Below are 54812 nucleotides of genomic sequence, written 5' to 3' on the forward strand. Positions count from 1 at the left end.
GCCGCGGGCCTCGCCGCGCAGGGCTATCGGCCGTTCTGCGCGATATATTCGACCTTCCTGCAGCGCGCCTATGATCAAGTCGTGCACGACGTCGCACTTCAAAATCTGCCGGTCCGCTTCGCGATCGACCGTGCGGGCCTGGTCGGCGCCGATGGCTCCACCCATGCGGGCAGCTTCGATGTCACCTACCTGGCGACCTTGCCCAATTTCGTGGTGATGGCCGCGGCCGACGAAGCCGAGCTTTGCCACATGGTGCATACCGCGGCCCTCCACGACAGCGGGCCCATCGCGCTGCGCTATCCCCGCGGCAACGGCATAGGCGTGGAACTGCCGGCCGTTCCCGAGCGGCTCGAGATCGGCAAGGGGCGGCTGGTACGCGAGGGCAATACGGTCGCGATCCTCTCGCTCGGTACCCGGCTGGGCGAGGCGCTGCGCGCCGCGGATCAGCTCGAGGCGCTCGGTCTATCGACCAGCGTTGCCGATCTGCGCTTCGCCAAGCCGCTCGACGAGATGATGATCCAGCGACTGCTTACAAGCCACGAGGTCGCAGTGACAGTCGAGGAAGGCGCGATCGGCGGTTTCGGGGCGCATGTGCTGACGCTGGCGTCCGACCTTGGCTTGATCGACAATGGCCTGAAGCTCAGGACGCTGCGCCTGCCCGATATCTTCCAGGAGCAGGACAAGCCCGAGCAGCAATATGCCGAGGCGGGGCTCGATGCCGAGTCGATCGTGGCGACGGTGCTCGCCGCACTTCACCGCAACAGCACAGGCCTGGAAGTGCGGGCGTAGATAGACCACGACGTCATGCTGAACTTGTTTCAGCATCCACTTAAACGTTGGGGATCTGCTGTCGAGGGTGCATGGATCGTCGCAAGCACGGTCTGAAGGCCGCCTTGCCATCGGCGGCTCAGTGCGATGTTGGCGGCCTTTGGGGCGGAGCAGCGCGATCTGATGGGATCGTTGAGGCCCGCCAGAGGGTGGGCCGATATCCGGCGGAACACCTGAGGCCCTTCGGGCTCTGGCTCGCGTTGCGCGCGGCTGGTAGACAGTTGCCACTCCTATAGAGAGTCGACTTTCAGATGCCCAGCCTCGACCGCTTCTTCACGCTGTCTCCGGATCTGCTCACAGTTGCCAGTTGGACCGACGGAAGGCTCATGCGCGTCAATCCGGCGACCTGCCAAATCTTGGGCTGGAGCGAGGCAGAGCTGCTGTCGCGGCCATTTCTCGAACTGATCCATCCGGACGATCGCGACAGGGTGGCGGCGGTGGCGGCGGCGGCGCTTGCGGCGGGCCAGACGAGCATCCGGGAGGAACATCGGATCCTCCGCAAGGACGGCAGCTATCTCTGGACCGAGTGGCACGACGCCTGTTTCGCCGACGAGGATCTGATCTACGCCACCGGTCGCGACATCACCGAGCGCAAGCAAGTCGAGGCCGCGCTGGCGGCGGCACAGGCCGAGCGGACCGCGGTCCTCGAAAGCATTGGCGACGCCTTCTACTCAGTCGACGCCGAGTGGCGAGTCACCTACGCCAATGCCCGCGCAACCGCGCTGCTGAACCGATCCGAGCCCATGGTGGGGCGGCGGCTGGGCGACTTTGTCTCCAATAGAAGCGAAGTCCGTTTCCGTCGCCAACTTGCCTTGTTCCGCCAGGCCATGGCAGATCGACAACAACGGGATGTGGAATATTTCAACGAACTAGCAGGACGATGGGTTTCGGCGCGAATCTATCCGCGCGACGATGGCGGGCTCTCCGTCTATTATCAGGACATCACCGAGCGTAACCATATGGAAGAGACGCTGCGGGCGAGCCAGGCGCATTTCGAGGCGGTCGCCCGTCTCGTGCCCGACCTGCTCTGGCGCGCCGAGCCGGATGGGACCGCGACATGGTCCAGTCAAGGCTGGTGCGAATATTTCGGGCAACCGATGGAGACGCTGCCGGATAACGGGTGGGGCAAACTGCACCCCGATGACGCCGAGAAAGTCCGGACCACTTTCGAAGCGTCTTTCCGGAGCGCACGGTCCGTATCCCACGAATGCCGCGTCCTTCGTTACGATGGCGTGTACCGCTGGTTTCTGGTGCGTATTCAGCCGCTGTTCGACAGCGATGGTGCGGTTACCGCCTGGTTCGGCGCGTCGACCGACATTGACGATCTCAAGTGCGCGCAGGGCCAGCAGGAGCTGCTCATCGCCGAACTTCAGCACCGGACGCGCAACCTTCTCGGTGTGGTTCGCTCGCTCGCGACGCAGACCCTGGCAGGCAGCGCCACCCTCGACAACTTCTCCGAACGCTTCAACAGCCGGCTGGGGGCGCTGTCGCGCGTCCAGAGCTTTCTCTCCCGGGGGGTGGCGATTGAGATCCGCGACCTCGTCCGCGCGGAGCTGGCGGCGCACGGCATCGAACCGAGCGATCCCCGCGTCATTGTTGACGGTCCATCGGCAGAGCTACCGGCTAGCGCTGTTCAGCCGCTGGCCTTGGCCGTGCATGAGCTGACCACGAACGCCCTGAAGCATGGCGCGTTCGCCATGCCAGCGGGGCGTCTGGCGGTCCGGTGGTCGATCGACACCAAAACGGAGCCCCCGTCGCTGGCTCTCGAGTGGCGCGAAAGCGGGGTGGCGATGCCGGACCATGAGAAGCCCACGCGCCGGGGATTCGGGCTCAACCTGATCGAATGCGGTCTGCCCTATCAACTCGGCACGACAACCAGCGTGGCCTTGTCGCCCGGCGGCCTGGTCTGCAATCTCGTGCTGCCGCTCCTCAACGCGGGACCGGCTCAGCATGACGCATGACGAGGGGCTCCTCAGCCGTCCTCATCCGGCAGCACGAACACGCCGTCGGCGGGTGCTTCCGCGAGCTTCTCGATCCGGCCGCGCGAGACCGAGACCAGGATGTGGCGATTGGCGAACTCCACCACGGCCAGTCGGCCGGTGGCGCCCATCGGGATCGCGTCGACGATCTTGAGCGATCTCTGCCGGTTGCCGATGGCGATGCCCGGCTGGACTTTCCGCCACAGCCACAGCGACCCGAATGCCAGTCCACCGACGAGCGGAACCAGCAGGAACAGTTTCAACAAATAATCTATCATCATTGGCGAAGCATCATTGGCGGCGTTCTATCCCCGACAGCCGCGCATCGGCAGCGACCACGTCGACCACCCTTATCCCGAACTTTCCGTTGACTGTCACTACCTCGCCCTTCGCGACGAGCGTGCCGTTCACCATGATGTCGAGAAGCTCGTTGGACTGGCGGTCAAGCTCGACCACGCTGCCCGAGTTCAGATCCATCAGTTCGGCCAGGCGCAGCGAGGTGCTGCCGACCTCGACCGACAGCCGCAGCGGGATATCCGCGAGCAGCCGGTAATTGGCGCGGCTCGACAGATCGCCCGGCACTGCGGGAACATCGGACATATCGCTCATTTCAATAGACCCTTGTTGAGATTCTCTATCATCATGGCCGCGCGGCCTTCCTGTTCGCCGATGGTGCCTTCCGCGAAGCGGCGGTTGCCGACGAGCAGTGGCACCGTCTGCGACAGCGTGATCGGGATGACATCACCCGGCTTCAGCGCCAGCAACTGGGCAACTGTCATTTCCGGGCGCGCCAGCACCGACCGAACCGGCAGCGCGACATTGTCGAGCGCACCGAGCAGCTTGTTCTTCCAGTCGCGGTCGTCGCCGCCACCGCCGGCCTGGGATCGCGACGCGATCGCATCCTCGATCGGCTGGAGCATCGCGAGCGGGTAGAGAATCTCGATACGGGTCGAACGAGACATGCCGGCCTTGATGGTGAAGCTCTGCGCGACGACAGCTTCGTCGGGGCGGACCATGTTCGCGAAATCGGCATTGGTTTCGTGGGCAGCGAATTCGAACTGCAGCGGATAAGTCTCACCCCAGCTCCTGGTCAGCACATCGGTAATGGCGGTGACGAGGCGTTTCTGGAGCCGTTGCTCCGAAGGGGTGAACTCCCCGCCCTTGGTCGCGAGGCCGCCGCCTGTACCGCCATAGAAGGCGTCGACCATGTTGGTGATGAAAGCGGGGTCAATCGCGATCATCATCATCCCCTTGGCGGGGCGGACGCGAAAGACGCTCAGGCTCATATAATCGGCCTGGTTGCGCTGCCACTCGTCGAAGCGGCGCGTCTCAAGCGGGACGGCGTCCACCTTGGCGCGGGTCTGTGCGATCGGCTCGATCACGTCGCGCAGCCGCCGTGCTATCCGCTCATTGATGCGTTCCAAGTGAGCAAGCTGGGCAACCGGCCGATCCTTGCGCTGGCCGAGCGCGAAAAGCTCGACGGTCTGCGCCTGCGGGACGGGCGACGCTTCCGCTGCGTCGGCCTGGTCGAACGAGATATCGCTGAGCTCATCCATCAGCGCGGCGACCTCGTCACCGGAAAGACTGGAAGCTGCGCGCGTCATCTATTTTGCAAGTGCCCCAAGACGAAAATGCCGGTTCTGCCGGTGGAATCGGTATAGGGCTGAGGTGGTTAACGAAACGTCGAGACGCGATTAGGCTTTCGTTGAAGATGGTTCCATACCCACGTCATTCCAGCGAAAGCTGGAATCTCTTTAGTTGTGAGATGAAGAGAAGGGAGATCCCAGCTTTCGCTGGGATGACGGGCAGTTGTCGCCGAGCCTCAGGCTGCGCCCTTCTTGCGGATGAGCTGATAGGCATGCCCGTACCACTTGCTGCCGGGATAGTTCGTACCCAGCACCGCGGCAGCGCGCTCGGCCTCGACGGGGATGCCCAGTTCCAGGTAGCTTTCGGTCAGCCGCATCAACGCCTCGGGCGCATGGCTGGTGGTGTCATACTGGTCGATCACGGTGCGGAAGCGGATGACCGAGGCGAGCCAGTCGCCGCGGCGCTGATAGAAACGGCCGATTTCCATCTCCTTGCCGGCGAGATGGTCCTTGATCAGATCGGTCTTCACGCGCGCATCCGCGGCGTAACGCGAATCGGGGTAGCGGCGGATCAGCTCGTTCATGGCGTCGAGCGCCTGCTGGGTCAGCTTCTGGTCGCGGGTGACATCCTGGATCTGCTCATAATAATCTATCGCGATCAGATAGAGCGCATAGGGCGCGTCGCGGTTGCCGGGATGGATCGCAACGAAGCGCTGCGCCGAGCCGATCGATTCGGTGTACTGACGGGCCAGATAGTAGGAAAAGGCGCTCATCAGCTGCGCGCGGCGGGCCCAGACCGAATAGGGATGCTGCCGCTCCACCTCGTCGAACAGGGCGGCCGCCAGCTTATATTGCCGGCGGTCGAGCCGCTCCTTGGCCGCATTGTAGAGCGTGTCGACATCCCGGGCGACATATTTGGTATCGCCCTTGTTCTTGCTGGTGGCACAGCCGGCCAGTGGAGTGACAAGGGCGGCAGCGATCATCAAGGCGATCGGACGGGTGGCTTTACGCAGCATAGGCTGGTTTCTTTAGGGCCCAATCGTCACCGCCGCAATGGCCGCGAACAGGGGGTGCGCCGCGGCGCCAAGCGGCTAAGATGATCCGATGCTGCGCGTGCTGACATTATCCACATTATTCCCGGATCGCACCCGTCCCGGCTTCGGGGGATTCGTCGAGCGGCAGACCCGCGCACTGGCCGCGCATCCCGACGTGGACGTGAAGGTCGTTGCGCCGCTGGCGATGCCGCCGACCGCCCTGGCGCGGCGCCATCCGGCCTACCGCGCGCTTGGCGAACTGCCGCTGCGCGAGGACTGGGACGGGTTGGACGTGCGCCGGCCGCGTTTTCCGGCGCTGCCCCTGATCGGCGGACGGATCAATCCATGGAGCCTGTGGTGGGGCCTTCTCCCGGTGCTCGATGCGCTGCGGGAGGATTTCGCGTTCGACGTGATCGACGCGCAATTCTTCTATCCGGATGGTCCCGCGGCGGTGTGGCTCGGCCGGCGCTATGGCGTACCGGTGTCGATCAAGGCGCGCGGCAGCGACATTCACCTGTGGGGCGATAAGGCGGGTTGCCGTGGCAAGATCGTCGCGGCCGGTCAGGCGGCGGACGGTCTCCTTGCGGTGTCGGCGGCGCTGCGCCGCGACATGATCGCGATGGGAATGCCGGGCGAAAGGATCGGCATCCATCATACCGGCATCGACCGCTCGATGTTCCATGTCCAGGACCGCGCTGTGGCGAAGGCGGAACTGGGCGTAACGGGCCCGCTGGTGGTCACGATCGGCAACCTGATCCCGCTCAAGGGACAGGCGCTGGTCATTGAGGCGATGCGCGCCTTGCCGGGCGTCACGTTGCTGCTGGCCGGCCGCGGCCCGGATCAGGACGCGCTGGCGGCGCAGATCGCCGCAAAGGGGCTGCAGGATCGGGTTCGGCTGCTCGGGGCGCTTCCGCACGCGCAACTGCCCGGCTTGCTGGCCGCGGCGGATGTGATGGCGTTGCCGTCGGCCTCGGAAGGGCTCGCCAATGTCTGGGTGGAGGCGCTCGCCTGCGGCACGCCGCTCGTGATCACCGACGTGGGCGGTGCGCGCGACGTGGTCGATCGGCCGGCGGCGGGGCGGCTGGTGGAGCGGACGCCGGATGCCATCGCTGCGGGGATCGAGGGAGTGCTGGCGAACCCGGCACCGCAGACCGAGGTGGCGGAGGCGGTGCGGGGGTTCAGCTGGGAACGGAATTGCGAGGCGCTCTATGCGCATCTGAAGGGGCTGGCCGAAGCAAACCCCTGACCTCGAACAAAGGGCAGAAAGGCAGCTACAGCGGCATCAGCGCCGCAACCACCCAGCGGTCCTCGCCGCGCAGGACATTCCAGGCGCGGGCGGCGGCGCGGCTGTCCATGGCCTCGATGCCGAAGCCCATCGCCTCGATCGCTGCTGCGAAGGCAGGCGAGGGGCGGCGCATCGACGGGCCCGTGCCGAGCAGCAGGAACTCAGGCGGCGGCTGGATCGCGAGCAGGGCTGCGACATCTTCGGCGGTGAGCGCTTCGAGAGCCGGCGGTGTCCAGTCGCGCGCATCGTCAGGGGTCAGCCACAGGCCCCCCGGCACGATCCGGTCCTCGACTCGAAAAGCTTTCCCCGCGAAGCCGCGGACGGTCGGGCCGGCCGCTGGGAGTTCGCGATCGAAGCTCACCATGACCGTCAGGTCCTGGGGCCGACCCGTTCGGCGTTCGGACGGGCGTTGTCCGGCTTGGCGGCGAAGCGCTGCGGTTCGAGACCCAGCGTGATCAGCAGCGACGAGGACACATAGACTGACGAATAGGTGCCGACGACGATGCCGAGCATCATGGCCGCCGCGAAACCGCGCAGCACATGCCCGCCGAACAGCAGCAGCGCGCCGAGCGCGAGCATCACGGTGAGCGACGTCATCACCGTGCGCGGCAGCGTCTCGTTGACCGAAAGATCGATCAGCGATTTCATGTCCATCTGCCGGTACTTGCGCATGTTCTCGCGGATGCGGTCGTCGATCACCATCTTGTCGTTGATCGAATAGCCGATGATCGTGAGCACCGCGGCGACGATGTTGAGATCGAACTCCATCCAGGTGATCGCGAAGAAGCCCAGCGTCATCAGCACGTCGTGGACGATCGCGATGAAGGTGGAGACGCCGAACTGCCATTCGTAGCGCAGCCAGGAGAAGATCGCGATCCCGATCACCGCAAGCGCGACGGCGAGCAGGCCGTTGCGGATCAACTCGTCGGAGACCTTACCCGAGACGGTGTCATAGCGCGGGAAGGTGACGCCCGGGAACTGGGCCCTGAGCGAGTTGGAGACCTTGTTGACCACGGCATTGGTGGCGCCCTCGTCGGTGCTCGCGGGTGTGGGCAGGCGGATCGAGACGCTCTTGGGATCGCCGAACTGCTGGAGCGAACCCTGGCCGACGCCGAGCTTGTCGACATTGCGGCGCACCGCATCGAGCGACGGCGGAGCGGGGAATTTGGCCTCGATCATCAGGCCACCGACGAAATCCACGCCGAGATTGAGGCCATGATAGGCCACCGCACCGATCGATGCGATCGTCAGCAGCGCGGTGATTACGAAGGCCACGATCCGAACGCGGACGAAGCCGATATTGGTGTTGTCGGGAACGAGCTTCAGCAGACGCATGGGACTGTTCCGATCATATGTGCAGCGTCGTCGGCCGCGCGCGGCGGAGCCACAGGGCGACCATCATGCGGGTGAAGACCACGGCCGTGAACACCGAGGTGGCGATGCCGATCAGCAGCACGACCGCGAAGCCCTTCACCTGGCCGGAGCCGAGCACGAACATGATCAGCCCGGCAATCGCATGGGTAACGTTCGCCTCGAAGATCGTGCGGCTGGCTTCCTTATAGCCGAACTCGACGGCCTGGGTGGGATTGCGCCCGCGCCGCAGTTCCTCGCGGATGCGTTCGTTGATCAGCACGTTGGCATCGACGGCGGTGCCGATCGTCAGCACGAAGCCGGCGATGCCCGGCAGGGTCAGCGTCGCGTTCATCAGCGCCATGACGCCCAGGATGATGAAGATGTTTATCACCACCGCGAGATCGGCATAGAAGCCGAAGCGGCCATAGCTGACCAGCATGAAGATCACCACGCCGACCGCGGCGATGACGCTGGCGAGCGTGCCGGCGCGGATCGAATCGGCGCCGAGATCCGGCCCGACGGTGCGCTCCTCGACCACCTTCAGCGCCACCGGCAGCTTGCCCGAACGCAGCGAGATTGCGAGTTCGTTGGCACTGTCGGTGGTGAAGCGGCCCGATATCTGCGCCTGGCCGCCGAGGATCGGCTCGTTGATGTTCGGCGCCGACAGCACCTTGTTGTCGAGGATCATCGCGAAGGGCTTGTTGACGTTTTCCTGCGTCACCCGCGCGAACTTGCGGCCACCCTCGCTGTTGAAGGTGATCGACACGACCGGCTCGTTGGTCTGGCTGTTGAAGCTCGGCCGGGCGTCGACCAGCTCGTCGCCAGTCAGCATCGCGCGACGCTTTACCGCGATGAACGGGACGCCGCTGGGGCTTTCGGGATAGGGCAGGATTTCGCTGCCGACAGGCGCATGACCCTTCGCCACCTCGGCGGGATCGGCGGTCAGGTCGACCAGCTTGAACTCGAGCTTGGCGGTCTTGCCGATCAGGGCCTTGAGCGCGGCCGGATCCTGCAGGCCGGGCACCTGGACGATGATCCGGTCGCTGCCCTGGCGGATGATGGTGGGCTCCTTGGTGCCCATCTCGTCGATGCGCTTGCGGACGACTTCGGTGGCGACCTGCATCGCGCTGTCGGTAGTCTGGGCGAGCCCGGCATCGGTCGGGGTCAGCACGATGCGGGTGGAATCGACCACCTGGACGTTCCAGTCGCGCTGGCCGCTCATTCCCGAAGGCTGGGTCAGCGTGCGGATGCGCTCGACCGCGGCGTCGAGCTGCGCTCCGTCACGCACGAAGAAGGAAAGGCGGCCGCCTGTCGTCGAGATATCGCCGATCGCGATCGGAGGATCGGCGCGGCGCATTTCGGTGCGGACCTGGTCCTCCATCTTGGTGATGTTCTGCTTGGCGAGGTCGGTCGTGTCCGCCTCGAGCATCAGGTGGCTGCCGCCCGAAAGGTCGAGCCCCAGATTGATGCGCGGCAGGCCGCCGAGGCCCCAGCGCTCTATCGTCGCCTCGGGCACGAAGCTCGGCAGTGACAACAGCACGCCGAGCGCCATCGACAGGACGATCGACCAGATCTTCCAACGCGGGAAATCGAGCATGTTGGGTTCAGTCGTTGGCGGGTTTGCCCGAGGCCGTGCGACGGACCTCGGAGATGGTGCTCTTGACGATCTTCACCCTGACGTTGGGCGCGATCTCGGCCTCGACCTCATGCTCATCGACCTTGACGACCTTGGCGACGATGCCGCCGGCGGTGACGATCTGGTCGTTCTTCTGGACCGCGTCGATCGCCTGACGGTGCTCCTTCATCTTGCGCTGCTGCGGGCGGATCATCAGGAAATAGAAGATCACGAAGATGAAAATCAGCGGCGCGAACTGCATGAGCATCGCGGCGCCGCCGCCGGCGGGCGCCGCGCCTGCGGCCTGTGCGTAAGCGGGTGAAGCGAACATCGATCAAGGTATCCCGAAAGAGGGCGGGCACGAACCAGCCCGAAGTGGCCGCGCGCCTATCACGTTCCGCATGGAAGGCGCAACCGGGCGCTTGCCAAGCACGAAAGACCTGCCTAAAGCGCGCAGCCTTGGTCGGGGCGTGGCGCAGCCTGGTAGCGCACTTGACTGGGGGTCAAGGGGTCGCAGGTTCGAATCCTGTCGCCCCGACCAGATTATCGCAGCGGCCTTACCCCCCCTCGCGCTGCTCACGATGCCTGTCGCGCGTAAGCCTCTGTTTTTGGCGGAGCTTAGCCGCGGCGGCCGTCGTGGTTAACATTTTGGTGATATTCGGCGGCGCATAGATCGGGCATGTCCATGCGCCCAATGCCGCTCCCCGTCTGGCTGCTTCGAACCCTTGCGCGACTGTGGTCGTTCGCCGCCGGCCAGCCGCCTGCCTTGCTGCGCTTCGCAGTGCTGACGGGCGTGGGGATCGTCGCGACGGTCTTTCTGCTCGGATCGCTGATGATGCAGATGGATGCGGATGCTGCCGACGAAAAGCTGCGGATGGTGCGCGGGGCGCTCGCCCAGGAGGGCGCGACGCTGTCCGGCTCGACGATGGACTATGCGCGATGGGACGATGCCGTCGAGCATGTCTATGGCGAAGTCGACCGGCACTGGCTCAACACCAACTTCCTCGGCACCATTCCTCTCTATGTGATCGATGAGCGGGGCAGGACGCTCTATGCGTCGCGCCCAAATGCCTGGTTCGCCGCCGATTTCGGCTCGGACGCGCCGGAGGTGCTGCCGCGTCTTCTGCGCCGGTTGCCGCGCCGCGCGGCGGACGCCGCCGCCATCGGTGCCGTGACGACGGCCGGAGTTCGGCACGGCCAACTGGCGATCTTCTCGGCCGCGGCGATCCTGCCGTTCACCAAGGGAGTGGCGCTGCCGCGCGCGCCGTTGCGCTATGTGGTGCTGGTCAAGCCCGTTGGCCCGGCCCTGCTCGCCAAATGGGCCAGGAGCTTCGCATTGCCGGCCATCGCCTGGCAGAGCATCCCGCCACAGGGCGACGCCCGCAACGAACTGACCGTCAACGACGCGGATGGCCGGCCATTAGGGCATGTCCAGTGGGATTGGGTGTCGCCAGCGGGCGAGGCGATCAGGGAATTATCATGGCTGATACTGGCGAGCGCGGCGGCGTTCATCGGCCTCTCCTGCTGGCTGATCCGGTCTGTGCTTGCCACCCAGCGGGCGCTCGAAAGCAAATCGCGCCTAGCTGAGGAGAGCCTTGCCGGACGCGATAGCGCACTGGAAGAAGCACGCACGGCCCATGCCTCGGCGGAGCGCTCGCTCGCTCAGGCGGAAGAGGCGAATCGGCGGCTGCAGCTGATCGCGCAGAAGGAAGCCGAGGAGCAGGCGCAGCACCGTCAGCAGCTCAGCATGATTTCGAACGGCGTCGCCGATCGGCTCAACGCGCAGATCGGCACGCTGATCGAGCAACTCATCACGAGCGCCGACGAGCTCGATCGGAGCGCGGCGGTGACGCTCTCGTCGGTCGAGACCCAGAAGCGCGCATCGGAGCTGGCGCAGACGCGTAGCGCGGCATCGGCATCAGCGCTCCAACTGATCGAGAACAACGTCCAGGAGCTCGATCGCGCGACGCGCCGTATCCACGAACAGTCGGAGCAGATCGCGCAGGCCATGCGGCTCGCCGATGCCGAATCGGGCGCGGCGACCGACGCCAATGGCGATCTGCTGGTTCAGATCGATTCGATCGGCGCCGCCGCGCGGCTGATCGAGGACCTCGCCACCCAATCCAACCTGCTCGCGCTCAACGCCACGATCGAGGCGGCTCGGGCCGGCGAGGCTGGCCGCGGCTTCGCGGTCGTGGCCAGCGAAGTGAAGGGGCTGGCGACGCAGACCCACCGCACCACCAACGACATCCATGGCCGTGTCGCGGGGGTCGAAGCAGCGGCCCGCGCCACCACCTCGCTGGTCGAGAAGGTGCACGGCCTGCTCCAGAACCTGAACGCCACGATCAACAGCACCGCCAGTGCGGTCGTCCAGCAACAGGCCACCGCGGCCGCCATCCTCGAGGCCAGCCAGCTGGTGGGCCAGCACGCCGGCGACACGCATGATTCGGTGGAAACGATCGCCCGCTCCTTATCGGCGGTGCGCGACAGCGCCGACGGCACCCGCTCGATCGGTGCGCGGGTGCGCGATCATGCCGGCAGGCTCAGCGCGGAACTGGAGCGGATCGTGGCCCAGCTGCGGGCGGCGTGACGCAGCAGCTTGTTGCAACCTGGGGCAGGGGAACCTTTGGCAGGAGCGAGCGCTCATGATCCGGTGCAACGACCGGAGCGACTATCATGCAGATCCTGAAGATCGCTGGACTGACGGCGGCGTGCCTCGGGCTCGCCGCCTGCGGAGGCAAGGGCGATGACAAGCTGGGCGATCAGGCCAGGCAGGCCATGGACAACCGCGCCGACGCCATGGACGCGGCAGCCGACAATATGTCCGGCACCGCCGAGGACATGATGCAGGCCCGCGCCGACGCGACGCGCGAGGCCGGAAAGGCGAAGGAAGAGGCGATCGACAAGTCCGACGTCAATGCGGACGCGATGACCAACGCGCAGAAGGCGGCGGTCGTAAACGGGATGTGATCCCGGCGGACGCGGCAAGCTCCGGACGCGGCGGCGCCCGGAGCTTCGCCAGCGCTAGCGCTTATCCTCCGAGCGCGTGCTCTTCGGCCGTTACCGGCAGGCCGCGCTGTGGATGCGAGAAGGTGGCGGCCGTGATCCATACTGCCGACATGGCGAGGATCGCCAGAAGCAGGCTTATCATCAGGACATATCGCACATAATGCGGCGTGTCGCCGCCACTGGCCTCTCGGGTATCGAGATGTATTTCGTCGCCGATCTTTTTCATGGCTACTCTCCGGGACGCTGCCATCTTTACGCACGTAGCAACGACCAATCATCGTGCAGTTCCGGGCCAAATCGCCGGACGCGAATGGCTCTCAGAGGTTCTTGGTGTGGCCGGAGAAGGTCGGCAGCTTTCGCTTCGTCGAGCCTATCACAATCCGGAATTTTTCCGGATCATTCGTCACGTATCGAAGAAACCCGTCTCCTGTGTCACCTTGTTCCAGCGAACGCGCCAAGCAACCATTTCATTTATACCACGTCTGCTTGAGTCAGACCAGTTCAACTATGGCAGGCCATCAAGTCATTGCACACATCCCCCGCCGCGGGAGACGGAGGCCAGGGGAGCGTGAGAGGCGCGTCGGCCAGACCTCTCCTGCCACTGACCCTCACCTCCATGCGGTGGAGCTATGCGCGTGAGGTCAGGCCTGCAGATTGAATCGGGCCGCCACCGCTGGATAGGTGCCAGCGCGCGATCTCACGCGTGCTTTTCCGGCGGCGAGCTCGTTACGCGTAAGATTCGAAAGAGACTTCCGTCGCTCCCAATTCGAGCAAGACTACGAAGAATAGCTGACGCCCTGACTATAGGGGCGTAGCCCTCATGCGTTTCCAAATTTCCGCTGCCGAGTGATAAATAGAGCATTACCTTTATTATGGAGGGGGTAATGAGAATACTGACCACCATTGCCATATTCTATACGTACCTCATCGCAGTTCCAGCATTGGCGGAAACCAGAGCGTCGATATCTCAAAGAGAGAGTGGGTTCGTCATTATTGCCAGCCAGTCAGAACGGGCCGTGTATGCGTGTAATTACACTGTTCAGATCGTCTTTGCGGACAGTTCCGGCAATAAATCCAGAACCGTCCGAGTTGGCGGATCGACCGACGTGAGCGGCTCGGGTACGAATATGGCCGTGGTTACGTCCGATTTAAATCAACCTATCCAATCTGCGACGCTCCGGGGGTGGCGGTGCGAGTTCAAGAGGGCCTTGTAGTCGGCCGCCTGGAAAGGCTGCCGGTTGGATCATTTACCCGCCACCGGCACAATAACGACGGCATATTCCAGAGGCGGCGTTCTAGGCCGGGACACGGTGTCGATAGGTCAGGTTCACGCGGCGGGAAAGCAGCAGATAGGGTGCCCATAGCACGATCCCGATCAGTACCTTCTTGATGTTGCCATCGAGCAGGCTGACGAGCGCGCCGCCTACGCTGCCAGGCAAGCCGGGCGTGCCGCCCATGACCCGCGCGATGCCGAGTTGCATCACCAGGTCGATTGCCCAGATCGTGACGAGCAGGCGCGGGAAGAGCGGCACATGGCGCAAAGCCGCGACGAAGGCGACGACGTAAAGGCTTGAAAACAGCACAACATCGGCCAGCATCACGCCGAATAGGGGCCCATACCAGCTTGGCGCGGCACCGGCGGCGGGGATAGCGAAGAGGAATTCGGCCGTCCGTATCGGCACGTTGAGTAACATGCCAAGCATCAGCGAGTAGATGAGGCCGCTAGCGCCATAATAACGCATCGTCCGTGCCTCCGCGCCGGACACGCTCCGCCAGCGGCCCACACGCGCGAGACGAATGCGCGGTTGGTTCATGTCCGTCCCAGGTGCGAACCAGCGCAGCGCGAGGAATCCGGACAGGATCGGTGCCGCGACCACCAGGATGTAGGGCACGGCCACCAGCAGCATCTCGGCGGCATCGACGATCGGCGTCGCGGCGAAAGCCACGCGCAGGCCGCAAGCGAAGCTCGCGACGATCGTCCAGCCGAACATCACGCGCACGAGATTGCGCTGGAGCCGACTCACGGCGCCCGCCTTCCGATCGAGATCCTGGTCGCCAATATGCATTGGGCAATCCTATTCCGCTGGAAAGGAAACCGCCAGCAGAAGCTGGAGTTGCCATCATTCGGGTCAATGGTTTGCTTGTGCTTAATTGCGGGCGCGCGGAGCGATGCTACCCCTTTCGTCGGTGGTCGCCGAGATACTCCCTTTTAGCCGGTTCCGACCCTTGGAGTATCGTCGGGTACGACCGCAAGCGAATGGGAGAGTGCAGCTAAGGCCATGTAATCGTCATGTAAATTCAACTGATCGACATCGCGGAGACTCTGCTGCAACTGCGAAAGTCCTCGAATCACCGGCATTCGTCCATAAGCCTGATGCGCAGCCTGCGCTCGTTTCTGTCTGAAAATGACCATATAAGTCTACTCCTCATTGTCGACTTCCACGCTGGCCAATTTCTGCAATTGTCTGCCGAAGCGGTGCAACGGAAGCTAGCGGTCTCTCCGCGATGTTCTAGTTTTCCTGGCTAAAGTTCGCCGCCGATCCGTAGGTGTGGGGCTGTCTCGCGCCAAAGCTAACGGAGTTCAACATGACGAAATATCTGAAGAACTACTGGAGTGATCAATCAGGCGCGGCTGCGGCTGAATATGCACTCATTCTGGCGATCGTCGGAACTGCAATTGCAGGGGCGTCGATCATTTTGGGTGGCGCAGTAAGCACCTCCATGAGCACCGCTGCGACCTGCATCACCAGCACGGGCAAGACCTGCCCGTAAGGGTCCGACCTGATAACACCAACATCTCGCAAGCTGGTCTCTATAACTCAGCCAGCTTGCGAGAGATGGGAAGAATTTCTCTGATCAATCTTCGGAATGATTTGTGAACATCTTCACGGGGGAGGACGAGTCATGCCACGTGTACAATCGTTTATCATTCTGGGTGCCGCGATCCTGATCGGCTTGGTTGCCGTTTTCCTCGCGAACATGTTCCTCGGCAGCGGAGCGACGCCTGACTCGGGCAACAAGCCACGGTCTGTGCAGGTCGCCGTCGCGCGGATGCCATTGGCATTCGGCACCAAGATCACGGCCGACAGCATCCGCATGGTCGATTGGCCGTCCAACTCTGTGCCGCCAGGCGCGTTCCTCAACGTCGCGGATGCCGCCAATCCGGCAAATCCGCGCATCGTATTGCGGCCGATGGAGCCCAACGAGCCGGTCCTGGCCGCCAAGCTTTCGGGCGCGGGCGGCCGTGCCACCATTTCCGGGTTGATAGCGCCGGACAAGCGCGCCGCAACGGTCCGCACCAACGATGTGTCGGGCGTGGGCGGCTTCGCGCTCCCCGGCGACATGGTCGACGTGCTGGTTACCCGCCAGGTCGGCAAGGACGATCAGGAGCGGCAGATCACCGATGTGCTCCTCCAGAATATCCGCGTGATCGGGATCGATCAGGATGCCAATGGCACCAGCGATAAGCCCACGGTCGGCAAGACTGCGACGCTCGAGGTGACCCAGGTCGAGGCGCAAAAGCTCGCGCTGGCCCAGAATGTCGGCACGCTCAGCCTGGTGCTGCGCAAGGTCGGCGACAGCACGCAATCGCCCGTCACAACGGTCAGCCTGACCGATCTGCGCGCGAACGCCGAGCCTGTCCGGATGGGCGCGCCGGTCGCCCGCTATCGCGCCCGCCCGATCTACCGCGCCGTCGTGCGCAAGCCCGCCGGGAACTCGGTGGAGATCATGCGGGGCTTCCAGTCGAGCAGCTATCAGGTCGGCAGCTATGCCGGCTCCGACATCAAGGTCGGTTACAATGACAAGGGGGACGTACAATGAGCACGCGCACTCGCACTCGCATATTGCTCCTCGCGACACTGGCGGGAGCGGCGATCACAGCCCCCGCCATGGCGGTAGTGCAGCCAGCGACGTCGATCATGAGCGGTGACGATCAGCACGGTGGTCAGCTCGACGTGCCGGTCAACAAGAGCCAGGTCCTCCGCATCGACCAGCCCTATGTGCAGGCGCTGATCGGCAATCCGGAGATCGCCGACGTCCTGCCGCTCACCGACCGGTCGCTTTATGTGCTGGGCAAGAAGCTCGGCACCACCAGCCTCTCGATCTACGATCGCAACAAGACGCTGATCGCGGTAGTCGACATCGTCGTCGGCCCCGACGTGATCGGCCTGCGCCGCCAGCTATCGGAGCTGATGCCCCACGAGACGATCGGCGCGCGTGTTGCCAACGACGCGGTGGTGCTGTCCGGCGTCGTCACCTCGGCAGCCGCTGCGGATCGCGCCAACCGGATCGCGGCGACTTACGCGCCCGACAAGGTGGTCAACATGCTGGCCGTTGGCGCATCGCAGCAGGTGATGCTGGAAGTGCGCTTCTCCGAAATGAAGCGATCCGCTGCTAAGCAGATCGGCCTCAATTCTGCCTTCCGCAGCAACAGCGGCAAGTTTCTCGGTGGCACTGGTAGCAGCGCAGTTTCCACTACCCTGCTCACCGATTCCAACGGCCATCCGACCGTCGATCTCGGCCATATCCTCGACACCTTCGGCATCGTCGCCGGCAAATTCACCCTCGGCTCGCTCGATATCACCGGCGTGCTCGATGCGCTCGAGGAGAAAGGTGTCGTCAGGACATTGGCCGAGCCCAATCTGATCGCGCTTTCGGGCGATACGGCATCGTTCCTGGCCGGCGGCGAATTCCCGATCCCCGTGGCGCAGAATGCCAGCAACGGGGCCGGCGGCCGAACGATCACGATCGAGTTCAAGCCGTTCGGCGTCAGCCTCGCCTTCACCCCTACCGTGCTGGAAGATGGCATCATCAATCTTCTGGTGGCGCCCGAGGTGAGCTCGATCGATCCGTCGGCCTCGATCAACATCGACGGCTTGCTGATCCCGGGCCTGCAGACGCGGCGCGCCAAGACCACGGTAGAGCTGCGCGACGGCCAGTCCTTCGCGATCGCCGGGCTGCTGCGCAAGGATTTCCAGGATACCGTGCGGCAGTTCCCGGTCCTCGGGTCGATCCCGATCATCGGCGCGCTGTTCCGCTCGACCGGCTTCCAGAAGGAAGAGACCGAGCTGGTGATCATCGTCACGCCTCGGCTGGTGAAACCGATGCCGGCCGATCAGGTCGCGTCGCTGCCAACCGAGCGCGTCGGCGAACCGCATGAGCTGGACCTGTTCCTGGCTGGCCGTACCGACAGCGCGATCAAGAACGACCCGTTCGCGTCGTCCGCCAGCACCACGGCCAAACCTGCCGCAGCCGACCAGAAGCAAACCGGCATCGATGGCGAAACCGGATATATCGTGAGGTGATCACCATGCGCGCGACCCCTTTCCTCCTCGTCACCGCCGGGCTGATCGCCACAGGCTGTGCGCCCGTCGACCCCGGCTTTGGCGAGTCCGTCCATCGCTACAAGATCGCCCAGATCATCGATCCCGACCCCGTCGCGACGACCGCGCTTGTGGAAGGTGGTGATGGCCAACGCTCCGCCGCCGCCGTCCAGCGCTACCGCGAAGGCAAGGTGAAGGAGCCTGTTTCGGTCAACACATCCAGCGTCGGCACTGCCGGAGGCAGCACTCGCTGAGAAACGGCCCAGAGGAGCAAGTACGATGGTGCTGCGTAGGTGTAAGCGGTGGGCGATGGAGACGAGCGGCGCGGTCGCGCCGACCATCGCCCTATCGATGACCGCCCTGATCGCCGTTGGCGGCCTCGCCTTCGACTATGCGCGGTTGGCCACGATGGACAGCGAGCTTCAGAGCGCGGCGGACCAGGCGGCGCTGGCGGCGGTGACGCAGCTGGATGGAACCCCGGGCCAATGCGCCCGTGCGAGCGCGGCGGCCGTCTCGTTCGTCACCAATAACACGCTTTTTGCCAACGACGGGAAGGGAGCGGCGGTTACTGTCACCCCCGAGCCCGCCTGCGACGCGACGGGCAAGATCCGTTTCTACCAGAGCTACACGAACGAAACGACCTTCACGGCCGCAACGACCGCTACCGACGCCCGCTTCGTCAGCGTAACCGTCGAGGGACGCGAGGCGGTCTATGCGCTCACCGCGATCGTCGGCGCCCTCAGGTCCGGCAGCATCAACGCCACGGCGGTCGCTGGCCTGGCGTCCGCGATCTGCAAGGTTCCGCCGCTCATGCTGTGCAATCCCGCGGAAACGGCTCTCAACACCGATTTCAACGTCGATGGCCTTGTTGGAAAGGGGATAGTGGCCAAGTCCGGTGGGGGCGGCGCCTTGGCTCCGGGGAACTTCGGATTCCTGGAAGTCGGTGCAAGCCCCAGCGCGAACAATCTGCGCGACGTGTTCGGACATGTCGATACGTCGTTCGACTGCGTCAAGGGAACGGGCGTCAACACGGCGCCGGGCAACATGAGTTCCGTTTCCACCGCCATCAACACGCGCTTCGACATCTACGAAAATGGCTATGCCAGGAATTGCGGCCCGGCCGGTTGTCCTCCTGCCCTGAACACGGTGAAGGATCTCGTCCGGCCGAACGCGCCGGCCAGCAACAACAGCTGCAACCTGTCCGGCTCAGGCTGGCGGGAAGTGGATCCGTCACAGCGCTATCTGCCCGATCCGATAACCCGCAAGGACACCACTGTCACGGCAATGGGGCATCCGCGAGACATCTGCCATGCGGTGAGCGCCAATGGCGATTGCCCTGGGGGTGTCATCGGTGACGGCAACTGGGATCGGGATATCTATTTCAAGGTCAATCACGGCTTCACCACAGCTCAGTGGAAAGCCGCGGTGGGAGCCAATCCGACCCGCGCCCAGACCTATGACTGGGAAATTTCGAGCGGACATCTTGGCCCGCGGCCGGTCGGGGCGCTCACTTCGTACAAGGCCCCGGTCTGCGATCCGGCCGGCGGCGTCGGTCCGCCCGCAAATGCCGATCGGCGCAAGGTTGCCGTCGCGGTCATCAACTGCAAGGCCGAAGGCGTCAACGGCGCCTCCAAGGACGTAAAGGTCAAGCAGTGGATCGACGTCTTCCTTGTCGAACCCTCCATAGCGCGCACGCGCACCTCGACGGACGAGGTCTATATCGAGGTCATCGGCAAGACGACTACCGGCGGCAATAACCAGCCCCAGTTCGTCAGTCGCGACAAGCCGTATCTGGTGGAGTGAATGATGGGCGCCCCCAGCTTCCTCGCACGCTTCTGGGCCGATCGGCGAGGGGTGGCGGCCGCGGAAATGGCGCTCGTCACGCCGATGCTGATGATCCTGATGTTCGGCAGCTTCGAGCTGGCGCGCTACTTTCTCGACGAGCATGTCGTGGTGAAGGCGGTGCGCGACGGAGCGCGCTATGCCGGCCGTCTTGGTTTTTCGGATTTCACCTGCGCGTCGGCCTCGGCGGGCGCCCAACAGGCCATCCGCGAAATCACGCGGACAGGCGCGCTCGGCGGGACGACGCCCCGGCTGGGCTACTGGACCAGCCCCACGACCATCACGGTCAGCGTCACCTGTGACACGAGCGGTGCTTACAGCGGCATCTATAACGGCGTCGCGATGGGCGCCCCCGTGGTGACGGTCAGCGCCAGCGTGCCCTATGTCTCGCTGTTCGGCATGGTCGGGTTCGATACGACGGGACTGGCGCTCAACGCCAGCTCCGAAAGCCCGGTGATGGGGATATGAACGCCTTCCTCACCCGCTTCGCGCGGTCGACCAACGCGGCGACCGCTGCCGAATTTGCGCTGGTCCTACCGCTGCTGCTGCTCTTCCTGATCGGCATCATCTATGTCGGCGCATTGATGTGGACCTGGAACCGGGCCGAGAAGGCGACGCAGATGGGCGTCCGCTTCGCCGTCGTCACCGATCTCGTGCCGTCCGGCCTGGCGGGCATCAACTTCATGAGCTCGCCCTATAATTGCTCGCAGGGAAATAATATCCCGGTGAGCAGCGCCGGCTCCTGCGCGTTCAGCGCCACGATCACCTGCCAGAGCGGCGGTTGCAGCAGCTATGGCTATGACGGAACGGCATTCAACAACATCGTGCTCCGCATGCAGGCATTCATGCCTGAAATCCAGCCCGCCAATGTTCAGGTCATATATCAGCATGTCGGGCTCGGCTACGCGGGCGATCCCAACGGCCCGGATATCTCCCCCCTCGTCACTGTGCGACTGCGCGACATGACGTTCGCGCCCGGGTTCGCGGCGATGTTCGGATCTCTCACCCTGCCGGATTTCAGTGCGGCACTGACGATGGAAGACAGCAGCGGAAGCACCTCCAACTAGCAAAGGGTCATTGGCGTGGGCATTATGGATGTGAAAGGTGGCAGATTTTCTTCTTCCGGGCTTCGCTCTCTGCCTGGGGAGAAGGCCGTTATCCTGCTGTCGCTGGAGGAGGTTCGTCGAGCAGCTCTTCCGGAGCCGCAGATCGCCGGCTTCACCGTCTCGATGGCGGCGGGCGATATTCAGGCCCCGGTCGACCGCGACATCTTTGGCGAGGCGGCCGTGATCGTGCTGGAGGTCGCCCCTGATTCCGCGACGTCGGTCCGGCGGTTGGCCGCGGCGGCGCAGTTGCCGAGGCGCCCGCTCGTGGTCGCTGCGATACGCGAACCATCGCTCGCGCAAATCCGCACGCTGCTGCGCGAAGGGGCGAAAGACGTGATCGCGCTGCCACTCGCGGCCGACGACCTGACGGCACTTCTCGCGCAGCTTCGAAAGGATCTGGATGCGGCGCGGGGCGACAGGCAGAGCGACGGCAAGACCGTCTCGGTGATCGGGAGCGTCGGCGGTGTAGGGGCTACTGCCATCGCTACCCAGACCGCCTGCCTATTTGCCGAGCAGGAAGCGAAGACGGGGCGCACGGCCTGCTTCATCGACCTGGACATCCAGTTCGGCGACGGAGCGATTTATCTTGGCGAGAATCCGAAGCTGACGCTCCAGGACATCATCGCGGCCGGCGCGCGGGTGGACGGGGCGCTGCTCAATGCTGTGACGGTACGCCACGCCTCCGGGCTCAACATCATCGCTGCACCGAGCGACATGATGCCGCTCGAGACGATCGACACCGATCAGATCTGCGAGTTCGTCGATATCGCCGCGCGCGAATATGCCACCATTTTCCTCGATCTGCCGAGCAACTGGACGAACTGGTCGCTGTCGCTTGCGGCGCGCTCGGATCTCGTCCTGCTGGTCACCGAACTTACGGTGCCGAGCCTGCGCCAGGCGCGCCGCCAGCTCAATCTGCTGATGCAGCAGGGGGCCAGCGATATCGACATCCAGATCGTCATCAACCGCTTCGAAAAAGGCCTCTTCAGGGCGCTCAAGATAGAGGATGCCGTCCAGGTCCTCGGCCGAGCGATCGACTATACGGTGGCGAATGATTTTGCCGTGGTGAGCGCGGCGCTCGATCAGGGGGTGCGTTTCTCCGAGATCAAGGCCCGAAATCGGGTGACCCGCGATCTCGGCATCCTCGTCTCGGGAATCTCAAAACATCTGCACGGGGGGAGCTGAACATGCTGTGGCAACTCAAAACGACGCGATCGGCAGAGCCCGCAACTGGGCCGCTTTCGCCGGTCGCGCAGGCCGAAGATGTGATGCCGATCGATCGGCAGACAGACCTCAAGGTCGAGCTGCACGAACGCCTGCTGGATGTGATCAATCTGTCCGCGCTCGAAATAGCGACGCGCGAGCAGATCCAGGCGGAAATCGGTGATCTCGTGCAGGAGCTGCTGGCCGAGCAGCAATACGCGCTGAATGCGATCGAGCGTAAGCAGCTCACGATGGATCTGCTCGACGAACTGCTCGGGCTCGGCCCGCTCGAGCCGCTGCTCAAGGATCCGTCGATCACCGATATTCTCGTCAATACCCACCGCAACGTCTATGTGGAGCGCGGCGGGCGGCTCGAAAAAACCGGGGCTCGCTTCAAGGACGAGAAGCATCTTCTGCGCATCATCTCTCGCATCGTTTCGGCGGTGGGGCGGCGCGTGGACGAGTCCTCGCCGATGGTGGATGCGCGCCTCGCGGATGGCTCGCGGGTCAATGCGATCGTGCCGCCGCTCGCCGTCGACGGATCGCTGCTGTCGATCCGCAAATTCGCCAGGACCCCGATCAACATGGCCAAGCTGGTCGAGTTGGGAAGCCTTTCGGCGCCCATAGCCGGGGTGCTGGCGGCGATCGTCGCCGGACGGCGCAACGTGCTGATCTCGGGTGGCACCGGCTCGGGCAAGACGACCCTGCTGAACGCCATGTCGGCGGCGATCGACGATCGCGAGCGGATCGTGACGATCGAAGATTCGGCGGAGCTCCAGATGCAGCAGCACCACGTCGTGCGGCTTGAAACCCGTCCACCGAATATCGAAGGGCGCGGCGAGGTCGCCCAGCGCGATCTCGTGAAGAATGCGCTGCGGATGCGGCCGGATCGGATCATCGTCGGCGAAGTCCGTGCCGGCGAGGCGATCGATATGCTGCAGGCGATGAACACGGGTCATGATGGCTCGATGACCACCGTCCATGCCAACACCGCGCGCGACGCACTGTCTCGCCTCGAGCAGATGGTTGGCATGAGCGGCCTCGATATATCGAGCCGGTCGGCGAGGGGACAGATCGCGTCCGCACTCCATGTCGTTATCCAGGTCGAACGCCTGTCGGACGGGCGGCGGCGGCTGGTGAGCCTTGGCGAGATTGCGGGCATGGAGGGCGACGTCATCATGATGCAGGAGATTTTTCGCTTCAAGCGAACCGGCATGGACGATGACGGCACGGTGCTCGGCCATTTCGAGGCAACCGGGATCCGGCCGAAGTTCATCGAGGATCTCAGCTTGCGGGGGCTCGAGCTTTCCAGCGAGCTGTTCCGCCCCGGCCAGAGGGTCGGCTGATGTCCCCGGCTTCGATCAGGCTGCTCGTCCTCGTCCTCATTTTCGCGGCGACGCTGCTCGCCGTCGAGGGCGTGATCCGGTGGGTGCAGGGTTCGCGCAAGGAAGGCCGCGCGATCAACCGACGGCTGCAGTTGATCCAGCGGGGCATGGATCACAATCAGGTCATGGCCCGGATCCGTCGCGAGGTGCGGACAAGGCTGCCGGTGTCCGGTCCCCTTGGCGCGGTCGCCGAACGCATCGATCGGATGGTCGTCGAAGCTGGGATGACGATATCGTCCGCCAATCTGATAGTGCTGCTCGCGGGCACCACGGCGGCGCTGTTCGTCGTCTCCGCAGGCATCGCGGCCGTCTCGGGCATGACGATGTCGCTGGGCGGCCTGCTGCTGATCATATTGTTCGCCACATCGCTTGGCATCGGCCTGCCGCTGATGGCGATCGGCCACAAGCGCGAAAAGCGGCGCAGGCGCCTCACCGAGCAGTTTTCGATGGCGTTGGACATCTTCGTGCGGAGCCTGCGCGCAGGCCACCCGATTGCCGCCGCGCTCGAGCTCCTCACCACCGACATGGCCGATCCGATCGGCAGCGAGTTCGGAATCGTCGTCGACGAGGTCACCTACGGCTCGGAATTGCGCGACGCGCTGCAGAACATGGCGGATCGTTGCGGTGTCGATGATATGAAGATGTTCGTCGTGTCCGTGTCCGTGCAACGCGAGACCGGCGGCAATCTCGCAGAGATATTGGATAATCTGAGCATGGTAATCCGCGAACGCGCCAGCATGATGCTGAAGGTGCGTGCGTTAAGCTCGGAAGGTCGGATCAGCGGGATGATGCTCACCGCCTTGCCGATGCTCACCTTCGCTCTCGTGTTCCTGAGTAATCCGGCATTCTATCTCGATGTTGCGGACGATCCCGTGTTCTTTCCGGGCTTCGGGATGTTGCTCGGCCTTTATGCGATCGGAGTTTATTCCATACGCCGCATGGTAGATTTGAAGGTTTGATGCGATGATTGACCTTGATATTGCACTTGCAGGCTTTTCACGCAGCGTCGTTCTGTTGCTCGTCTTCATCGGCGTCGCGGTTGCCAGCTTCCTGATCGCCTCCGGGCTGGCTTATCGCCGGTCGGTGAAGCAGCGACTGGCGGTAGGTGGCGGCCATGACGCGGTCGCCGGACAGTCGCTGCGCTCGCTCGGCGCGGAAACGGCCTGGCTCCAACTCGTGCAGGCAATCGAGAAGCGTGGCGTGTCCTTAGCGGATACGAGCGCGATCCTGCGCGACCGGCTGATCGCGGCGGGCTATATGCACCCCGCAGCCCCCCGGCTGTTCACGCTGATCCGGCTCGTGCTGACGCTCGCGCTGCCAACAGCCTTTGTCCTGTTCAGCTACGGAGCGGGCAGCGCACCCTCGCTGGTCAAGCTCTACTTGATCGGCGCGGGGCTTGGGCTCGCCGGGCTCTATTTCCCGAATCTCTGGATCAAGGCGCGCGCCGCGCGCCGGCAGCGCGACGTATTGAACGGTTTTCCCGATGCGCTCGATCTGATGCTGGTATGCGTCGAGGCGGGCCTGGGGCTGGAGGCGGCGTTCAACCGCGTTGGCTCGGAAATGACTGGCTCGCATCCTCTGGTGGCCGATCTGCTGGCGGGACTCTCGCTGGAACTGCGCGCCGGCCGCAGCCGCGAACAGGCGCTGCACCGTATGGCCGAACGCACCGGGCTGGAGGAATTCCGGTCCTTCGCGAGCCTGATCATCCAGACGGACCGGTTTGGCGTGAGCATCGGCCAGGCACTGCGCGTCTACGCCACCTCGATGCGCGAGCGTCGGAAGATGCGGGCTGAGGAGAAGGCGCACCGCCTGCCCGTGCTGCTGTCGATCCCGCTCGTGGCCTGCATGCTGCCAGCAATAATCGGTGTGCTCATGCTGCCGGCGGTGATCAGGATAATGCGGACGATGATGCCCGCGCTTGGGGGTGGATAGTGAGAATTCCGACAATGTTAGCCACGTTGGCCCTGTGCTCCTGCGCGAGCGGAGGTCGATCGCTCGGCACGCTCCAGGTAAGGCCGGCCTCGGTCGCCGCTCCGGCCCAGCAGAGCGACGCCTATGCCGACGCGAAACGCCAGCTTGCGCTTGGAAATTTCGCGCTGGCGGTCGATGGCTTCCGCAAGGCGATCCGGGCGGAACCCCAATCGGCCGCCGCCTATAACGGCCTCGCGGTCGCTTATGACCGGATCGGTCGCACCGACCTCAGCCGGGATTATTATGAGCAGGCGCTGGCGCTGGCCCCGCGTGATGCCGACATCCTGCACAACCTTGCACTCTCGCTGGCGTCGAAGGGCAAGATGCCGGCCGCTGTGGCTCACGCCGCCCTGCCGGCTGCGCCCGCCGCCGGCCTGCGTCTCGAGCGCATATCCACTCGGGAGATCGCGCTGATCACCAGGCGCGCCGGCAACGGATGGGAGGCCGTTGACGCAGATGATGCGCCACGCCTGGCCGTCACGGGTCAGCCCTTCTTCGCCCAGTCGCACGACGGCTCCCTCGAGATCGCGCTGGAGCCGCCCGCCATCCAGCCCGTCGCCAAGGCCTCCGCGACGCCACCCGTATCCGTTACCGTGCTCAACGCTGTCGGCAGGCGCGGGCTGGCTCGTCGGATGAGCAAGTTCCTGGGAGCCAAGGGCTGGAATAGCGGCTCGATCGGCAATGCGCGCATCCGTCCGATGGAGAGCGTGATGTTCCACGCTCCCCGGGATCGGCTCGCCGCGGTAGCGCTGGCGCGGGTTCTGCCGTTCCCGTCGCGGCTCGTCGTCATGCCAACAGCGCCGCACATGATTCTGTTCGTCGGGCGCAACGCATTGCCGTTCGACCAGCGCCTGCGCTCGGCGCAAGCGTCATGATGATGGCGGTCCGGCACATCATCGCGACCGCTGCAGCAGTGCTGTTGTCGGCCGCGGCCATCCCGGCAGGCATCGAGGAGCAGGTCGATCTGGATGCCATCGAATCTGCGGTCGATGCGGGACGGCTTACCCAGGCGCGGTTGATGCTCGCGCGGGCGAACCTCGCTTCGCTGTCGGGGCCGCGCGTGGACATGGTGATGGGCCGCTATTACCTCGCCCGGGGCGAGGATGCGCTGGCGCTTGATCGGTTCAATCGCCTGCTTGCGCTTGGCCCCTCGTCGCGCGCTGCCACCGGCGCCGGCATCGTAGCCTTGCGGCTTCACCAGTTTGGCCGCGCCCGCGGCTATTTCACGGCTGCGGTCGAGCAGGATCCGGCGAGCTGGCAAGCCTGGAACGGCCTCGGCATCGTCGCCGACGCCAACCGCGCCTGGAGCGACGCCGAAGACGCCTATCGCCACGCGCTGGCACTTCGACCGGCCGATGCCGCGATATTGAACAACAAGGGTTATTCTCTGCTGCTGCAGCGCCGCTTCGGCGACGCGGCCGCCACGTTGCGGCAGGCCAGCTTGCTGGAACCGAACAACGGGCAGATCCAGACCAACTACGAGATCGCAATGGCGCTCGGCGGAGATTATCCTGGTGCCGTCGGCATCGCCGGCGACGACAATGATGCCGCGCGTCGCCTTAACAACGCCGGCTATGCGGCCTGGCTGAAGGGCGATCTGCCAGCCGCGCGCGCGCTGCTTGCCCGTGCCATCGAAGCGAACGCTTCCTATTATCGCCTCGCAGCCGCCAATTTGGAGACAGTCGAAAGGGACTCGACGAGATGACGCTTGCGCATAGTAGCATCCTGATCTTCGATCTTCTCCTGGTCGTGGCTGCGCTGGATGACATGAAACGCCTGCAGGTATCAAACCTGTTGCCGCTCGCCATCGTCGCTTGCTTTGGCCTGCATCTGTTATTGAACGGCGTGACCTGGCACGTCTGGCAAAATCTGGCCGGCTTTACTGCGGTGCTGCTGGTTGGCGGGCTGCTCTTCGCAAAGCGCATCATCGGTGGGGGTGACGCAAAGCTGCTCGCTGCCGTCGCTTTATGGCTCGATTTCCATGGGCTTGCCATCTGGTTGCCGGCGGTGGGTATCATCGGCGGACTGACAGCGATCACATTGTTCGTCGTTCGCGGGATGCTCCCCGTTCGTGCCGTCGCCGACGGTGGCTGGATCGCGCTGCAGCGCCGTGGTCCGATTCCCTACGCCGTACCCATCTGCATGGCGGCGATTGCGACCGCGCATCTGGTGGGCATGAGCCCGCGCGCCGGATAGCTTGCTAGGGTTGCGGGATTGCGGCGGAGGCAGCGTCGGCGTGGTCAGGAGCGGTTGAGCCTGTCGCTCTCAGCAGGACGGCAAGAAACGCGACCAATATGAACCATGCGGGGGTGATGCCGACAGCGGCGGCCATGCCCCGGGAGAGAAACGGCAAGACATAGACTGTCGCCAGAACAGCCTTGGACCACGGCGGGAAGCCATTGCGCGATCCGACCGCCGCGAGCCAGCACATCGGCACGATCAGCAGCACCAGGTCGTAATCGAAGGCGTAGGGCGTGGCGAGTGCGCTGCATATCGCCAGAATTGACAGTTTCGCAGTGTCGTCGCGGTCATCGCCGGCTACGCGCCACACCCGATAAACGATAGCACCGCAGACCAATGTGACGAACAGTTGCGCCCCATAGGCAGCCTCGGTCGACCCGCCTGTCAGCCTGACCAGGCCGAACAAGCTGATTATCTTGGGCCAAAGCGTCGAAGTGTCCTCCGTCACTGATCGGGCAACGGCGGTGTTGGAGAAGAATGCTTCCCATGCACCCGGACCGAACATCAGCAGCGACAGGAGCGTCAGGAGGCTGGCCGAGGTGATCGCCCCCGCAATAACCTTCCACCGCCGTCCGGCGATCATCGCCAAGGGAAACAATATGGCAAGGTGAGGCTTGATGATGAAGCCGCCGAGGAACATTCCCGCGAAGAAAGGACGGGAGCCCAGGGTCAAGGCGGCACCACAGAAAAGCGATGCGGTCAGCGCCCCGCTCTGGCCGCCCGCGAGGTTGATGAAAGCAGCCGGATAGGCGAGGATAGGCCAGAACGCGCCGGCAACGAGCTTCCTGGCGGTCAGGACATAGGCCGCGAAGGTGCTGGCCGCCCAGGCAAGATAAGCCCAGGAATATGCCATCAGACCAAGCGGAAAAATCAGCACGAGCAACTGGGGCGGATATAGGAACGGATAATAATGTTCTCCCAGGCCCTGGACTCGGGCTTGGGCGGCGACGTCATAGGCTGCCGCTGCATCCTGGGTTGCCGCGATTTTCGCGGCGGCCCAGAAGCTATAAAAATCGGTGCCCCGTTCCACTCCAGTGATGGTCAGAACACCTGATGATGTAATGAAGATCAGGACTATGTTGGGGACATATGCCAACGCGAACATCTTCGCGTACCCGATGGCTCGAGAGCGCCCAAACCATTTGGCGTCACGTATTAGTGCGAGCCCCATGAGGGGCACTAACATGGCCGGGTGACGAAACCAAGGAAGGTGACATGCTCCCTTGCAATGTAACCGATTTTCAGTGGCTCGGAGCCTGCTCCGTTTCCTGACTGTGCTGCCATCCACCGCCCAGCGCCTTGAACAGGTCCACCCGGGCTGACGCGAGCCGCTGTACGGAACCGGCATAGGCGCTGCGGGCCGAAAGCATGTCGGCTTGGGCAAGGAGCACGTCGAGATAGCCGATCGATCCCGCGCGGTAACGAAGATCGGCGAGCCTGTGCGCCTCGCCGGCGCGTAGCTGCGCCTCGCGCAGCCACTGAAGCCGATCCTGCTCGGTGGCGACTATCGTCAGAGCCTGCTCGACTTCCTTGAGAGCATTGAGCACGCGTCCGTCGAACGTCGCCAGCGAAGCATCACCCTGCGCCTGCGCCTGGCGGATCCGCGCGCGCGCCACGGCGATATTGGGAAAGCTCCAGGAGATGAGGGGACCCATTGAGAAGGAGAAGGAGTCTCCGCCCCTCACGGTATCGTTGCGGAAGAAGTTGCCCGATCCACCCAGACTGACCTTGGGGTACAGGTCGGCCGTCGCAACGCCAATTCGCGCCGTATCCGCTGCGAGTTGGCGTTCCGCCTGGCGTAGATCCGGGCGGCGACGGAGCAGGGCGGCACCGTCCCCGACCGGGAGATTGGTCGCCGGTTCCGGGGCCTGCGAACAGGACCGCGCAGCCTCGGGAACATCGCCTGGCGTGGTGCCGATCAGTGCAGCCAGTTCAAACAGCGCTACCTCGCGCTGCCCCTCGAGGGCCGGGATCGCTGATCGCGCCGTCGCCGCCGCAGCTCCAGCCCGTTCCACGTCGAGTTTGCCGACCGATCCGGCCCGCTCCTGATCGGTAATGAGCCTGAGATTGTCGCTACTGGTGTTGGAGGACTGCCGCGCGACCTCGATCGCATAGGCATAGGCGCACGCATTGACATAGGCGCGCGTCGTCTCGGCCGCGACCGTGACCCGCACCGCATCGCGCGCCGCTTCGACCGCTTCGGCATCGGCCCGGGCGGCTGTGATGGCGCGGCTGACGCGGCCGAACAGATCGACCTCCCACGCGAGCGACAGCCCGCCGAACTGCGACCATTGGGGGTCGCCTAAATTGCCTTGGATTCCCGATTGTCCCGCCCCCTGGGCACCATCGCCATAGGTGATGCCGCCGTTGAGGTTGGTGGACGGCAGCCGCGCGGTTCGAGCTTCACCGAGCACCGCGCGCGCGCGCGCGAGGTTCGCGGCAGCGACGCGCAGATCGGTATTGGCGACGAAGGCCCGCTCGACCAGAGCATCCAACGCGGGATCGCGGTAAAGGCGCCACCAATCGGCGGGCAGTTGTGCCACTGTATCGAAGCCGGCTCCCTTCGTCACGAACGGCTGAGCGGTCGCCATAGGGGTCTTTGGCCGTTCATAATTCGGTCCGACGGCGCAGGCGGAGGCAAGCAGCGGCGCGATCAAGCTGAGGATTTTGAAATTACGCATGAGCCAGCTCTCTTTCGGCTGCGGGCTGGTGTTTGGGCGAGGACTCGCTGCCTGGCTCGGTGTCCGGCTTGGGACGATGGTCGCCGGCGAGCAGCGTGTAGAAGGTAGGCAGCACGAACAAGGTGAACAGGGTGCCCACCAGCATCCCCATCACGACAACGATGCCGATCGCAAAGCGGCTGTTCGCGCCTGCGCCGGTGGCGAACAGGAGCGGCACGAGACCCGCTACCATGGCAGCGGTTGTCATGAGCACGGGACGCATGCGCACCGCAGCCGCGTGGCGGATCGCCTCCGCCCGGCCCCAGCCTTCCCTGTGCTGCATCTCGTTGGCGAATGCCACCATGAGGATGCCATGCTTTGAGATGAGGCCGATGAGCGTGACGAGGCCGATTTGCGTATAGATGTTGAGGGTAGCGAAGCCCAGATAGAGCGGTATCAGCGCTCCGCAAACCGCCAGCGGCACAGTCACGAGGATCACGAGCGGATCGCGGAAGCTCTCGAACTGCGCGGCGAGCACCAGGAAGATCACGATCAGCGCGAAGGCGAAAGATACCGTAAGCTGGTTGCCTTCGTGCACATATTGCCGGCTGTTCGACAGCCAGTCGACCCTGGTCCCCGGCGGCAGGGGCTGGCTTTTCAGGAAGTCTACGGCCTGGCCCATCGTCACGCCGGGCAGCAGCACTGCCGAGAGCGTGGCCGAGTTCATCTGATTGAACTGCGGCAGTTGATTGGGCTGCGGCCGGATCTCGACATGGGCAACAGTGGACAGCGAGACCAGCTTGCCGGACGCTGTCTTCACGTAGAACTCGCCAAGGCTATCCGGGGTAATGCGCTTATCTTGCGGCACCTGAGCGATGACGTCGTAAGAGCGATCATGCCAGTTGAAGCGGTTGACGTAATTCTCGCCAACCAGCACGGCCAGCGTGTCGGCGATCTCGGCCATGGTCACGCCCATCCGACCAGCCTTGGCCTGGTCGATGCTGATATGCGCCTCCGGACTGTCGAACGCGAGGTCGGTATCGACGAACGCAAACAGGCCGCTGCCCCACGCCGCACCCTTGATTCCTTCAACGGTTTTATAGATTTGGGGGAAATCGTCGGCCGAACGGATCACCATCTGGACCGGCAGACCACCACTTCCAGCGGGAAGCGGGCTGTCCTGAAAGGCCGTTGCGTAGATGCCGGTGATCGCGCCGGTGCGGCCCGCAAGCTCCGCCTGAATCTGGTCACCATTGCGGCTTCGATCAGCCCAGTCCTTCATCACGATGCCACCAAAGCCGCCATTGGCATTGTTGTTGCCGCCGATGTCGAAGAAGCTGGCGTAATATTCAGGGAACTGGTGAAAGACTTTATCCACTTCGGCGCTGAATCGCGCCGTGTAGCTGGCGTTGGCATATTGCGGCGCCTTGGTCTGGACGAGCACATATCCCATGTCCTCCTGGGGTGCCAACTCGCTCTTGGAGCCAGCAAACAGCACCCCGATCGTGACGAGGACCGTGACACCGACGATCAGCACGGCCGTGCGTGCCGCCAAGGTCTTGTCGAGAAGCCGGACATAGCCTTCGGTGGCCCGGTGCATGGTGCTCTCGACTGCCTGGGCAAGTCTTCCCTCAGCCATCCTGGGTTTGAGCAGCATGCCGCTCATCATCGGTGACAGGGTGAGCGCGATGACGCCCGACACGATCACCGACGCCGCGAGCGTGAAAGCGAATTCGCGGAACAACGCCCCCGTGAGTCCCCCCATAAGACCGATCGGCGCGTAAACGGCGGCAAGCGTGATGGTCATTGCGATCACCGGTCCGATAATTTCGCGTGCGCCGACCAATGCCGCGTTCAGCGGCGCCAAGCCGTCTTCGATGTGGCGGTGGATATTCTCCACCACGACAATGGCGTCGTCGACGACGAGGCCGATCGCCAGCACCATGGCGAGCAGCGTTAGCAGGTTGAGCGAAAAGCCAAAGGCCAGCATCAGCGCCGCCGTGCCAAGCAGGGACAAGGGTATCGTAACCACGGGGATGATGACGGCCCTGAACGTGCCCAGAAACAGGAAGATCACGAAGATCACGATGAGGATCGCCTCGATCAGCGTATGCTGGACCTGCTTGATGGAGGCGTCGACGAACCGCGCCGCGTCGAACTCGCTCGAAACCTTGAGGCTCGGGGGAGCAACGCGCTGGATGTCCGGGAGCATCGCCTTGACCGCGCGCACAATCTCCAGCGGGTTGCCATCCGGAGTGGGCGAGATGGCGATCGTAACGCCGGGGTGGCCCGATGCGAGCAAGCTGCCATCATAGTTTTGGCCGCCCAGCTCAACGGTCGCGACGTCACCGATCCGCACCACATCATGCTGGCCCGTCTTGAGCACCATCTGGCGGAATGCATCGACGTCGCGCAGATCGGTGCCTGCGGTAATGTTGATCGCGGTGTTTTCGCCTTTGAGCTGCCCCGGCGCCGCCTGGACGTTGTTCGCCCGAAGTGCATTCGCCAAGTCGTTCGCAGTGAGGCCGCGCGCGGCGAGTTTCACCGGATCGACCCAGATACGCATCGCCAGCGGAGCACCGCCGGTGATCCGTGCTGAAGCGACGCCGGGAACGGAGGTAATAAGAGGCTGGGCGACCCGCATCGCGAAGTCGGTCATCTGCGACGATGAGAGCTTGTCACTGGCGAAGGCCACGAACTGGATGGGAGACGTGCCATCCGTGATCTTCGAAATCACCGGGTCAGTCGCCCCGGCAGGCAGCCGGTACTTGACCTGCTGGACCTTCGCGAGGACCTCGGTCATCGAGCGGTCGGCATTTGTGTTGAGGACCAGCTTGGCCCTGATCTGGCTTTTGCCCTGGCTCGAGGTCGAGGTGAGATATTCGATGCCGTTCGCCGTAGCGATCGCCTGAGAGATCGGCGTGGTGACGAAGCCTTGCATCACCTCTTGCGAGGCACCGGGGAGCGACGTGTTGACCGTGATCGTCGCGCTTTGCATGCCGGGATACTGGCGGATCGGCAGGCTGAACGTTGCGCTGAGGCCCACGAGCAGGATCAGCAGGCTGACGACGATCGCGAGGATCGGCCGGCGTATGAAGAGGTCGGTGAACGCCATGTCAGCGGTCTCCTGTCCGGACGATGCGCACGACCTTGACCTCGACGCCAGGTTGCACGCGCAGCTGGCCTTCCGACACGACGACGTCACCGGGCCTGAGGCCCTTATCGACCACGACTTCGTTGCCGATGCGGCGGCCGGTCTCGACCGGCACGATCTCTGCCTTGCCGCCGGTGCGGGCGCTTTCACCTCTGATGACGATCACGCTGTCGCCCTGCGCCGCGGTCTGGATGGCCGTTGCCGGCACGACGAGAACGCCTTGCTGCGGCGGAAGCGCCAGTCCAGCCGTCACATACATGCCAGGGCGCAGCGCGCGATCGGCATTTGGCAGGAGTGCCTGCACGGTAACATTGCGCGTGTCCTCGCCGATCTGAGGCTCGATGGCGTTTACGCGCGCGGTAAAAGTGCGGCCGGGAAAAGCATCGCTGGCGACTGAAACCATCGATCCCGGCTTCACGCGCGCGAGTTCCTGTTGCGGAAGAGCGAACTCGACATAAAGCGAATCGAGCGCCGTCAGCGTCGCGACGGGATCACCAGGGTTGATAAACTGGCCCAAATTGACGCGGCGGATGCCAATCTCTCCTGAGAAGGGCGCCCGGATCTGCTTCTGGATCAGGCGCGCATCTATTTGCCGAACTGCAGCTGTGGCCTGGTCGCGCTCGGCTCGACGCTGTTGCAGCAATTCGCGCGGTTCGGCACCTGTCGGGGCTAGTTGCTCCGAGCGGGTGAGCTGTATTCCACTGAACGCCGCCCTGGCTTTCGCGGCCTCCCGATCGGCGCGCTCGGGTCCATCGAACAGCTGTACGAGAAGCGCCCCGGTCCGCACGTTAGAGCCGGCCGCGAAGTTGATGTTCGACACCCGGCCCGCGACCTCGCTCGAGAGCGTTACTTCGCGAACCGCCGTGAGCGTGCCAACCGCGTTCAACGATGAGGGCACATCGCGAGGCGCAACGGCCACAGCAGCGACCGGGACGGCTTGTTGTTGCCAACTTTGGCCTTGGCCGCTTTTCAGCGTGTGCCAAAGAAACAGGCCGCCAAGTATCGCCGCCAGAACGATAATAGTGAGCGCGATTGTCCGACCTTGCGGCTGCGAGGAGGGAAACGGAGGAGAAATATCGTGAAGCGAATCCGTCACGCTCCCACCTCATCGGCAAGCGTTCCGACGACGGACTGCAATGTCGCGGGGGAGTTCAGATCCATGTTCACGATTCCCTTTTGGCACTCTCGGGCCGCACTTGCGCAGGCAAAGGAGTTTTGTTATTTTCCAAGCCATGACTTTGAAAAACAATTCGTCAGATATGTCAAGTTCAACGTTGGAATATTCAGGCTGGTCTACGCGTACGGCCGGCGACCGCATATTGATGGCCCTGAAATTGCAGGGTCGCCTCTCATCTGCTGCGATCGGCAAGAAGCTTGGGATCACCGGTGAAGCGGCTCGTCAGCAACTCATGCGTTTGGCTGAGCAGAACCTCGTCGTCGCGACGAGCGAAGCCAAAGGTGTTGGCCGGCCGCAACAGTTGTGGGACCTGACCGTAGCTGCGCAATCGCGGTTTCCCGATACGTGCGCGAGCCTGACAGAGCAGTTGCTCGATATCATACGCACCCACATGGGCGAGTCGGCGCTCGACATGATCATAAACGTTCGGGAGAGTGAGACGCAGCTCCGCTATCTAGAGGAGCTGGGTTGCAGAAAGGTGCTTCGCGACCGGGTAGCCGCGCTGGCCGCATTGCGCTCGAAAGAAGGCTATATGGCGGATTGGCGAGAGGAGGACGACGGGTCATTTCTGCTCATCGAGAACCATTGCCCGATCAGCCCGGTTGCAACAGTTTGCGGCGGTTTCTGCCGCGCGGAACTGGAAATGTTCAGAACCGCGCTAGGTCCCACCGTGTCGATCCATCGTGCAGAGCACATCATCCAAGGTGGCCGCAGATGCACTTACGTCATCCGTGAGAGCGGTCTCTCCGTAGAGCAAGGGCCGGAATGAGGTCGGCGCCGGCCGGCATCGCTTCGAAACTCATTCGAGAAAGGGAATGATGTCCTCTCGTAGCTGATATGCTGCACGCTCGGCGGCAGCCCGGACGTCAGCACCGGCCCTGTTGTTGCCAACCTCGACGGACATCGCGAGTATCGTCACCAGCGCTTCGCGGATCGCGGGCGAAGAAGTGTAACTTGCCCCGAGCTTCGAACGATTTGCTTCGAGAACCTCCCGGACGATCTGTGCGAGGAGATCCTGCTGATTATCGTTCATGGCGCTGCACTACCGGTTCGGTGGAACGGCACGCTCTGTGCCGTCGTGGGTGTTGGAGTGCAGCCAGGAGAATAGCTGCTCCGGCCAACAATGGCTGCGAGCTTTGCAATGCGGTAGCTGCCGTTTGATCCATTTTGGTGCAAAATGGGATCCGAACCGGCCAGGATCGCTTTCTCACGCAGCCGAACTATCGCCGGTCGCTCCCGTCTGCCCGGCGGCTCTCCTCGCGCCGCTCGCGCACGGAACGCTCGGTCAGGTCCTTTTCCGCTCGTGAGCGGCGGTTGTTCATCATGGCCCAGGCCAGGACTAGCAGCAGGATGATCGGGCCCACCACTATCACCAGGCCCCATAGGCCGCCGCCCAGCGTGCGTTCGAGCCAGTCCATCAAAACTCTCCTCGTCGATCGGCTGACAACACGGCGCAGACGAGGGCGTTCCGGTCGTTTCCCGACCGAAATTCGGCGCCGGGAAGCTATGGAGGGCGCGGCTGGAACGTTCCGGGATTCGTTTTGTTTATGGAAAGCGCGACGTCGCCCGCCACTCGATCAGCGCTCTGCGTGGGCGGCAGGAGGATGGAAGCATGGACGAGCCTATCCCCGAAGCCGGGCCCGATTCGAGCCAACGGCTCATTTTGAGCAGCCGCGTCGAAGGCGCTGCGGTTTTCAATGAAAGCGGCGAGACGATCGGCCATGTCGACGACCTGTCGATCGAGCGGCTGAGCGGCAGGGTGATCTATGCCATCATGTCGTTCGGCGGCTTCCTGGGCATCGGGGAGAAATTCCATCCGATACCCTGGTCAATGCTCGACTATGATCCAACTCGTGGCGGCTATGTCGTGCCGCTGGACAGGGCAGCGCTGCAAGGGGCGCCGCATTATGGGCGCGACGAACTCGTGTCGCTCGGCGGCCCGAGCCATCGCGGCTATGAAGAGCAGATCTTCCAATATTATGGCGCCTACGGGCCGCTACCTTATTGGTGACGGGTCACTCGGTTTCGATCAGCCAGCCGAAAAAGACGATGCCGCCAAGCGCGCCGGCGATCTGCCCCGCCACGAACATCGGTGCCGAGGCGGGTGCGATGCCGGCAAAACTGTCCGACAGGCTGCGGGCAATGGTGACGGCGGGGTTGGCGAAGGACGTCGATGCAGTGAACCAATAGGCCGAGGTGATATAGAGCCCCACCGCCGCGGGCGTAACCTGGGGACGACTGCGTTGGGTGGACAGGATCGTCCCGATCAGTCCGAAGGTGGCGATGGCTTCCGAGAGGCCCTGAGCCGGGCCGGGGCGCAGCTTGGCTGAGAGCTGGAGCAGCGGCTCGGCGAACATCGCATGCGCCAGCCAGACGCCTCCGATGGCGCCGGCGAACTGTGCAGCGACGAAGGCCATAGCGGCACCGGTTGCGATATGACGCCGGACCAGCATTGCCAAGGTCACGACCGGATTGAAGTGCGCGCCGGAGATCGGGCCGAACATATGGATCAGCACGGTCAGCCCGGCACCCGTGGCGATGGTGTTGCCGAGCAGGGCTATGGCGTCGTTGCCGGCCGCCAGCCGCTCGCCCATGATGCCGGAGCCGACGACGATGGCGAGGAGCAGGGCGGTGCCGGTGAACTCGGCGACGAGCGGGCGCGCGAGGCTCATACCGTGGCGGGCTTGTCGATCGTGGCGCCGATCTCGTCCATGTGGCGCTGAATCGCCAACCGATCGAGGCTATCGACGGGAAGGCTGGCGAAAAGGCTGATGCGGTTGTAGAGTTGGCGATAGGCCTCGGCGAAGGCGAGGGCGACGAAGGAGTCCGAGCCCTCTGCCGCGGCGGGATCGGCGACCCCCCAATGTGCGCGGATCGGCTTGCCCGGCCAGATCGGGCAGACTTCGCCCGCGGCATTGTCGCAGACCGTCATGATGAAATCGATGGGCGGCGCGCCTTTGCCGGCGAACTCGTCCCAGCTTTTGGAGCGGAGACCGGCCGTCTCGTAACCGAGGCCGTTGAGCAGCCTGATCGCGTGCGGGTGCACCTCGCCCTTCGGAAAGGAGCCTGCGGAAAATGCAGTGAACCTGCCCGCGCCGATCCGATTCATGATGCACTCGGCGAGGATCGAGCGGGCGCTGTTGCCTGTGCAGAGGAACAGCACATTGTAGGAGGCGCTCATTGACTGATGTCTTTCAGTGGGTGGGGGAGCAGGCGGGTCCGGCCGCCGGCCCGCAGATTTCCGGCCGGCCGTCGCAGCAATCCTCGACCAGGAAGCCGAGCAGGGCCCGCATGCCTCCGTAATCGGCGGCGTAAATCACCGAGCGGCCCTCGCGGCGCGAGCGGATCAGGCCGGCATGGCCGAGGATGGTCAGGTGGGTCGACAGGGTGTTGGGCAGCGCACCGATTTCGCGGGCGAGCTCACCGGCGGGGACGCCGTCCGGGCCCGCGCGGACGAGCAGGCGAAAGACGGCAAGGCGGCTGCCATGAGCCAGGGCGGAAAGCGCCTCCACGGCGTCAGGGAACTGCACGAATGCAAAGCCTCGATTCGATAATTCGATTATAGTCGAATAGACGAATTATGCGTGGATGCAAGCGCGCGCGTTGATCGGGAAAGAGCAGGTAGTCGTGTTCAATTCCCGGCGGCGGCAACCGGGCGCGTGGGGATGTCGCTGGCCGGCGCTGCGCTCGCCATCGCGCCGCCGGCCGGCGTGCAATGATGACGTTCGAGCATCCTGGCGTGGATATAGGCGGCCTGGCGGTATGTCAGCCGCTTGGGACCGACCGAGGCGATCGCCCGGGAAAAGGCGAGCATGTCGGCGCGGCGAGCGGCGTCGTCGGGCAGGAATTCGGGGCAGGTGAATCGCTGATCGATCTCCGCCAGCACCGACGGCAGGTCCGCCGCTCCAGCGGGGACGGCCGCAGCGAGCGCGATTATTCCTGCTGCCTTGAGGCTCCATCCGATCTTGCCCACCTTCTTCGCTCCCTGCGCCGCATGGCATCGTGGCCAGCGGGGATCGAAACGCTGGAGCAGGGCTGCGGTTCATCATGATATTGGGACGAAACGACAATTTTCGACGACGAGCCGGGTAGCGCGAGCGGGTCGTAAGGGGCTTCGATCCCGATGACAGCCGTTGCCCGCGAACGTTGTTGGAAGATCGTAAACTATTGTCCGGATATGCCAGGCTCATGCGGTGCAAGGATGGTATTTGTTACGGCGATGTGCTAGTCAGCGCGAAACCATTGGCGATGGGAGCCCATGGTGGTGTGGGGCATGTGTTATGATGCGTAGCGTGAAGGCAGCGGTTGCGGCCGTGACAATGTTCGCCAGCATGGCCGTTCCGGCATCCGCCGCGGTCGTCGTCAATGCGGCGAATACCGGCTATAATTTCGTCGTCGATTATGCCGGCCAGGCCGGCGGCTCGAGCACGAACCTGATCGGCTCACTCGGGAGCTTCACCTTCACCGGCATCAGCGGCAACGGGCTCACCTATAATTTCAACTATTCGATGCTGAACGATTCGAGCGTTTCGTCGCGGCTGACGTCGTTCGGGTTCAACACCAACCCGAATATCTCGTCCGGCAGCTCGACCGGCACCTTCGCCAGCACTAACTTCAACAATAATTTCCCCGAAGGTTTCGGCACTGTCGACATCTGCTTCGAGGCAGACGGCAATGGCAATTGCACCGGCGGCAGCGGCGGCGTGAACAGGAATGCGACCGGAACGGGTACGTTCGCGCTGACCTTCGCCAATGTGATGCAGTCGGTGTCGCTCGACAGCTTCGTAAGCCGCTACCAGTCGATCAATCCAACGGTCAACGGCTCGAGTTCCGGCATCGGCGTCGGGGCGCTGGTCTCGTCAACAGGCGGCGGCCCCGTCTCGACCGCGCCGGAGCCCGCCACCTGGCTGATGATGCTCGGCGGCTTCGGCCTCGTCGGCTACGCGCTGCGCCGTCGCCGGGCCATAGTGCCGCTTCCGCAACTCGCCTGATCATTTTCAGAGACCGGGTTCGGCGTTAGGGCGAAGGCCATGACGCTGACCCCGCTCGTTCTGCTGATCTGTTCGAACGTCTTCATGACGATCGCCTGGTATGCCCATCTGAAATTCACCGACACCCGGCTGTGGATCGTGATCCTCGCCTCCTGGGGAGTCGCGCTCGTCGAATATTGCTTCGCGGTGCCCGCCAACCGGATCGGCTATCTCCACGGCTGGAGCGCCGGGCAGCTCAAGATCACTCAGGAAATCGTGACGCTGCTGGTGTTCGCGATCTTCGCGGTGGTCGTGCTGGAAGAGCCGCTCGGCTGGCGCCATGCCGGGGCATTCGCCTGCATCGTCGGCGCCGCGGCCTTCATGTTTGCGGGCAAGAGCTGATCGTGATTGCGCAGCCGTAAGGGGCACCCCATATCCGGCCTGGCAAAGCATCAGGACGAATATGAGCGAATTACCAAAATGGCATGGCACCACGATCCTGTCGGTGCGCAAGGGCGGCAAGGTGGTCGTGATTGGCGACGGCCAGGTCTCGATGGGCAACACGGTGATGAAGCCCAATGCCCGCAAGGTGCGCAAGCTCGGCGACGGATCGGTGATCGGCGGCTTCGCGGGCGCAACCGCGGACGCCTTCACCCTGTTCGACCGGCTCGAGCGCAAGCTGGAGCAGCATGGCGGCCAATTGCTGCGATCCGCGGTCGAACTGGCCAAGGACTGGCGCACCGATAAATATCTGCGCAACCTGGAAGCGATGATGATCGTCGCCGACAAGGAGGTGACGTTGATCCTGACCGGCAATGGCGACGTGCTCGAACCTGTCGGCGGGGTCGCCGCGATCGGATCCGGCGGCAATTTTGCCCTGTCGGCGGCGCGGGCGCTGGTCGACTATGAACAGGACGCCGAGACGCTCAGCCGCAAGGCGATGGCGATCGCCGCCGAGCTCTGCGTCTTCACCAACGATAGCCTGACGATCGAGACGCTCGACAGCGTCGCCTGACTTCCCCTTCTCCTACACCGCACGCGCCGGCGACCTGCCGCGCGCCGAAAGCATAGAGTGATATGAACGACAAGCTGACACCCAAAGCCATCGTCACCGCGCTGGACGCGCATATCGTCGGCCAGGCCGACGCCAAGCGCGCGGTCGCAGTCGCGCTGCGCAACCGCTGGCGCCGCCAGCGTCTGCCCGAGGCGCTGCGTGACGAGGTTACCCCCAAGAACATCCTGATGATCGGCCCGACAGGATGCGGCAAGACCGAGATCAGCCGGCGGCTGGCGAAGCTGGCCGACGCGCCTTTCGTGAAGGTGGAGGCGACCAAGTTCACCGAGGTCGGCTATGTCGGCCGCGACGTCGAGCAGATCGCCCGCGACCTGGTCGAAGAAGCCGTGCGGCTCGAAAAAGAGCGACGCCGCGCCGCGGTCAAGGACAAGGCCGAAGAAACGGCGATGGCGCGCCTGCTCGACGCGCTGGTCGGCAAGGACGCCAGCGAAGCGACGCGCCTGAGCTTTCGCCAGCGCTTCGAGGAGCATCAGCTCGACGACAAGGAGATCGAGATCGAGGTGGAGGATTCGGGCGGCACACCGTTCGAGCTGCCGGGGATGGGTGGCCAGGTCGGCATGATCAACCTGAGCGACATGATGAGCAAGGCGATGGGCCAGAACCGCACCAAGCGCCGCAAGATGACGGTGCGCGGCGCCTGGTCCAAGCTCGTCGACGAGGAGGCCGACAAGCGGCTCGACCAGGACGAGGTCAGCCGGGTCGCGCTGCAGGATGCGGAGCAGAACGGCATCGTTTTCCTCGACGAGATCGACAAGATCGCCGTGTCCGACGTGCGCGGCGGATCGGTGAGCCGCGAAGGCGTGCAGCGCGACCTTCTGCCGCTGATCGAGGGCACCACCGTTGCGACCAAATATGGGCCGCTCAAGACCGACCACATATTGTTCATCGCCTCGGGCGCCTTCCATGTGGCGAAACCGTCCGACCTGCTGCCCGAACTGCAGGGCCGCCTGCCGATCCGCGTGGAGCTCAAGGCGCTGACCGAGGCCGACTTCGTCCGCATCCTGTCCGACACGCGGGCGAGCCTGACCGAGCAATATCGCGCGCTGATCGCCACCGAAGGCGTGGAGATCGGCTTCACCGAGGACGGCATCGCCGCCATCGCGAAGATCGCCGCCGAGGTGAACGGCCAGATCGAGAATATCGGTGCGCGGCGGCTGTCGACGGTGATGGAGAAGCTGCTCGAGGAGATCAGCTTCAACGCCGAGGATCGCCACGGCAGCACGCTCACCGTCGATGCTGCCTATGTTAACGGGCAGCTGAGCGAGATCGCGCGGAACACCGACCTCTCGAAATATGTGCTGTAGGGAGGCGCGGGACGATGGCGATCATCATGTACGGCATCAAGAATTGCGACACGATCAAGAAGGCGCGCACATGGCTGGAGGAGCGGGGCCTCGGCTATGACTTCCATGACTACAAGGCTTTGGGCATCGATCGCGCGAAGCTGCAGGGCTGGGTGAACGAGCTCGGCTGGGAGACATTGCTCAACCGGGCAGGAACGACCTTCCGCAAGCTGCCCGACGCCGATCGCGCCGATATCGACGCGGCCAAGGCGATCGCGTTGATGCAGGCGCAGCCTTCGATGATAAAGCGGCCGGTGCTGGAAGCGGAGGGGCAGGTGCTGGTCGGCTTCAAGCCGGATGCCTATCAGGCGAAGCTGGGTGAGCTTATGGTCAGTTAAGCCGCCATTCTGCCAGCCATTTTTCTGTCTGTCGGCCGTCGTCGAGGAGGTGCCCGGATGACCCCCACCGCGAAGATCCTGCTGCTCGGCTCGGGCGAACTGGGCCGCGAGTTCGTGATCGCCGTCAAGCGGCTGGGCGCGCATGTGATCGCATGCGATTCCTACGCCGGAGCGCCGGCAATGCAGCTTGCAGACGAGTGCGAAATATTTTCGATGCTCGATGAAGAGGCTCTTGCCGCGGTTATCGAGAAGCACAGGCCGGACCATGTCGTCCCCGAGGTCGAGGCGATTCGCACCGAAGTGCTCAAGGCGTTCGAAGATCGCGGCTTCTCGATCGTGCCGTCGGCGCGCGCGGCGATGCTGACGATGAACCGCGACGGCATCCGCGACGTGGCAGCGAGCGAATTGGGGCTTACCACATCGCGCTTCGTTTATGCGGAGAGCCTCGACGATATGCGCGCGGCCGTCGACAAGGTTGGAATCCCCTGCGTCGTCAAACCGGTGATGTCGTCGTCGGGCAAGGGCCAGAGCCTCGTTACCGCCGCGGGTGCGGTGGACGCCGCTTGGGACTACGCGGTTGCCGGCATGCGCGGCGACCGGCAGCGGGTGATCGTAGAGGCATTCATCGCATTCGATTACGAGATCACGCTGCTGACGATCCGCACCCGCGATGGCGTGCTGTTCTGCGATCCGATCGGCCACAGGCAGGAGCGTGGAGACTATCAGGAGAGCTGGCAGCCGGCGCCGATGTCGCCGGGCGCGTTATCCGCCGCGCAGGACATGGCGCGCAAGGTGGTCGACAATCTGGGCGGTTACGGGCTGTTCGGGGTCGAGTTCTTCGTGGCCGGCGAGACCGTCATTTTTTCCGAGCTGTCGCCGCGGCCCCACGATACCGGCATGGTGACGCTGATCTCGCAGAACCTGACCGAGTTCGATCTCCACGCCCGCGCGATCCTGGGACTGCCGATCCCGCACATCGAGACCCTCGGCGCGGCCGCCTCGGCCGTGATCCTTGCGGATCGCGCCGCCGCGGACTTCCGGTTCGAAGGCCTGGCCGAGGCGCTGGCGCCGCAGCGGGGGATCGAGACCGACGTTCGGCTGTTCGGCAAGCCGGTGACGCGACCGAGCCGACGGATGGGTGTTGCGCTGGCGCTCGCCCGCAACGGCACAGCGGACGAAGCGCGGGAGGCGGCTCGTACCGCCGCCGAGAAGGTATCGATTTGTTATGGAAACGAAAATTGATGCCGCGTACGCTGATTTCCTCGGGGTCGCCGTTCGAGAAGCAGGTGGGCTACAGCCGCGCCGTGGTGGACGGTGACTGGGCTTTCGTGGCGGGCACGACCGGTTATGACCCGGAAACCCGGATCATGCCGGAGGGTGCGGCGGAGCAGGCCCGCAATGCGCTGGGAGTGATCGCAGGCTCTGGAAAGTGCGGGCTTCGTGATGGAGGATGTGGTGCGCGCCACCTATTATTTCACCGACGCGGCCTATTGGGAAGATGTCGGCCCGGTGCTGGGGGAGGCGTTCGGCGATATCAGGCCGGCGGCGACCGCGCTGGTGGTCGGTCTGGTCCGGCCGGAGATGAAGGTCGAAATAGAGGTGACCGCGCTGCGGCGCGGTTGACCGCATCGCGGCTTTCCACTGCTAGTCTGAAAGGAGAGATGTCCATGCGCTACAACAAGCTCGGCAATACCGGCCTGCTCGTTTCCCAGCTCTGCCTCGGTACCATGACCTTCGGCGGTGGGACCGAAGGAATGTGGGCTTCGATCGGAAACCTCCAGCAGGACGATGTCGACGCGATGGTGCGGCAGGCGTTCGACGCGGGAATCAACTTCATCGATACCGCCGATGTCTATGGCGAAGGCCGCTCCGAGGAGATGGTCGGCCGGGCGATCCGGAATCTGGGCCTGGCGCGCGATCAACTGGTTATCGCCACCAAGGTGATGGGCCCGATGGGGCCCGGCCCCAATCAGCGCGGCCTCTCCCGCTATCATATCATGGAAGCCGTCAAGGCGAGCCTGAAACGCCTGCAGCTCGATCATATCGATCTCTACCAGGTACATGGCGTGGACGACACCACGCCGATCGAGGAGACGATGGAGGCGCTCGATACGCTCGTGCGCCATGGCCATGTCCGCTATATCGGGGTCTCGAACTGGGCGGCGTGGCAAATCACGAAATCGCTCGGTATTTCGGGACGGCTGAACCTAGCGAGTTTCGTTTCGCTGCAAGCCTATTACAGCATCGCCAGCCGCGACCTGGAGCGTGAGCTCGTACCGATGATGCGCTCGGAAGGGCTGGGGCTGATGGTGTGGAGCCCGCTCGCAGGCGGTCTGCTGTCGGGAAAGTTTGCGCGTGGCGAGCAAGTGCCGGGCGAGGCGCGCCGTGCCGGCTTCGACTTCCCGCCGGTCGATCATGACCGCGCCTACGCGATCATCGATGCCATGCGAGCGATCGCCGAAGCGAAGGGCGTGTCAGTGGCGCAGATCGCCCTTGCCTGGCTGTTGCACCAGCCGGTCGTGACCAGCGTCATAGTGGGCGCCAAGCGGGCCGATCAGCTTGCGGACAACATCGCCTCTACCGGAATTGCGCTGAGCAGCGATGAACTGGAGACGCTCGATAGGATCAGCGCGCTTCCCGAGGAATATCCGGCTTGGATGTTCAAGATGCAGAGCCGTACGGTCAGTGATGGCACGGCCCGCTATAAAGTAGGAAATTGAGATCTCAGGCCGCGATACGAGCGTGATGCTCGCAACGCGCTGAACCGGCACATGCGGGGTTTCGGGAAGCCGCCGATCGAGTGTCTCGGGAGCCTCGCTGGCGGCTCGCCCGGATCAGAAGCTGAAGGCCAGGGGTTGGTCGCCTAATGTTCCCGTGCCGCTGCCATGCTTCATATCGCGCATCGCGAAGCGGAACGGGCCGGAGCGGCGATCGTCGCAGATCAGCGTGCCCGCTCCGCCGGGAATCCTGTTGGCCTGCCGATATCGGAAGCTGCCGACGCAGTGCATGCGAGGCGCGCCGTATAGCTCGATCGTACCCCCGTCACTATATTGGGTCAGCGAGCCAGACACGGGAGTGCCATCGCCCAGCGCCCCCGCGACCTTCACTGTAGCGTCGCAACTTGCCAGCATGAGCAGCGCAAGCATCGGCACGATTCTGCAGCGATCCACGACTGTTCCCCCCGGTTGTCGTCGGGCCAAAGCTGTATCACGGCCGGGGCATAAGATATATCGCAACCGTAATGAGCTATGGGTGCTCGAACTAGCCGGTCCAAGTCCGAATTGCGGGCTCGTCCGGCGCGAAGCCATGGCCTCTGCCCGCCCGGATCTGCTGATCTGCCGGTGGAGTTGGCGGATGAGGTGCTGCGGGTGGTAAGCTTATGCGGGACGTCCGCCCGCTTCGATCCAGCTGTCGTGGATCGCGTCTATCTCGAACAGTCGATAAGCGGCGTCGAGGCTGTTTACCCAGGCTTCGTCGCGCTGCCGCGCCGCCGTCGCATAGCGCCGCCGTCCCAGATCGTCGTGATAGGCCTTGCGTGCAGCGGCACTCGCCGACCAGTGGCGCAGATCGCAGAGGGCGCGCAGCAGTGCGTCGATCTCCACGATCTCGCGACGGGCGAGGCCGACCGGTTGAAATGCTGTCATCGCAGCTCCTGAGTGGTGATGCCGGATGTACAATAATATTGTACAATGTCAATTGAAATCTTGGTCATGTGGTTAATGGAACCGGTTGGCCAACACGTGCACAGCTGCATTAACAGGGGAATTCCGTCGCATTCTGTCAACAATTGTAACATTGGCATCCGTCCTATTTTCTTGTGCGTATGAAGAGCGCAATAAGGGCGCGAGGGCGTTTTGCCCCCGAGTCGATGGTGGGCATCATGGCAACGCGCATGCTGGAACTGGACGGATATCCCGCCATCGGGGAGCGCGCCCGCCCGGCGCTGAAGCTGGTCGAGAATGTGCCTCCGGCCAAGCTGCCGCCTCCGGCCTGGATGGTTGCTCCAACCTTCCGTACGGAGATCGCCATCGGCGTCGAGGAGCAGGCGCTTCAGCGGGGCCCTATGACGATGCCGGCGCAGGGGCCGTATCGCAGCATCCGCGAAGTGCCGCGAGCCGGCTGAATATGGCTGTTGGCCGGAGCTCAGCGGCCCCCCTACTTCCACTTCATCCAATCGCGATGTGACGCCGGGCAGTTGGGTGTGCCCATTGCGCTGCGGGGACGATAGGAAAAATCCTAGACATGTAGGATAGCCGGGCTAGAACATAACAAGAACAACAATAGCCGAGTCGATCATGGGAAAACCCGTCTTCCGCGTCTCGCCCGGGTGCGAGATCGCCTGCATCGCCTGCGACGTCAGATGTGCGATTCTGGCCGGCGAGGCTGACGACGCTTGGCGGCGGGTGGACTATCTCCGCCGCGAGCAGGGGCTGCGTCCCGCACCGGAACAGGCTGCGAGCCTGAAGCGCGCTGAAGCGCTGCTGGCAGGCGCAGCGCGAGATTTCGCGCGAGCGCGTCCCGCCGGCTGGCCGGGACATGCTCTTCCAGCATGGTCTCGAACATCCGTGTCAACGCGTCTGCACTAGGGAGGGCGACATCGAGACGGACATATTGCATCGGTGGCGCGGCGACGCCCGGCCCGGCCTCCGCTTCGCCGGGCGAGAGGCCGGCCAGTGCGAGCACCTCCTGCGGATCGACGCCGAAGGGCTGCAGCGCAGCGGCGATCCGGCGCGCGGCGTCGATGGGGAGCAAGCCGGTGAAGCGCTTCTCCTCATAATAGGCGTAGCGGGTGCCGAGCGGGCTGCCGAGCCGGGCCGCAAAGGCGCGCATCGACAGGCCCGACCGGGCGCGCAACGCGCGCATGCTTTCATAGGGATGCGCCATGGCCGCCTTCGCTGCTGGTTGGAACCGCATTTATCAGTAAATCTTGTTCGATATTGTGCAATATAATTGTGAGAAAGCGAGGCCGAGCGATGGCAAGGGCAGGACGGAAGCGCAAAGCCGGCGCGCGCACCAAGTCGGGACGGCTGGTCGCCACCACCCGCCAGCGCGCCGATGCGGGCACCGCCGAACTGCGGCTGCACCGCGCACGGAGGGCGGGGGCGCTCGATCCGGTGACGGCGCGGTTGTGGCAGCAGGGCAAGGCCGAGGAAGCGGCCGAAGCGATGGGAGGCAGCGATCATGGCCAGGCAGTCGACGCAATCGGCCGCGCCTGGCTTGGCGGGTTGCTCGAGCATCCGGCGCGCGGCGGCGAGGCGATGCGCGATGCCGGACGCGTCTTGTTCAAGCTCTACTGGTCGCATTATGCCGAACTCGCGCCGAGCGGGGGGCTGTATCGCGAGCTGTCCGGACGCGGCGTGGTGCGCTCGGACGCTGAAGACGATATCGAGCGCGCGGCGCAGCTGGAGCGCGCGCTCAACCGCCGCCTCGCGATCCTCGACGATTGTGGCCGCGATGTGCGCAAGGCGGTTGAAAGCCTGTGCATCGATCATCATTTCGAGTTCGGTCCGCTATGGTTGGATCGGCTGATCGAGGCGCGGCGAGAGAAGCGGGCAGCGGATACCGAGGCGGCGCGCCGGCTGGAATGTGCGCTTCTGGGACTGGCCGCGCTGACGTAAGCGTGTCCGCGTCGTCCCAATCCTGTTCGCTCCGCATCGGTCGGTCGATGATCTGAGCGCAGATGGCGGAAGCTCTCGATCCATCTGGTCTGGCTCGCGCCGAGCGCGGCTGGTAGACAGTGACCATATTGTACAGAGGCAAATTGCTGATGCCCAGCTCCGACCGCTTTTTCACGCTGTCTCCGGACCTGCTGAGCGTGGTGAACATGCACGATGGGCGGCTTATGCGCGTCAACCCGGCGGCCTGTCGCATCCTGGGATGGAGCGAGGCCGAGTTGCTGCACCGGCCGTTTCTCGAACTGGTCCATCGGGACGACCGCGAGAAGGCGGCGGCGGAGATGGCAGCGGCGGTTGCGGCGGGGCAAGCCAACCTGCGGATGGAATGCCGGTCGCTCCGCAAGGACGGCAGCCATTTCTGGACCGAGTGGCACAGCACCTATTTTCCCAGCGAGGGTTTGTTCTATGGCATCGGTCGCGACATAACGGAGCGCAAGCAGGCCGAGGCCGCACTGGTTGCCGCACAGACCGAAAGAAACGCGGTTCTCGAAAGCATCGCCGATGCCTTCTACTCGGTCGACGCGGAGTGGCGGCTCACCTACGCCAACGCCCGAGCAACCGCGCTGCTGAGCCGGAGCGCCGAGACCATGCTAGGGCGGCGGCTGTTTGACCTTGTATCCGCGAAGGCCGCAGCGTCGCCCCAATTTGCTCTGGTAAGACGGGCAATGTTGGAGCGCCGACAGCTGGACGTCGAGTATCTCAGCGATTCGACAGGACGATGGATCGCGGCACGAATCTATCCGCGCGACGATGGCGGCCTGTCCATCTACTTTCACGACATCACCGAGCGTAAGCATATCGAAGAGGCGCTGCGGGCCAGCCGCGCTCATTTCGAAGCCGTGGCCAATCTCGTGCCCGACATGCTTTGGCGGAGCGGACCCGAAGGAACGCCCACCTGGATCAATCAAGGCTGGTTTAACTACCACGGACACACTGCGGAGGAGCTGCGGGATGCCGGTTGGAAGCTCTTGCACCCTGACAATGCCGGCGAAATCCGAGCCAGTTTCGAAGCCGCGGTTCGGAACAAACAGCCCTTTATCGACGAACAGCGCATCCGCCGCAGGGATGGCGTGTATCGCTGGTGTCTGGTCCGCGTGCAGATGCTCCTCGACAGCAAGGGCGAGGTCACCGCATGGTTCGGGGCTGCGACCGACATCGATGACCTGAAACGCGCACAGGGGCAGCAGGAACTGCTCATTGCCGAACTCCAGCACCGGACGCGCAACCTGCTCGCCATCGTGCGCTCGCTTGCAGCCCAGACATTGACGGACAGCGCCTCGCTCGAGGACTTCGGTGAACGGTTCAACAGCCGGCTGGGGGCGCTGTCGCGCGTCCAGAGCTTTCTCTCACAGGACGCTGCAAGTGATATCGGCCAACTCCTGCGTGCGGAGCTCGCGGCGCACGGCGTCGAGCCCGACGAGCCGCGGGTTATCCTCGAGGGGCCGCCCGTCGAACTGCCCATCGGTCACGTCCAGCCGCTGGCGCTGGCCGTGCATGAATTGACCACGAACGCCCTGAAGCATGGTGCTTTCGCTACGCCGTCGGGGCGTCTGGCCGTCCGCTGGTGGATGGAAAGTGAGAAGGGCTCCTCGCTGTCCTTCGAGTGGCGCGAAAGCGGGGTAGAAATGCCAAAGGATGAGAAGCCCGTGCACCGGGGATTTGGGCTGGACCTGATCGAGCGGGGCCTGCCCTATCAGTTAGGCGCAATAGCCAGGGTGGCCTTCGCGTCCGACGGTATAGTCTACAAGCTCGTACTGCCGCTTCCCAATGCAAATCCGATCGCGCCAGCGCTGGTGGCCTGAGCTACCTGGCGCCGAGATCCAGCCGGTTCAGCCGACCCGCTCCACGACTACCGTATTCCCCTCCACCGCCACTACCGTCGCAATCGTTCCCGCGGCCATGTCGGGTCCCTTGGCCGACCAGAAGCTGTCGCCATCGGTCGCTCGGCCCTGGCCGCCAATGATGGGTTCGCAGATCGTCACGCGCATGCCGATCGTGCGGGCGGCACGGTTGTTGAGGAGAGGATCGGAGGGCTGGGCGGCGCGGCGGTAGAGCATGCTGCCGGCGTAGATCGAGGCGACCGAGGCGCACGCGAAGATGGCAAGATCGACCGCCAGCGGCGGATCGAACAGCAGCGCGACGATGCCAGTGAGGATTGCCGCCAGCGCAAGCCAGATCAGAAAGACGCCGGGCACGAAGATCTCGGCCGCCGCGAGCAGCACGCCGGCGACCCACCAGCCCCAGCGCAGATCGATCAGGGCGAGGAGGTCGTTCATGCCGGTTCGGCGGGCGGCGGCGTGGTGGCCGGCACGCTGGCGCTGGCGCGCGGCGCCGCCTTTGCACGCGGCGCGATGACCGAGGCCGGCGTGCCGTCATCGCCGAGCGCCGCCTTGGCGAGCGCGCCGATGCCGCCGAGGGTGCCGATCAGCTGGGTGGCCTCGACCGGGAACAGGATCGTCTTGGCATTGGGCGAGGTTGCGAACTTGCCGACTGCCTCGACATATTTCTGCGCGACGAAATAGTTGATCGCCAGCGCCTCGCCGCCCGCGATCGCGTCGGAGACGACGCGGGTCGCGGTGGCCTCGGCCTCGGCGGCGCGCTCGCGGGCTTCGGCATCGCGGAAGGCGCTTTCGCGGCGGCCTTCGGCCTGAAGGATCTGGCTCTGCTTCTGGCCCTCCGCCTTGAGGATCTCCGAAGCGCGTTGGCCTTCGGATTCGAGAATCAGCGCGCGCTTCTCGCGCTCCGCCTTCATCTGGCGGCCCATCGCGTTGACGATGTCAGCCGGCGGGCGGATGTCCTTCAGCTCGACGCGGGTGAGCTTGACGCCCCAGGCAACCGTGGCGTGATCGACGACGCTGAGCAGCCGCGCGTTGATCTCGTCGCGCTTCGACAGCGTTTCGTCGAGGTCCATCGAACCCATTACGGTGCGCAGGTTGGTGGTGGTGAGCTGGAGCAGCGCGCGATAGAGATCCGACACCTCATAGGCGGCCTTCACCGGATCGAGCACCTGGAAGAAGACGACGCCGTCGACCGACACCATCGCATTGTCCTTGGTGATGATCTCCTGCCCCGGAATGTCGAGCACCTGTTCCATCATGTTGACCCGGCGGCCGACACGATCGACGAACGGCATGATCAGCGTGAAGCCCGGCGGCGCAGTCTTGGTATAGCGGCCAAAGCGCTCGATCGTATATTCATAGCCCTGCCGTACGACGATGACCGCCGAGAAGACGAACATCACCGCCAGCAACGCCAACGCTGCGAACAAGATGGCTGCGATCGTCATGCTCTGCTCTCCCGATATTCAGGCGGATGATAGCGCTTTGGCGGCGCCATGACAGCGAAACCGGTGGCCGCGCATCTTTCTTCCCGATGATGCCTCAGGCGACGGACATTAACCCACATCGGCGCGTTTATAGATTCTTACGCAGAGGAAACGACCGAAGATGCGCCTCAAGATCGAAGCGGACTTGCGGTACCGCATGTCCGTGCCCGTTGACGTGCTGTTGACGATCGAGGCGGCACAGCTCCCCGACCAGGCATTGATCGAGCACCGGCTAGCAGTGGATGGTGCCGGGCGGCTGCGCCCGATCGATGGCGAGGACGGCATCGGACGGCGGACCTGGATGGCGGCGAGCGGCGATTTCCATGCACGCTACGAGGCGCTGATCGATATCGACCGGCGGCCGCTGTCGATCGAGGCGCTGCCGATCACGCGGCGGCGCGATCTGCCGCCCGAAGTCATTCCTTATCTGTGGCCGAGCCGCTATTGCGAGGCCGACCGGTTCGAATCGTTCGTCGAGCGGGAATTCCCGGGGGAAAACCACGGCTCGAAGATCCTCGCTATGTCGCGCTGGATCCATGAGCATGTCGATTATTGCATCGGCTCCAGCGACGCCTCCACGACCGCGGTGGGCGTGTTCGTGTCGCGCCACGGCGTGTGCCGCGATTTTGCACATCTGCTGGTGAGCTTTGCGCGGGCCGCCGGCGTCCCGGCACGGCTGGTATCGGCTTATGCCTGGCAGCTCGATCCACCGGATTTCCACGCGGTGGTGGAGATCTGGCTGGCTGGTGAATGGTATCTGGTCGATCCGACCGAGCTCGCGCCGCTCGATGGACTGGTGCGGATCGCTGTCGGCCGCGATGCCACCGACATCGCCTTCATGACCGTGTTCGGCACCGCCGACCTTGTCGAGCAGACTGTGTCCGTCATGCAAATAACGGCCGCGGCCGCGGCGGTGGCAGCCTGACGTTCGGCGATAACGAGGCGGCCGGCGGCCGGCCGCGGCGGTAGCGTCTGGCCAAACTGCTGCTATATCATGGCCATGAGCATGACCGCTATCGATGTGTGGGTCGGAAAGACCCTGTTCGTCCCGCCGATCATCAAACTGTGCCACCTCACACGGCAGAGCCAGTACGCCGTGTCGCGGCTGCTGTGGTTCGTCACCGCGCTCGATCAGCTGCGCATCGCCACGTCGCTGACTTCCCAGGTCATCGCGGGGCTCTTCAGCCTGTTCATGATGTTCTCCGCCTCGTTCCGCGCGGACATGCCGGCGATCAGCATGATGTGGTTCCGGATCATGGCGCTCATGTTGCTGGCGCTGGATGTTTTTTCGGGTGTGGTCAGCGGCGCCTGGAAAGGGGTCGAGATATGGATCCTGGTATTGTTCGCCGAATATGCCGCGACGATCCGGACGATCCCGCCAAAGGAGGATGGCAAGACTACCAGGAACCTGCGCACCCGCGAGAGCGGTCGCTGACGCAACGGATTGGGAGTCCCATGCCGAACAGCAGAACTCTCCTTGCGGTCGCGGTGCTGGCTGTCGCGAGTACCGCATCGGCCGAGCAGGCGCCGGTCACCGGCCCGCGGCCTTTTGCTGGCAAGCCGTTCCAGACCAGCGTCGTCGCGACCTTCGACCGGCCCTGGGCAATGGCATTCCTGCCCGATGGCCGGATGCTCGTCACCCAGAAAGCAGGGCAGATGCTGCTGCTGTCGGCGGATGGCCAGCGCCGCACCGAGATTGCCGGAATTCCTGCGGTAAATCCGGCCGGGCAGGGCGCCCTCGGCGAAGTTGTGCCGCATCCTGACTTCGCCAGGAATCATCTCGTCTTTTTCAGCTATTCCTCGGCGGGAGCGCCCAACGGGATCGTGCTGGCGCGTGGCAAGCTGGCCGGCGATCTGGACGGCGCACGCCTCGATAGCGTCACGACGCTCTACAGCGGCTTCCCGCTGCGGGGTGGCGGCAGCCAATATGCCGGAAGGATCGCCTTTTCGCCCGATGGCTATCTGTTCTTCTCGATCGGCGAGCGCCAGAAAGCCACGCCGGCGCAGGATCCCACGGGCGTGCTCGGCAAGATCGTGCGGCTGACGCTGGACGGCAAGCCGGCGCGGGGCAATCCGCTGGTCGGGCAGGGCTTCGACCCGGCCGTGTGGAGTTATGGACACCGCAACCCGCTAGGCCTCGCCTTCGATCTGCAGGGGCGCTTATGGGAGGACGAGATGGGGCCGCGTGGCGGCGACGAGGTCAACCTGATCCTGCCCGGTCGGAATTACGGCTGGCCGATCGTCTCCAACGGCGACAATTATGACGGTTCGCTCATTCCCGACCACCCGACCCGGCCCGACCTGGAGGCGCCCAAGGTCAGCTGGAACCCGTCGATTTCGCCATCGAGCCTGCTGGTCTATTCGGGCAAGCTCTTCCCGAAATGGCAGGGCAAGGCTCTGGTCGGCGCGCTCTCCGGACGCTCGATCATCCTGGTGGAGCTGGGTCAGGACGATGCCCGGGAGCAGGCGCGCTACGACATGACCAACCGAATCCGCGCGGTCCAGCAGGGTCCCGATGGCGCGGTCTATGTGCTGGAAGATGGAGCCGACGCGCGGCTGCTCAAGCTGACCCCGAAGCATTAGACGCGTGCGCGCCATCAGATTGCATGGGCAGGAAAACATGTCCGCGCGTCAAGGTCGGGTGAGCCTGGACGGCATCAGCGGCGGGGTGCGGCCGGCGGCCCGGGTGGTCGCATCGGGTTCGGGTTCCCCGAACGCCAGGCGAAGCGGCGCAATGCCGGCCCAGACCTCGTCGGCCATGTCCTCTTCGTCATCGACGGGACTGCCGGTGCGGATCTTCACCGAGGCTTCGTCGATGGGCATCCACAGGATGCTGGTTGCCTTGAGCTCCTGCGGCGAGACGGGCCGCAGCTCGTCCCAGCGTCCGGGATAGAAGCTTTCCGTCATCGCCTTGAGCCGGGCGAGCTTTTCGTCGCCGCCGGCCACCAGACGACCCTTGCCGAATAGCATGGCGGATCGGTAGTTGGCGGAATGGTGAAAGGCGGATCGCGCCAGCACCAGGCCGTCCAGATGGGTCACCGTCAGGCAGACCTCGACATCCTCGCTCGCGCGCAGCGCGCGGCTGGCGCTGGACCCATGCCAATAGATCGCGTCGCCCTCGCGCCAATAGAGTGTGGGGGTCACCACGGGGTAGCCGTCGAAAACATAGCCGACATGGCAGAGCATGCCTGCATCGAGCACGGCGTAGAGCGTCTCGCGATCATAGGCGGCGCGTTCGTGGACGCGCTTTACGCGCGTGCGCGCGCTTGGCGGTGAGGATGGCAAGCTGGTTCCCCGGTCGCTGAAGTTTCCGAGCGTAACGCCCCGCCCTGGA

General features: G+C 64.1%; 61 protein-coding genes and 1 tRNA gene. 36 read left to right on the plus strand and 26 right to left on the minus strand.

What is annotated here, in order from left to right; genetic code table 11:
* Together AAC645_RS14790 and AAC645_RS14795 are read left to right on the plus strand one after the other, a co-directional pair.
* Positions 1 to 789: transketolase C-terminal domain-containing protein (locus AAC645_RS14790; protein WP_340317095.1), on the plus strand; the 789-nt coding region annotated here is incomplete at its 5' end.
* Between the two features lie 290 nt (positions 790 to 1079).
* On the plus strand, positions 1080 to 2789 hold the full coding sequence (locus AAC645_RS14795) for a PAS domain S-box protein (RefSeq protein ID WP_340317097.1): 1710 nt from the start codon (positions 1080 to 1082) through the stop codon (positions 2787 to 2789).
* A gap of 11 nt (positions 2790 to 2800) precedes the next feature.
* Here the strand turns inward: AAC645_RS14795 and AAC645_RS14800 are convergent, their stop codons facing one another.
* From AAC645_RS14800 to AAC645_RS14815, 4 genes are all read right to left on the minus strand, one after another.
* Entirely contained in the window at positions 2801 to 3088 is a 288-nt protein-coding gene (locus AAC645_RS14800; RefSeq protein WP_340317099.1) for a FliO/MopB family protein, read from the minus strand.
* 10 nt (positions 3089 to 3098) lie between these two features.
* Entirely contained in the window at positions 3099 to 3416 is a 318-nt protein-coding gene (gene fliN / locus AAC645_RS14805) for a flagellar motor switch protein FliN (protein ID WP_340317100.1), read from the minus strand.
* On the minus strand, positions 3413 to 4411 hold the full coding sequence (gene fliM / locus AAC645_RS14810) for a flagellar motor switch protein FliM (protein WP_340317102.1): 999 nt from the start codon (positions 4409 to 4411) through the stop codon (positions 3413 to 3415). The genes fliN and fliM overlap by 4 nt, the downstream gene beginning before the upstream one ends.
* A 218-nt stretch (positions 4412 to 4629) precedes the next feature.
* Complete coding sequence (locus AAC645_RS14815; RefSeq protein WP_340317104.1) at positions 4630 to 5409, minus strand: outer membrane protein assembly factor BamD; 780 nt, start codon at positions 5407 to 5409, stop codon at positions 4630 to 4632.
* Between the two features lie 88 nt (positions 5410 to 5497).
* Between AAC645_RS14815 and AAC645_RS14820 the strand changes: the two genes are divergently transcribed.
* Positions 5498 to 6673, plus strand: coding sequence for a glycosyltransferase (locus AAC645_RS14820; protein ID WP_340317106.1), 1176 nt, complete (start codon positions 5498 to 5500; stop codon positions 6671 to 6673).
* A 25-nt stretch (positions 6674 to 6698) separates the two neighbouring features.
* On the opposite strand, the gene AAC645_RS14825 is transcribed toward AAC645_RS14820, so the two are convergent.
* Genes AAC645_RS14825 through yajC form a run of 4 tightly spaced genes read right to left on the minus strand, consistent with a single transcriptional unit; the run spans position 6699 to position 10011 of the window.
* Positions 6699 to 7076 carry an MTH938/NDUFAF3 family protein gene (locus AAC645_RS14825; RefSeq protein ID WP_340317108.1) on the minus strand — a complete coding sequence of 126 codons (378 nt, stop codon included), beginning with the start codon at positions 7074 to 7076 and terminating at the stop codon, positions 6699 to 6701.
* A 5-nt stretch (positions 7077 to 7081) separates the two neighbouring features.
* Positions 7082 to 8047, minus strand: coding sequence for a protein translocase subunit SecF (secF, locus tag AAC645_RS14830; RefSeq protein WP_340317110.1), 966 nt, complete (start codon positions 8045 to 8047; stop codon positions 7082 to 7084).
* A gap of 13 nt (positions 8048 to 8060) precedes the next feature.
* A complete protein-coding gene (gene secD, locus AAC645_RS14835) occupies positions 8061 to 9662 on the minus strand; it encodes a protein translocase subunit SecD (protein WP_340317112.1) in 1602 nt (533 codons plus the stop codon).
* A gap of 7 nt (positions 9663 to 9669) precedes the next feature.
* Entirely contained in the window at positions 9670 to 10011 is a 342-nt protein-coding gene (gene yajC, locus AAC645_RS14840; RefSeq protein WP_340317114.1) for a preprotein translocase subunit YajC, read from the minus strand.
* 133 nt (positions 10012 to 10144) lie between these two features.
* On the opposite strand from yajC, the gene AAC645_RS14845 reads away from it, so the two are divergent.
* From AAC645_RS14845 to AAC645_RS14855, 3 genes are all read left to right on the plus strand, one after another.
* A tRNA-Pro gene (locus tag AAC645_RS14845) sits at positions 10145 to 10221 on the plus strand.
* 138 nt (positions 10222 to 10359) lie between these two features.
* Entirely contained in the window at positions 10360 to 12270 is a 1911-nt protein-coding gene (locus AAC645_RS14850) for a methyl-accepting chemotaxis protein (RefSeq protein WP_340317116.1), read from the plus strand.
* Between the two features lie 86 nt (positions 12271 to 12356).
* Complete coding sequence (locus AAC645_RS14855) at positions 12357 to 12650, plus strand: hypothetical protein (protein WP_340317118.1); 294 nt, start codon at positions 12357 to 12359, stop codon at positions 12648 to 12650.
* Positions 12651 to 12711: 61 nt separating this feature from the next.
* On the opposite strand, the gene AAC645_RS14860 is transcribed toward AAC645_RS14855, so the two are convergent.
* Positions 12712 to 12915, minus strand: a complete 204-nt coding sequence (locus AAC645_RS14860; RefSeq protein WP_340317120.1) for a hypothetical protein — start codon at positions 12913 to 12915, stop codon at positions 12712 to 12714.
* A 1069-nt stretch (positions 12916 to 13984) separates the two neighbouring features.
* Entirely contained in the window at positions 13985 to 14755 is a 771-nt protein-coding gene (locus tag AAC645_RS14865) for a DUF2569 domain-containing protein (RefSeq protein WP_340317122.1), read from the minus strand.
* A gap of 520 nt (positions 14756 to 15275) precedes the next feature.
* Here AAC645_RS14865 and AAC645_RS14870 point away from each other — a divergent pair.
* The 14 genes from AAC645_RS14870 to AAC645_RS14935 all read left to right on the plus strand — a co-directional run bounded on the left by AAC645_RS14870 (position 15276) and on the right by AAC645_RS14935 (position 27716).
* The gene (locus tag AAC645_RS14870) at positions 15276 to 15461 is read left to right on the plus strand and encodes a Flp family type IVb pilin (RefSeq protein ID WP_340317124.1); all 186 of its coding nucleotides are present in this window, start codon (positions 15276 to 15278) and stop codon (positions 15459 to 15461) included.
* 132 nt (positions 15462 to 15593) lie between these two features.
* A complete protein-coding gene (gene cpaB, locus AAC645_RS14875) occupies positions 15594 to 16511 on the plus strand; it encodes a Flp pilus assembly protein CpaB (protein WP_340317126.1) in 918 nt (305 codons plus the stop codon).
* Positions 16508 to 17995, plus strand: coding sequence for a type II and III secretion system protein family protein (locus AAC645_RS14880; protein WP_340317127.1), 1488 nt, complete (start codon positions 16508 to 16510; stop codon positions 17993 to 17995). The genes cpaB and AAC645_RS14880 overlap by 4 nt, the downstream gene beginning before the upstream one ends.
* A gap of 5 nt (positions 17996 to 18000) precedes the next feature.
* Positions 18001 to 18267, plus strand: a complete 267-nt coding sequence (locus AAC645_RS14885; protein ID WP_340317128.1) for a hypothetical protein — start codon at positions 18001 to 18003, stop codon at positions 18265 to 18267.
* 25 nt (positions 18268 to 18292) lie between these two features.
* On the plus strand, positions 18293 to 19816 hold the full coding sequence (locus AAC645_RS14890) for a pilus assembly protein TadG-related protein (protein WP_340317130.1): 1524 nt from the start codon (positions 18293 to 18295) through the stop codon (positions 19814 to 19816).
* A complete protein-coding gene (locus tag AAC645_RS14895; RefSeq protein ID WP_340317132.1) occupies positions 19817 to 20323 on the plus strand; it encodes a TadE/TadG family type IV pilus assembly protein in 507 nt (168 codons plus the stop codon). It abuts the gene before it with no gap.
* Positions 20320 to 20922 (plus strand): TadE/TadG family type IV pilus assembly protein, encoded by a 603-nt coding sequence (locus tag AAC645_RS14900; protein ID WP_340317134.1) that lies wholly within the window; start codon positions 20320 to 20322, stop codon positions 20920 to 20922. The genes AAC645_RS14895 and AAC645_RS14900 overlap by 4 nt, the downstream gene beginning before the upstream one ends.
* A gap of 15 nt (positions 20923 to 20937) precedes the next feature.
* Positions 20938 to 22146, plus strand: a complete 1209-nt coding sequence (locus AAC645_RS14905; protein ID WP_340317135.1) for an AAA family ATPase — start codon at positions 20938 to 20940, stop codon at positions 22144 to 22146.
* A 5-nt stretch (positions 22147 to 22151) separates the two neighbouring features.
* Positions 22152 to 23510, plus strand: coding sequence for a CpaF family protein (locus tag AAC645_RS14910; RefSeq protein ID WP_422785840.1), 1359 nt, complete (start codon positions 22152 to 22154; stop codon positions 23508 to 23510).
* Positions 23510 to 24508, plus strand: a complete 999-nt coding sequence (locus AAC645_RS14915; RefSeq protein WP_340317137.1) for a type II secretion system F family protein — start codon at positions 23510 to 23512, stop codon at positions 24506 to 24508. The genes AAC645_RS14910 and AAC645_RS14915 overlap by 1 nt, the downstream gene beginning before the upstream one ends.
* Positions 24509 to 24512: 4 nt before the next feature.
* Entirely contained in the window at positions 24513 to 25481 is a 969-nt protein-coding gene (locus AAC645_RS14920; protein ID WP_340317138.1) for a type II secretion system F family protein, read from the plus strand.
* A 14-nt stretch (positions 25482 to 25495) separates the two neighbouring features.
* A complete protein-coding gene (locus AAC645_RS14925; protein ID WP_340317139.1) occupies positions 25496 to 26395 on the plus strand; it encodes a LytR C-terminal domain-containing protein in 900 nt (299 codons plus the stop codon).
* Positions 26392 to 27225: a tetratricopeptide repeat protein gene (locus tag AAC645_RS14930; RefSeq protein WP_340317140.1), complete on the plus strand. Its 834-nt coding sequence runs from the start codon at positions 26392 to 26394 to the stop codon at positions 27223 to 27225. The genes AAC645_RS14925 and AAC645_RS14930 overlap by 4 nt, the downstream gene beginning before the upstream one ends.
* Positions 27222 to 27716 carry an A24 family peptidase gene (locus AAC645_RS14935; protein WP_340317141.1) on the plus strand — a complete coding sequence of 165 codons (495 nt, stop codon included), beginning with the start codon at positions 27222 to 27224 and terminating at the stop codon, positions 27714 to 27716. Before AAC645_RS14930 ends, AAC645_RS14935 begins: the two co-directional genes overlap by 4 nt.
* 4 nt (positions 27717 to 27720) lie before the next feature.
* Here the strand turns inward: AAC645_RS14935 and AAC645_RS14940 are convergent, their stop codons facing one another.
* The 4 genes from AAC645_RS14940 to AAC645_RS14955 are packed head-to-tail and all read right to left on the minus strand — an operon-like array spanning position 27721 to position 34671.
* On the minus strand, positions 27721 to 29049 hold the full coding sequence (locus tag AAC645_RS14940) for a glycosyltransferase family 87 protein (RefSeq protein WP_340317142.1): 1329 nt from the start codon (positions 29047 to 29049) through the stop codon (positions 27721 to 27723).
* On the minus strand, positions 29003 to 30442 hold the full coding sequence (locus AAC645_RS14945) for an efflux transporter outer membrane subunit (RefSeq protein ID WP_340317143.1): 1440 nt from the start codon (positions 30440 to 30442) through the stop codon (positions 29003 to 29005). Before AAC645_RS14945 ends, AAC645_RS14940 begins: the two co-directional genes overlap by 47 nt.
* Positions 30435 to 33536, minus strand: a complete 3102-nt coding sequence (locus AAC645_RS14950; RefSeq protein WP_340317144.1) for an efflux RND transporter permease subunit — start codon at positions 33534 to 33536, stop codon at positions 30435 to 30437. Before AAC645_RS14950 ends, AAC645_RS14945 begins: the two co-directional genes overlap by 8 nt.
* A 1-nt stretch (position 33537) precedes the next feature.
* Complete coding sequence (locus tag AAC645_RS14955) at positions 33538 to 34671, minus strand: efflux RND transporter periplasmic adaptor subunit (RefSeq protein ID WP_340317145.1); 1134 nt, start codon at positions 34669 to 34671, stop codon at positions 33538 to 33540.
* Between the two features lie 226 nt (positions 34672 to 34897).
* On the opposite strand from AAC645_RS14955, the gene AAC645_RS14960 reads away from it, so the two are divergent.
* Positions 34898 to 35521, plus strand: a complete 624-nt coding sequence (locus tag AAC645_RS14960) for a helix-turn-helix transcriptional regulator (RefSeq protein ID WP_340317146.1) — start codon at positions 34898 to 34900, stop codon at positions 35519 to 35521.
* A gap of 30 nt (positions 35522 to 35551) precedes the next feature.
* On the opposite strand, the gene AAC645_RS14965 is transcribed toward AAC645_RS14960, so the two are convergent.
* Both AAC645_RS14965 and AAC645_RS14970 read right to left on the minus strand, forming a co-directional pair.
* On the minus strand, positions 35552 to 35785 hold the full coding sequence (locus AAC645_RS14965) for a hypothetical protein (protein ID WP_340317147.1): 234 nt from the start codon (positions 35783 to 35785) through the stop codon (positions 35552 to 35554).
* A 187-nt stretch (positions 35786 to 35972) separates the two neighbouring features.
* Positions 35973 to 36170 (minus strand): hypothetical protein, encoded by a 198-nt coding sequence (locus AAC645_RS14970; RefSeq protein ID WP_340317148.1) that lies wholly within the window; start codon positions 36168 to 36170, stop codon positions 35973 to 35975.
* Between the two features lie 194 nt (positions 36171 to 36364).
* On the opposite strand from AAC645_RS14970, the gene AAC645_RS14975 reads away from it, so the two are divergent.
* Positions 36365 to 36763: a PRC-barrel domain-containing protein gene (locus tag AAC645_RS14975; RefSeq protein ID WP_340317149.1), complete on the plus strand. Its 399-nt coding sequence runs from the start codon at positions 36365 to 36367 to the stop codon at positions 36761 to 36763.
* Positions 36764 to 36767: 4 nt separating this feature from the next.
* Here the strand turns inward: AAC645_RS14975 and AAC645_RS14980 are convergent, their stop codons facing one another.
* The 4 genes from AAC645_RS14980 to AAC645_RS14995 all read right to left on the minus strand — a co-directional run bounded on the left by AAC645_RS14980 (position 36768) and on the right by AAC645_RS14995 (position 38725).
* Positions 36768 to 37424: an MIP/aquaporin family protein gene (locus AAC645_RS14980; protein WP_340317150.1), complete on the minus strand. Its 657-nt coding sequence runs from the start codon at positions 37422 to 37424 to the stop codon at positions 36768 to 36770.
* Positions 37421 to 37933 carry an arsenate reductase ArsC gene (locus tag AAC645_RS14985; protein WP_340317151.1) on the minus strand — a complete coding sequence of 171 codons (513 nt, stop codon included), beginning with the start codon at positions 37931 to 37933 and terminating at the stop codon, positions 37421 to 37423. The genes AAC645_RS14980 and AAC645_RS14985 overlap by 4 nt, the downstream gene beginning before the upstream one ends.
* A 13-nt stretch (positions 37934 to 37946) precedes the next feature.
* The gene (locus AAC645_RS14990; protein WP_340317152.1) at positions 37947 to 38282 is read right to left on the minus strand and encodes an ArsR/SmtB family transcription factor; all 336 of its coding nucleotides are present in this window, start codon (positions 38280 to 38282) and stop codon (positions 37947 to 37949) included.
* A gap of 101 nt (positions 38283 to 38383) precedes the next feature.
* Entirely contained in the window at positions 38384 to 38725 is a 342-nt protein-coding gene (locus AAC645_RS14995) for a hypothetical protein (RefSeq protein WP_340317153.1), read from the minus strand.
* Between the two features lie 310 nt (positions 38726 to 39035).
* On the opposite strand from AAC645_RS14995, the gene AAC645_RS15000 reads away from it, so the two are divergent.
* The 8 genes from AAC645_RS15000 to AAC645_RS15035 all read left to right on the plus strand — a co-directional run bounded on the left by AAC645_RS15000 (position 39036) and on the right by AAC645_RS15035 (position 45198).
* Positions 39036 to 39743: a cistern family PEP-CTERM protein gene (locus AAC645_RS15000; RefSeq protein ID WP_340317238.1), complete on the plus strand. Its 708-nt coding sequence runs from the start codon at positions 39036 to 39038 to the stop codon at positions 39741 to 39743.
* A gap of 45 nt (positions 39744 to 39788) precedes the next feature.
* Complete coding sequence (locus tag AAC645_RS15005) at positions 39789 to 40124, plus strand: DMT family protein (RefSeq protein WP_340317240.1); 336 nt, start codon at positions 39789 to 39791, stop codon at positions 40122 to 40124.
* Between the two features lie 61 nt (positions 40125 to 40185).
* The gene (hslV, locus tag AAC645_RS15010) at positions 40186 to 40737 is read left to right on the plus strand and encodes an ATP-dependent protease subunit HslV (RefSeq protein WP_340317154.1); all 552 of its coding nucleotides are present in this window, start codon (positions 40186 to 40188) and stop codon (positions 40735 to 40737) included.
* Between the two features lie 62 nt (positions 40738 to 40799).
* Entirely contained in the window at positions 40800 to 42101 is a 1302-nt protein-coding gene (gene hslU / locus AAC645_RS15015; protein WP_340317155.1) for an ATP-dependent protease ATPase subunit HslU, read from the plus strand.
* Positions 42102 to 42115: 14 nt separating this feature from the next.
* Positions 42116 to 42478, plus strand: coding sequence for an ArsC family reductase (locus AAC645_RS15020; RefSeq protein WP_340317157.1), 363 nt, complete (start codon positions 42116 to 42118; stop codon positions 42476 to 42478).
* A gap of 57 nt (positions 42479 to 42535) precedes the next feature.
* Positions 42536 to 43720 carry a formate-dependent phosphoribosylglycinamide formyltransferase gene (purT, locus tag AAC645_RS15025; protein ID WP_340317158.1) on the plus strand — a complete coding sequence of 395 codons (1185 nt, stop codon included), beginning with the start codon at positions 42536 to 42538 and terminating at the stop codon, positions 43718 to 43720.
* A gap of 201 nt (positions 43721 to 43921) precedes the next feature.
* A complete protein-coding gene (locus tag AAC645_RS15030) occupies positions 43922 to 44101 on the plus strand; it encodes a Rid family hydrolase (RefSeq protein ID WP_340317242.1) in 180 nt (59 codons plus the stop codon).
* A gap of 44 nt (positions 44102 to 44145) precedes the next feature.
* Positions 44146 to 45198 carry an aldo/keto reductase gene (locus AAC645_RS15035; protein WP_340317159.1) on the plus strand — a complete coding sequence of 351 codons (1053 nt, stop codon included), beginning with the start codon at positions 44146 to 44148 and terminating at the stop codon, positions 45196 to 45198.
* A gap of 114 nt (positions 45199 to 45312) precedes the next feature.
* Here AAC645_RS15035 and AAC645_RS15040 read toward each other — a convergent pair whose 3' ends face one another.
* Together AAC645_RS15040 and AAC645_RS15045 are read right to left on the minus strand one after the other, a co-directional pair.
* Entirely contained in the window at positions 45313 to 45624 is a 312-nt protein-coding gene (locus AAC645_RS15040; protein WP_340317160.1) for a hypothetical protein, read from the minus strand.
* Positions 45625 to 45855: 231 nt separating this feature from the next.
* Positions 45856 to 46122, minus strand: a complete 267-nt coding sequence (locus AAC645_RS15045; RefSeq protein WP_340317161.1) for a hypothetical protein — start codon at positions 46120 to 46122, stop codon at positions 45856 to 45858.
* A gap of 236 nt (positions 46123 to 46358) precedes the next feature.
* On the opposite strand from AAC645_RS15045, the gene AAC645_RS15050 reads away from it, so the two are divergent.
* Positions 46359 to 46601: a hypothetical protein gene (locus AAC645_RS15050; protein ID WP_340317162.1), complete on the plus strand. Its 243-nt coding sequence runs from the start codon at positions 46359 to 46361 to the stop codon at positions 46599 to 46601.
* A gap of 233 nt (positions 46602 to 46834) precedes the next feature.
* On the opposite strand, the gene AAC645_RS15055 is transcribed toward AAC645_RS15050, so the two are convergent.
* Complete coding sequence (locus AAC645_RS15055; protein ID WP_340317163.1) at positions 46835 to 47362, minus strand: hypothetical protein; 528 nt, start codon at positions 47360 to 47362, stop codon at positions 46835 to 46837.
* Positions 47363 to 47451: 89 nt separating this feature from the next.
* Here AAC645_RS15055 and AAC645_RS15060 point away from each other — a divergent pair, with 89 nt between their 5' ends.
* Together AAC645_RS15060 and AAC645_RS15065 are read left to right on the plus strand one after the other, a co-directional pair.
* Entirely contained in the window at positions 47452 to 48096 is a 645-nt protein-coding gene (locus AAC645_RS15060; protein ID WP_340317165.1) for a hypothetical protein, read from the plus strand.
* A gap of 149 nt (positions 48097 to 48245) precedes the next feature.
* Positions 48246 to 49955 (plus strand): PAS domain S-box protein, encoded by a 1710-nt coding sequence (locus tag AAC645_RS15065; protein WP_340317166.1) that lies wholly within the window; start codon positions 48246 to 48248, stop codon positions 49953 to 49955.
* 27 nt (positions 49956 to 49982) lie between these two features.
* Here the strand turns inward: AAC645_RS15065 and AAC645_RS15070 are convergent, their stop codons facing one another.
* Both AAC645_RS15070 and AAC645_RS15075 read right to left on the minus strand, forming a co-directional pair.
* Entirely contained in the window at positions 49983 to 50429 is a 447-nt protein-coding gene (locus AAC645_RS15070; protein WP_340317168.1) for an NfeD family protein, read from the minus strand.
* On the minus strand, positions 50426 to 51391 hold the full coding sequence (locus AAC645_RS15075; protein WP_422785841.1) for an SPFH domain-containing protein: 966 nt from the start codon (positions 51389 to 51391) through the stop codon (positions 50426 to 50428). The genes AAC645_RS15070 and AAC645_RS15075 overlap by 4 nt, the downstream gene beginning before the upstream one ends.
* A 208-nt stretch (positions 51392 to 51599) precedes the next feature.
* On the opposite strand from AAC645_RS15075, the gene AAC645_RS15080 reads away from it, so the two are divergent.
* From AAC645_RS15080 to AAC645_RS15090, 3 genes are all read left to right on the plus strand, one after another.
* Entirely contained in the window at positions 51600 to 52403 is an 804-nt protein-coding gene (locus tag AAC645_RS15080) for a transglutaminase-like domain-containing protein (protein WP_340317172.1), read from the plus strand.
* A gap of 81 nt (positions 52404 to 52484) precedes the next feature.
* A complete protein-coding gene (locus AAC645_RS15085; RefSeq protein WP_340317174.1) occupies positions 52485 to 52913 on the plus strand; it encodes a hypothetical protein in 429 nt (142 codons plus the stop codon).
* Between the two features lie 20 nt (positions 52914 to 52933).
* Positions 52934 to 54061 (plus strand): PQQ-dependent sugar dehydrogenase, encoded by a 1128-nt coding sequence (locus AAC645_RS15090; RefSeq protein ID WP_340317176.1) that lies wholly within the window; start codon positions 52934 to 52936, stop codon positions 54059 to 54061.
* A 48-nt stretch (positions 54062 to 54109) separates the two neighbouring features.
* Here the strand turns inward: AAC645_RS15090 and AAC645_RS15095 are convergent, their stop codons facing one another.
* Positions 54110 to 54763, minus strand: coding sequence for a pyridoxamine 5'-phosphate oxidase family protein (locus AAC645_RS15095; protein WP_340317178.1), 654 nt, complete (start codon positions 54761 to 54763; stop codon positions 54110 to 54112).
* Between the last annotated feature and the right edge of the window lie 49 nt (positions 54764 to 54812).

The organism is Rhizorhabdus argentea, assembly GCF_037861105.1.
Taxonomy (GTDB): Bacteria; Pseudomonadota; Alphaproteobacteria; order Sphingomonadales; family Sphingomonadaceae; genus Rhizorhabdus; species Rhizorhabdus argentea.

Bases quoted from the DNA above. Each gene is read 5' to 3' on its own strand.
- AAC645_RS14965 (WP_340317147.1), bottom strand. From the start codon at position 35,785: ATGAACGATAATCAGCAGGATCTCCTCGCACAGATCGTCCGGGAGGTT.
- AAC645_RS14870 (WP_340317124.1), top strand. From the start codon at position 15,276: ATGACGAAATATCTGAAGAACTACTGGAGTGATCAATCAGGCGCGGCT.
- AAC645_RS14890 (WP_340317130.1), top strand. From the start codon at position 18,293: ATGGTGCTGCGTAGGTGTAAGCGGTGGGCGATGGAGACGAGCGGCGCG.
- AAC645_RS14900 (WP_340317134.1), top strand. From the start codon at position 20,320: ATGAACGCCTTCCTCACCCGCTTCGCGCGGTCGACCAACGCGGCGACC.
- AAC645_RS14880 (WP_340317127.1), top strand. From the start codon at position 16,508: ATGAGCACGCGCACTCGCACTCGCATATTGCTCCTCGCGACACTGGCG.
- AAC645_RS15070 (WP_340317168.1), bottom strand. From the start codon at position 50,429: ATGAACGACCTCCTCGCCCTGATCGATCTGCGCTGGGGCTGGTGGGTC.
- AAC645_RS15035 (WP_340317159.1), top strand. From the start codon at position 44,146: ATGCGCTACAACAAGCTCGGCAATACCGGCCTGCTCGTTTCCCAGCTC.
- AAC645_RS14985 (WP_340317151.1), bottom strand. From the start codon at position 37,933: ATGAGCGCCTCCTACAATGTGCTGTTCCTCTGCACAGGCAACAGCGCC.
- AAC645_RS15080 (WP_340317172.1), top strand. From the start codon at position 51,600: ATGCGCCTCAAGATCGAAGCGGACTTGCGGTACCGCATGTCCGTGCCC.
- AAC645_RS14930 (WP_340317140.1), top strand. From the start codon at position 26,392: ATGATGATGGCGGTCCGGCACATCATCGCGACCGCTGCAGCAGTGCTG.
- secD (WP_340317112.1), bottom strand. From the start codon at position 9,662: ATGCTCGATTTCCCGCGTTGGAAGATCTGGTCGATCGTCCTGTCGATG.
- hslU (WP_340317155.1), top strand. From the start codon at position 40,800: ATGAACGACAAGCTGACACCCAAAGCCATCGTCACCGCGCTGGACGCG.
- AAC645_RS15030 (WP_340317242.1), top strand. From the start codon at position 43,922: ATGGAGGATGTGGTGCGCGCCACCTATTATTTCACCGACGCGGCCTAT.
- AAC645_RS14975 (WP_340317149.1), top strand. From the start codon at position 36,365: ATGGACGAGCCTATCCCCGAAGCCGGGCCCGATTCGAGCCAACGGCTC.
- AAC645_RS14970 (WP_340317148.1), bottom strand. From the start codon at position 36,170: ATGGACTGGCTCGAACGCACGCTGGGCGGCGGCCTATGGGGCCTGGTG.
- AAC645_RS15055 (WP_340317163.1), bottom strand. From the start codon at position 47,362: ATGGCGCATCCCTATGAAAGCATGCGCGCGTTGCGCGCCCGGTCGGGC.
- hslV (WP_340317154.1), top strand. From the start codon at position 40,186: ATGAGCGAATTACCAAAATGGCATGGCACCACGATCCTGTCGGTGCGC.
- AAC645_RS14925 (WP_340317139.1), top strand. From the start codon at position 25,496: ATGTTAGCCACGTTGGCCCTGTGCTCCTGCGCGAGCGGAGGTCGATCG.
- cpaB (WP_340317126.1), top strand. From the start codon at position 15,594: ATGCCACGTGTACAATCGTTTATCATTCTGGGTGCCGCGATCCTGATC.
- AAC645_RS15040 (WP_340317160.1), bottom strand. From the start codon at position 45,624: ATGCTTGCGCTGCTCATGCTGGCAAGTTGCGACGCTACAGTGAAGGTC.
- yajC (WP_340317114.1), bottom strand. From the start codon at position 10,011: ATGTTCGCTTCACCCGCTTACGCACAGGCCGCAGGCGCGGCGCCCGCC.
- AAC645_RS14950 (WP_340317144.1), bottom strand. From the start codon at position 33,536: ATGGCGTTCACCGACCTCTTCATACGCCGGCCGATCCTCGCGATCGTC.
- AAC645_RS14865 (WP_340317122.1), bottom strand. From the start codon at position 14,755: ATGCATATTGGCGACCAGGATCTCGATCGGAAGGCGGGCGCCGTGAGT.
- AAC645_RS15000 (WP_340317238.1), top strand. From the start codon at position 39,036: ATGCGTAGCGTGAAGGCAGCGGTTGCGGCCGTGACAATGTTCGCCAGC.
- AAC645_RS14920 (WP_340317138.1), top strand. From the start codon at position 24,513: ATGATTGACCTTGATATTGCACTTGCAGGCTTTTCACGCAGCGTCGTT.
- AAC645_RS14850 (WP_340317116.1), top strand. From the start codon at position 10,360: ATGTCCATGCGCCCAATGCCGCTCCCCGTCTGGCTGCTTCGAACCCTT.
- AAC645_RS15020 (WP_340317157.1), top strand. From the start codon at position 42,116: ATGGCGATCATCATGTACGGCATCAAGAATTGCGACACGATCAAGAAG.
- AAC645_RS14855 (WP_340317118.1), top strand. From the start codon at position 12,357: ATGCAGATCCTGAAGATCGCTGGACTGACGGCGGCGTGCCTCGGGCTC.
- AAC645_RS15050 (WP_340317162.1), top strand. From the start codon at position 46,359: ATGGCAACGCGCATGCTGGAACTGGACGGATATCCCGCCATCGGGGAG.
- fliM (WP_340317102.1), bottom strand. From the start codon at position 4,411: ATGACGCGCGCAGCTTCCAGTCTTTCCGGTGACGAGGTCGCCGCGCTG.
- AAC645_RS14800 (WP_340317099.1), bottom strand. From the start codon at position 3,088: ATGATGATAGATTATTTGTTGAAACTGTTCCTGCTGGTTCCGCTCGTC.
- AAC645_RS15065 (WP_340317166.1), top strand. From the start codon at position 48,246: ATGCCCAGCTCCGACCGCTTTTTCACGCTGTCTCCGGACCTGCTGAGC.
- AAC645_RS15045 (WP_340317161.1), bottom strand. From the start codon at position 46,122: ATGACAGCATTTCAACCGGTCGGCCTCGCCCGTCGCGAGATCGTGGAG.
- purT (WP_340317158.1), top strand. From the start codon at position 42,536: ATGACCCCCACCGCGAAGATCCTGCTGCTCGGCTCGGGCGAACTGGGC.
- AAC645_RS14820 (WP_340317106.1), top strand. From the start codon at position 5,498: ATGCTGCGCGTGCTGACATTATCCACATTATTCCCGGATCGCACCCGT.
- secF (WP_340317110.1), bottom strand. From the start codon at position 8,047: ATGCGTCTGCTGAAGCTCGTTCCCGACAACACCAATATCGGCTTCGTC.
- AAC645_RS15075 (WP_422785841.1), bottom strand. From the start codon at position 51,391: ATGTTCGTCTTCTCGGCGGTCATCGTCGTACGGCAGGGCTATGAATAT.
- AAC645_RS14885 (WP_340317128.1), top strand. From the start codon at position 18,001: ATGCGCGCGACCCCTTTCCTCCTCGTCACCGCCGGGCTGATCGCCACA.
- AAC645_RS14860 (WP_340317120.1), bottom strand. From the start codon at position 12,915: ATGAAAAAGATCGGCGACGAAATACATCTCGATACCCGAGAGGCCAGT.
- AAC645_RS14825 (WP_340317108.1), bottom strand. From the start codon at position 7,076: ATGGTGAGCTTCGATCGCGAACTCCCAGCGGCCGGCCCGACCGTCCGC.
- AAC645_RS14960 (WP_340317146.1), top strand. From the start codon at position 34,898: ATGGCCCTGAAATTGCAGGGTCGCCTCTCATCTGCTGCGATCGGCAAG.
- AAC645_RS15085 (WP_340317174.1), top strand. From the start codon at position 52,485: ATGACCGCTATCGATGTGTGGGTCGGAAAGACCCTGTTCGTCCCGCCG.
- AAC645_RS14935 (WP_340317141.1), top strand. From the start codon at position 27,222: ATGACGCTTGCGCATAGTAGCATCCTGATCTTCGATCTTCTCCTGGTC.
- AAC645_RS14980 (WP_340317150.1), bottom strand. From the start codon at position 37,424: ATGAGCCTCGCGCGCCCGCTCGTCGCCGAGTTCACCGGCACCGCCCTG.
- AAC645_RS14895 (WP_340317132.1), top strand. From the start codon at position 19,817: ATGATGGGCGCCCCCAGCTTCCTCGCACGCTTCTGGGCCGATCGGCGA.
- AAC645_RS14795 (WP_340317097.1), top strand. From the start codon at position 1,080: ATGCCCAGCCTCGACCGCTTCTTCACGCTGTCTCCGGATCTGCTCACA.
- fliN (WP_340317100.1), bottom strand. From the start codon at position 3,416: ATGAGCGATATGTCCGATGTTCCCGCAGTGCCGGGCGATCTGTCGAGC.
- AAC645_RS15060 (WP_340317165.1), top strand. From the start codon at position 47,452: ATGGCAAGGGCAGGACGGAAGCGCAAAGCCGGCGCGCGCACCAAGTCG.
- AAC645_RS14815 (WP_340317104.1), bottom strand. From the start codon at position 5,409: ATGCTGCGTAAAGCCACCCGTCCGATCGCCTTGATGATCGCTGCCGCC.
- AAC645_RS14945 (WP_340317143.1), bottom strand. From the start codon at position 30,442: ATGCGTAATTTCAAAATCCTCAGCTTGATCGCGCCGCTGCTTGCCTCC.
- AAC645_RS15090 (WP_340317176.1), top strand. From the start codon at position 52,934: ATGCCGAACAGCAGAACTCTCCTTGCGGTCGCGGTGCTGGCTGTCGCG.
- AAC645_RS14915 (WP_340317137.1), top strand. From the start codon at position 23,510: ATGTCCCCGGCTTCGATCAGGCTGCTCGTCCTCGTCCTCATTTTCGCG.